We start from the raw sequence: 45,110 nt of genomic DNA on the forward strand, positions 1-45,110 counted from the left end.
ACCCCATCAACTGGACCCACACCCTCCCCCCAACCCACACCACCCCCCACCACCAAACCCTCCCCACCTACCCCTTCCAACACGAACACTTCTGGACCGAGATCGCCGACGGCTCCGGAGACGTCACCGCCGCCGGTCTCGCCCCCGCGGACCACCCGTTGCTCAGGGCGGAGGTCGAACTGCCGGAGTCCGGCGGCACGTTGCTCACCGGTCGGCTGTCGTACAAGAGCAGGCGGTGGCTCGGCGAGCACAAGGTGATGGGCGCGATCCTACTGCCGGGCACCGCCTTCGTGGAGCTGGCGGTCCAGGCCGGGGACCACGTGGGATGCGGGCACCTGGAAGAACTCACCCTGCAGGCCCCCCTGCGGTTCCCCGACCGGGGTGGCGTCCAGCTCCAGGTCGTCGTGGGCGAGCCCGACCCGGACGGCGGCCGGCGTGCCGTGAAGATCTACTCCCGCTGGGAGGAAGCCGGACCCGCCGACAGTTGGTCGCTGCACGCCACGGGAGTGCTCGGCCGTGAGCTGCCCGAACCGGCCTTCACCCTGTCCCAGTGGCCGCCGCAGGACGCGGAGTCCGTGTCGCTGGAAGGCTTCTACGAGGGCGCTGCCGCGGCCGGTGTCGACTACGGGCCCGCCTTCCAGGGGCTGTCCGCCGTCTGGCGCACCGAATCCGACGTATACGCCGAGGTCGAACTGCCCGCCGACCAGCACGGTGAGGCGGCCCGCTTCGGTCTCCACCCCGCTCTCCTGGACGCGGCGATGCAAGCCGCGGGCTTCGGCGCGCTGACGGCCGAGCCGGGCAAGACGTGGATGCCCTTCTCCTGGTCGGGCGTCTCCCTGCACGCCGTGGGCGCCACCGCGCTGCGCGCCCGTATCTCCGGCCTGGAATCCGGGACGGTCCGCGTCGAGCTCGCCGACGGAACCGGTGACCCCGTGGCCACGGTGGAGTCGCTGGTGTCGCGTCAGGTCGACTCCGGGCAGCTCGGCGGCTCCCCCGCCGCCGGTGCGGGCGGGCTGTACGAGATCGTGTGGTCGCCCGTGACCGCCGCCGATGCCGGTACCGCCGCGCCGTGCGCGGTGGTGGGCCGCGGGGCCGGCGCCCTCGCGTCGGCGCTCGGTGCCGCCGGGTGGGCCGCGGAGCCGTTCGAGGACATGGCCGCTCTCGCGGCCCGTACGGACGAGGTGGGTTCGGCACCACTGACGGTGTTCGCGTCGTTCGTGCCCGAGGCGCGTGCGGATGCCGAACACATCGCCAGGGGCGAGGCGTTCGGTCCTGCGGCGGGCCACTGGGCCGCGGTGGTCGCGCTCGACCTGCTGCAGGCCTGGGCCGGGGACGACCGGTTCGCCGGGTCCCGCCTGGTCGCGGTGACGCGCGGATCGGTCACCGCGGGGACGGGCCCTTCGGACCTGGCGGGCTCCGCGGTGTGGGGCATGGTGCGTTCCGCCCAGGCCGAGCACCCCGGCCGTTTCGGCCTGGTCGACCTGGAGGACACCGCCGGGTGGGCCGCCCTGCTCACGGGGGCGCCCATCGCCTCGGAGCCCCAGCTCGCGCTGCGTGACGGCGCGTGGCTCGCCCCCGGACTGCGGCCCGCACGCAACGCCTCCGAGGACGGGACGCCGCGTGCGCTCGACCCCGAGGGGACCGTGCTGGTGACCGGGGCGACCGGCGGTCTCGGTGCCGTCGTGGCCCGGCACCTGGTCGAGACGCACGGCATCACCCGTCTCGTCCTGACGAGCCGCCGGGGCCTGCTGGCGCCCGGTGCGCCGGAGCTGCAGGAGGAGCTGACCGCGCTCGGTGCGGACGTACGCATCGAGGCCTGTGACGTCGCCGACCGTGCGCGCCTTGCCGCGCTGATCGGGGGCATCGACCCGGCACACCCGTTGACCGCGGTGGTGCACTCGGCGGGGGTGATCGACGACTGTGTCCTGGAGGCCATGACGCCGGAGCAGCTCGCGGACGTACTGCGGCCCAAGATGGATGCCGGCTGGCATCTGCACGAGCTGACGAAGGATCTGGACCTCGCGGCGTTCGTCGTGTTCTCCTCGCTGGCCGGCACCCTCGGTGCGGCGGGGCAGGCCAACTACGCCGCCGCGAACGTGTTCCTGGACACCCTCGCCCAGTTCCGGCGGGCGCAGGGCCTGCCGGGTCACTCCCTGGCCTGGGGGCCGTGGGACCAGCGCGACGCGATGCTGGGGCGGATCGGGGAGAACGACCTCGTCCGGATCGCCAGGACCGGCATCGTGCCGCTCGCTCCCGCGGACGGACTCGCCCTGTTCGACGCGGCGCTCTCGGCGACCGGGGCAGCACTCGTCCCCGTCCAGTGGGACTTCCGCAGGCTTCGCGAGCGTGCCGCCGCCGGTGCCGTGCCGCCGGTGCTGCGCACCCTGCAGGGTGTGGCGCCCCGGCGCGCTGCCGCGGCTTCCGCCGCGGGCGGTGACTCGGGGCTGCGCGAGCGGCTGGCCCGGCTGGCCGACGACGACGCCCGTCAGGTGCTGCTCGACCTGGTGCGGACGCAGGTCGCCGCCGTCCTCGGGCACGCGGGGCCGAGCGCGGTGGCGGCGACGGCCGTGTTCAAGGTCCTCGGCTTCGACTCGCTGACGTCGGTGGACCTGCGCAACCGGCTGAGCGCCGCCACCGGCCTGACCCTCCCGGCGACGCTCGTCTTCGACTATCCGACGCCCGAGGTGCTGGCCGGACATCTCGCGGAGCAGCTCCTCGACCTCACGCGCGAGGTGCGGGCCGTGGTGGCCAACACCGGCACGGCCGACGACCCGATCGTGATCGTCGGCATGGCGTGCCGGTACCCCGGGGGCGTCACCGACCCCGAGAGCCTCTGGGACCTGATCGCCGAGGGCAGGGACGGGATCTCCGCGTTCCCCACGGACCGCGGCTGGCCGCAGGACGAGTCGGCCGGGTACGCCCGCAAGGGCGGGTTCGTGTACGAGGCGGGGGACTTCGACCCCGTGTTCTTCGGGATCTCGCCGCGCGAGGCGCTGGCGATGGACCCGCAGCAGCGGCTGCTCCTGGAGACGTCGTGGGAGACCCTGGAGCGGGCCGGCATCGACCCGGCGTCGCTGCGCGGCGAATCCGTCGGCGTGTTCGTCGGCGGTGCCTCGTCCGGCTACGGCCTGGACGCGGACATCGCGCGCGCCGGGGTCGAGGGGCACATGATGACGGGTGTCTCCAGCAGTGTGATGTCGGGCCGTCTGTCGTACGTGTTCGGCTTCGAGGGGCCCGCGGTCACCGTGGACACGGCATGCTCGTCGTCGCTGGTGACGCTGCACCTCGCGGTGCAGGCGCTGCGTTCGGGCGAATGCTCCCTCGCGCTGGCCGGTGGTGTCACGGTGATGGCGAACCCGGCGGTGTTCGAGGAGTTCAGCAAGCAGGACGGCCTGTCCCCGGACGCCCGCTGCAAGCCGTTCGCCGATGCGGCGGACGGCACGGGCTTCTCCGAGGGCGTGGGCATGCTGGCCGTCGAGCGGCTCTCCGACGCACGGCGTGCCGGTCACCGGGTGCTGGCCGTGGTCCGTGGCACCGCCGTCAACTCCGACGGCGCGTCGAACGGCCTGACCGCCCCCAACGGGCCCTCCCAGCAGCGCGTCATCCGCCAGGCTCTGGCCAACGCCGGTCTCCGGCCGTCCGACGTCGACCTCATCGAGGCGCACGGCACCGGCACCAGGCTCGGCGACCCCATCGAGGCGCAGGCACTGATCGCGACGTACGGGCAGGACCGGCCCGACGACCGGCCGCTCCACCTGGGTTCCGTGAAGTCCAACATCGGCCACACCCAGACGGCCGCGGGCGTCGCGGGCATCATCAAGACGGTCCAGGCGATGCGGTACGGCGTACTGCCGCGCACGCTGCACGTGGACGAGCCGACCTCGCACGTCGCGTGGTCGTCCGGCTCCGTCCGGGTGCTGGCCGAGGCCCTGCCCTGGGAGTCGCAGGACAGGGTGCGGCGCGCCGGTGTCTCCTCGTTCGGCGTCAGCGGCACCAACGCCCATGTCGTACTGGAGGAAGCGCCCTCCGAAGCCGTCGCCGCCGAGCCGGCGGAGGGGGCCGCGGTGCCGGCCCTGCCCTGGGTCCTCTCGGCCCGTTCGGCCGCTGCTCTCGCGGCGCAGGCCGACCGCCTGCTGGCCCATGTGGACGCTCACGAGGAGCTGACCGCGGCCGGGGTGGGCCGGTCCCTCGGCACCAACCGCACGGTCTTCGAGCACCGCGCGGTCGTGGTCGGCGGCGACCGCCAGGAGCTGCGCGCGGGCCTTGCCTCGCTGGCGGCGGGCGAGCCCGCCGCGCAGGTGCTGACGGGCACCGCGGGTATCGCGGGCCTCACCGTGTTCGTCTTCCCCGGCCAGGGCTCCCAGTGGCACGGCATGGGCCGCACGATGCTGGAGCAGAGTCCGGCGTTCGCCCGTGCCGTCGCCGCGTGCGACGAGGCGTTCGCCCCGGTGATCGGCTGGTCCGTGACGGAGCTGCTGCGCGGTGAACTGCCCGCGGCGCAGTACCCGCTGGAGCGCATCGACATCGCGCAGCCCGCCCTGTTCACGATGTACGTGTCGCTGGCTGCGGCCTGGCGCGAGCTGGGCGTGGAGCCGGACGCGGTGATCGGGCACAGCCAGGGCGAGGTGTCCGCGGCCGTCGTCGCGGGTGCGCTCACGCTGGAGGAAGGCGCGCGGATCATCGCGCTGCGCAGCCGTGCGCTCCACCGTGACGGGGGCGGCGGTGAGATGGCCTTCGTGGAGCTGCCGTTGGCGCGCGTGGAGGAGCGCATCGCGCCGTACGGCGACCGTCTGGCGATCGCCGCGGTGAACACCTCGCACTCGGTGGCGGTGTCCGGGGACGCGGACGCGGTCATGGAGCTGTTGATGGAGCTGGACGACGAGGACATCTCGTGCGGCCACCTCAAGTCGTCGTGCGCCTCGCACAGCAAGCACATGGATCCGCTCCTGCCGGAGCTCACCGCGCAGCTGGCGGATCTGCGCCCGCAGGACACGCGGGTCGCGTTCTACTCGACGGTGACCGGTGCGCCGGTGGCCGGGCACGAGCTGGACGCCGAGTACTGGAGCCGCAACCTGCGCCGCACCGTGCGGTTCGAGGAGGCCACCCGGGCGCTGCTGGCCGACGGTCACGCGCTGTTCCTGGAGGTCTCCCCGCACCCGGTGCTCATGATGGGCGCCCAGGACATCGTGCAGGAGACGGAGTCGGCGGCGGTCGTGGTGGGTTCGCTGCGCCGCGGCGAAGGCGGCCTCGACCGGTACGTCCTGTCGCTGGCCGAAGCACACGCACACGGCGCCGAGGTGGACTGGACGCCGCTGTTCGGTGCCGCCGAGCGTGCCGAACTGCCCACGTACGCCTTCCAGCGGCAGCGCTACTGGCTGCAGCCGAAGGTGCTCGCGGGCGACGCGGGGTCCGTCGGGCAGGGTGTCCTCGACCATCCGCTGCTGGCCGCCGAGGTGCCTTCGCCGGACTCGGGGGCGCTGGTGCTCACCGGCCGGCTCTCGACGCGGACCCAGCCGTGGCTGGACGAGCACCGGTTGCACGGGAGCGCCGTCCTGCCGGGGGCCGCGTTCGTGGAGCTGGTGGCGCGCGCCGGGGACCAGGTCGGCCTCGGCAGGATCGGGGAACTCGCGCTGCGGGAGCCGCTGGTGCTCCCCGGGGCCGACCTGCCGGGCGGGCGCGACGGCGTCCGGCTGCAGGTGGTCGTCGGCGCGGACACGGCGTCCGGGACCCGTACGGTCGAGGTGTTCTCCCGGGCCGAGGACGCGGCGCCGGAGGACGGCTGGACGCACCACGCGTCGGCGACGCTCGGCGTCTCGTCGGGTGCCCCGGCCTTCGAGCTGGGCACGTGGCCGCCGGTGGACGCGACTCCGGTGGACGTCGACGGACTCTATGAGCGGTCGTCGCCTTCGGTCCTGGAGCACGGTGCCGCGTTCCGGGGCGTACGGGCCGTGTGGCGACGCGGGGACGAGGTGTTCGCCGAGGTCGCGCCGGCCCCCGAACAGCACACGGACACCGACCGGTTCACCCTGCATCCGGCCCTCCTTGACGCCGCGCTGCACGCCACGTGGCTGACCGGCCCGGACGGACTGCCGCGGCTGCAGGAGGCTGTGCGGGGAGTGGAGCTGTACGCCCGCGGGGCCACGGCCCTGCGGGTGCGGATGGTCCCGGCGGACGCGGGCGCCCTGGCCGTGGAGCTCGCCGACACCACGGGCCGTCCGGTCGCCTCGTTCGACGCGGTGACCTCGCGCGAGGTCACCGCCGCCGAGCTCGCGCAGGCCGCGAAGCGGCGCAACGGCTCGCTGCACCGGGTCGACTGGACTCCGGTGGCGGTGGGCGCGACCGCGGGGCACTGGCCGGTGGTGTGCGCGGGACTCGCCCCGTGGGAGGCCGAGTTCGCTGCCGCCGGTCCGGGCGGCGAGGCGTTCGCGGATCTCGACGCGGCGGCGCGGGACGGCGTGGGCACGGTGTTCCTGCCGCTGGCCTCCGACCCGCAGGCCGATCCGACGCGGGAGGCGCGACGGCTGGGCGACGCCGTCCTGTCGGCGGTGCGTTCCTGGCTCGCCCGGCCCGCGTTCGCCTCCGCGCGCCTGGTGTTCGTCACCCGTGGCGCGGTGGACGCGGGCGGGGGCGCCCCCGATCCGGCCACCGCTTCGGTGTGGGGTCTTGTGCGTTCGGCGCAGTCGGAGCACCCGGACCGGTTCGGTCTGCTGGACCTCGACACCGCGTCGGACGGCCGCACTCCGTGGGCGTCGGCCCCGTTCGATATCGAACCTCAACTGGCCCTGCGTAATGGCAGGTTGCTGGCTCCGCGGCTGGCCGCGGTGCACGCCGACGAGGACGGCACCGGCGGCGCCAGGCCGCTCGACCCGGAAGGCACCGTGCTGGTCACGGGCGGCACGGGCACGCTCGGCGCCCTGGTGGCGCGGCACCTCGTCACCGCCCACGGGGTGCGCCACCTCGTGCTGACCGGCCGCCGCGGGCCCGACGCCCCCAACGCCGCCGCCCTGCAGGAGGAGCTTGCCGGGCTCGGCGCGGACACGAGGATCGTGGCCTGTGACACGGCGGACCGCGAAGCCGTGGCGGGCCTGCTGGCCGGCATCGACGGGGCCCACCCGCTGACCGGGGTGGTGCACCTGGCGGGCGTACTGGACGACACCGTCGTGGAGTCCCTGACTCCGGAGCGCCTCGACACGGTGCTGCGGCCCAAGGCCGACGGCGCCTGGCATCTGCACGAACTGACCGCGGGCCTCGGCCTGTCGGCGTTCGTGCTCTTCTCGTCCATGGCAGGACTGCTCGGCGCGGCCGGGCAGGGCAACTACGCGGCGGCGAACGCCTTCCTGGACGCCCTCGCCCAGCGCCGCCGTGACCAGGGGCTGCCCGCGCACTCGCTGGCGTGGGGCTTCTGGGCACAGACCAGTGGGCTCACCGCCGAGCTCGCGGCGACGGACCTGGCGCGGATGGCGCGGGCCGGTGTGGTGCCGCTGTCGTCGGCGGACGGCATGGCGTTGTTCGACGCCGCGCTGACCCGGCCCGAGGGCGTGTTGCTGCCCGCGCACTGGGAGACCCGGCGGCTGCGGGAACACGCCGCGGCGGGGGCCCTGCCGCCGCTGCTGCGCGGCGTCGTCGGCACCTCCGTGCGGCGTACCGCGGCGGTCGCGGGGGCGGGCACGGTGGACGCGGGTCTGCGCGACCGGCTGGTCGCACTGCCCGAGCCCCAGGCGCTGGAGGTCCTGGTCGAACTGGTGCGTTCGCACGCGGTGGCTGTCCTCGGCGCGGCGTCCGCGGCGACGATCGAGGAGGACCGGGCCTTCAAGGAGGTCGGGTTCGACTCGTTGACCGCGGTGGAACTGCGCAACCGGCTCGGCTCGGCGACGGGCCTCGCCCTGCCGTCCAGCCTGGTCTTCGACCATCCGACGCCGACCGTGCTCGCCGCGCACCTGTACGCCGAGGTGACGGGTGCCCGGGACGCGACGGCTCCGGTGCAGGTGCGCGCGGCGGACGACGACGACCCGATCGTCATCGTCGGCATGGCGTGCCGCTACCCGGGCGGCATCACCGACCCGGACGGCCTGTGGGACCTGGTCACGGCGGGGACGGACGCGATCGGCGGACTGCCCGCCGACCGTGGCTGGGACCTCGACGGGCTCTACGACCCGGACCCGGACCACCACGGCACGTCGTACACCCGCGAGGGCGGATTCCTTTACGAGGCGGCCGAGTTCGACGCCGGGTTCTTCGGGATCTCGCCGCGTGAGGCGCTGGCGATGGACCCGCAGCAGCGGCTCCTCCTGGAGACCTCGTGGGAGGTCCTCGAGCATGCGGGGATCGCGCCGGGCTCGCTGCGGGGCAGCCGGACCGGTGTGTTCGTCGGCAACATCAGCCAGGACTACGTGTCCGGTGTCGCGAAGGCTCCGGACGAGGTCCAGGGCCATCTGATGACGGGCAACACCAGCAGTGTCGTCTCGGGCCGGGTGTCCTACTCGCTCGGTCTTGAGGGCCCGGCGGTCACGGTGGACACGGCGTGCTCGTCGTCGCTGGTCGCCCTGCACCTCGCGGCGCAGGCGCTGCGGGCCGGTGAGTGCACGCTCGCGCTGGCCGGCGGCGTGACGGTGATGGCCTCCCCCGCCACCTTCGTCGGGTTCTCCCGGCAGCGCGGCCTGTCGCCGGACGCCCGCTGCAAGGCGTTCGCCGATGCGGCGGACGGCACCGGATTCGCCGAGGGGGTGGGGATGCTGCTCGTGGAGCGGCTCTCCGACGCCCGGCGCAACGGCCACGAGGTGCTTGCCGTGCTGCGCGGTTCGGCGGTCAACCAGGACGGCGCGTCCAACGGCCTGACCGCCCCCAACGGCCCCTCACAGCAGCGCGTGATCCGCCAGGCCCTTGCCAATGCCGGACTCCGGCCGTCCGAGGTGGACGCGGTGGAGGCGCACGGCACGGGCACGAAGCTCGGCGATCCGATCGAGGCGCAGGCCCTGATCGCGACGTACGGGCAGGACCGGCCCGAGGACCGGCCGCTCTACCTGGGTTCCATCAAGTCCAACATCGGCCACTCGCAGGCCGCGGCGGGTGTCGCGGGCGTCATCAAGATGGTCCAGGCGATGCGCCACGGGGTGCTGCCGCGGACCCTCCACGTGGACGAGCCGACGACCGAGGTGAACTGGTCGGCGGGTTCCGTCTCCCTGCTGACCGAGAGCCGGGAGTGGACGGACCCCGGGCGCGCCCGGCGGGCCGCCGTGTCGTCGTTCGGTATCAGCGGCACCAACGCCCATGTCGTCCTGGAGCAGGCGCCGGCGTTCGAACCGGTGCAGGACCGGGAAAGGGCCGAACTCCCTGTGGTGCCGTGGGTGCTCTCCGGGAAAACCGCCAACGCCCTGCACGCCCAAGCCGCACGCCTGGCCGACCACCTCGACAACCACCCCGACACCGACCCCCACACCCTGGGCCACGCCCTGGCCACCACCCGCACCCACTTCGACCACCGCGCCACCCTCACCGGCACCACCACCCACCAACTCCACACCGCACTCCGCACCCTCGCCAACCACCACACCGCCCCCAACATCACCACCGGCCAAACCCACAAAGGCACCCTCGCCTTCATCTTCTCCGGCCAAGGCTCCCAACGCACCGGCATGGGCACCGACCTCTACCACCACTACCCCACCTTCGCCCACGCCTTCGACGAAGCCTGCACCCACCTCGACCCCCACCTCGACCAACCCCTACGCGACACCGTCTTCACCAGCGACACCCTCCACCAAACCGCCTACACCCAACCCGGCCTCTTCGCCTTCCAAACCGCCCTCTACCGCCTCATCGAATCCTGGGGCATCACCCCCGACCACCTCATCGGCCACTCCATCGGCGAAATCACCGCCGCCCACATCGCCGGCATCCTCACCCTCCAAGACGCCGCCACCCTCGTCACCACCCGCGCCCGCCTCATGCAAAACCAACCCCCCGGCGGCCCCATGGCCGCCATCCAAGCCACCGAAGAAGAAATCACCCCCCACCTCAAAAACTTCCCCAACCAACTCTCCATCGCCGCCATCAACAGCCCCACCAGCCTCGTCATCAGCGGCGACGACCACGCCGTCGAAACCCTCACCACCCACTTCGAAGACCAGGGCCGCAAAACCAAATGGCTCAACGTCTCCCACGCCTTCCACTCACCCCACATGGACGGCATGCTCCACCAATTCCACACCACCCTCGAAAAACTCACCTTCCACCCACCCAAAATCAACATCATCTCCAACCTCACCGGCCAACCCGCCACCCACGACATCCAAACCCCCCACTACTGGACCCGCCACGTCCGCGAAACCGTCCGCTTCCACCACGGCATCACCACCCTCCACAACCAAGGCACCACCCGCTACCTCGACCTCGGCCCCGACGGCACCGCCGCCACCATGACCACCAACTCCCTCCCGGACGAGGCCATCACGGCGGTCGCCGCCGTGCGCAAGGACCGTCCCGAGGCGGCGACGCTCGTCCAGGCCGTCGGTTTCCTGCACGCCGATGGCGTGCGGGTCGACTGGGACGCGGTGTTCGGCGGGACCTCCGGCCGTCCTCCTGCCGCCCTTCCCGCGTACGCCTTCCAGCGCGAGCGCTACTGGCTGGCGGCGCCCGGCGCGGGCAGCGGTGACATCGCCTCGGTCGGGCTCACGGCGGCCGAGCACCCTCTGCTCGGTGCTACGGTCGAACTGCCGGACTCCGGCGGGATATTGCTGACCGGGCGCCTGTCACTGCGTACGCATCCCTGGCTCGCCGACCACGCGGTCATGGGGTCGGTGCTCTTCCCGGGCACCGCCTTCGTCGAACTCGCCATCCGTGCGGGTGACGTGACGGGCTGCTCGTTCGTCGAGGAACTCACGCTCCAGGCGCCGCTGATCCTGCCCGAGAGCGGCGGGGCCGACCTGCGGCTCACCGTGGGCGCCCCCGACGAGGACGGCAGGCGCTCCCTGGCCGTGCACTCGCGCACCGACGACGGGGCATGGCTGCAGCACGCGCAGGCGACGCTGGCCGCCGACTCCCCCGAGCGGCACACGGCACCCGACATGGCGGCATGGCCGCCCGCCGGTGCGCAGGCCGTGGACATCGAGGGGTTCTACGAGCACTCGGCCGAGGCCGGGTTCGACTACGGCCCGGTCTTCCGCGGGCTGCGGGCCGTCTGGCGTGACGGCGACGACGTGCTGGCCGAGGTCGCGCTGCCCGACGAACAGCGGGCGGACGCCGAGGCGTTCGGGCTGCACCCGGCGCTGCTCGACGCGGGTCTGCACTCGGTGGGCCTGACCAAGGCCATGGGCGATCAGGCGGTACTGCCCTTCGCCTGGAACGGGGTGACCCTGCATGCCGTCGGTGCCTCGGCACTGCGGCTGCGGCTGACCCCGACCGGCGCGGACGGCACCGTCTCGGTGGACATCGCCGACCCCGAGGGCCGGCCCGTCGCGCACATCGACGAGTTGATCCTCCGGCCGGTCAGCCAGGAGCAGATCGCCGACCGCCGCACGAAGCCGCGTACGGAGTCGCTGTTCCGAGTGGACTGGACGCCCGCGCCGGAGCCGTCCGGATCGGCGCACGACACGTCGTACGTCTTCCTCGGCGACGCGGTGGCCGACGCCGAGTCCTACCCGGACCTGGCCGCCCTGCGGGCGGCGGTCGACAGCGGCGCCCCCGTCCCTGACCTGGTGTTCGCACCGTGCCCGCCGGTGGCGGGCGACGTGCCCACGGCCGTCCGTACCAGCACGAGCCGTGCGCTCGCGCTGGCCCAGGAGTGGCTCGGCGACGAGCGGTTCGAGCCGTCGCAGCTGGTGCTCGTCACGATGCGGGCCGTCGAGACGGAGCCCCCGGTCGGCGTCGCCGATCTGGCCGGGGCCGCGCTGTGGGGGCTGATGCGCTCGGCGCAGTCGGAGAACCCCGGGCGGATCGGGCTGCTCGACCTGGACGGGCACAACCCGCCGCTGGACGCGGTCACCGCCGTCCTGCTTGACGGTGAGCCGCAGGTGGCGGTCCGCGGGGGTGACCTGCTGGTGCCGCGCGTGCTTGCGGCCTCCGCGGGCCGTGAGCCGGACGAGGCCGCGCAGTCGCAGCCGCTGCCCGCGGGCGGCACCGTACTGATCACCGGTGGCACCGGCACGCTCGGCGGTGAGCTGGCCAAGCACCTGTATCTGGAGCGCGGCGCGCGCCGTCTGGTGCTGGCAAGCCGGCGCGGTCCCGACGCCCCCGGCGCGGACCGGCTGCTCGCCGAACTGGTCGAGCTGGGCGCGGACGTGCAGATCGTGGCGTGCGACGCGGCGGACCGCGAGTCCCTCGCGGAGCTGCTCGCCGGGATCGACGCCGACCACCCGCTCAGGGCCGTCGTCCACGTCGCCGGTGTGATCGACGACGGCGTGCTGGCGTCGCTGACCCCGGAGCGGGTGGACACGGTGCTGCGGCCGAAGGTCGACGCGGCGTGGAACCTGCACGAGCTCACCCAGGACATGGACCTCGCGGAGTTCGTGATGTTCTCCTCCGCCGCGGGCGTGGTCGGTTCACCGGGCCAGGGCAACTACGCGGCGGCGAACGCCTTCCTGGACGCGCTGGCCCAGCGGCGGCGGTCGGCCGGACTGCCGGGCCGGTCCCTTGCCTGGGGCGCCTGGGCGCAGGCGAGCGGCATGACCGCGGAGCTGAGCGACACCGACCGTTCCCGGATGGCACGCGGAGGTGTGCTCGCCCTGGAGACCGCAGAGGGCATGGCCCTGTTCGACCGGGCGGGCCGCACCGGGGACGCCCTGCTGCTCCCGATGCGCCTCGACCTCGGGGCGGGTGCGTCCGGTGCGCCGGTGCCGCCGCTGTTTAGGGTCCTGGTGCCCGCCGGGCGGCGCACGGCGGGCACGGGCTCGGCCGGCTTCGGGCCCGCGCTGCTCCAGCGGCTGCTCGTGCTCGAACCCGACGACCAGCGCCAGGCCCTGGTGGACATGGTGTGCGGCGAGGTGGCGGGCGTACTCGGCTACGCGTCGGCAAGCGTGCTGGAGCCGGACACGGCGTTCTCGGAGCTCGGCTTCGACTCGCTGATCTCGGTCGAACTGCGCAACCGGCTGAGCGGGATCACCGGCCTGAAGCTGCCGACCACGCTCGTGTTCGACTATCCGAACCCGAGCGTGCTCGCCCGGCATCTGGGCGAGCAGATCCTGCCCGAGCCCGAGACCGCGGCCGACCGGCTGTTCAAGCAGATCGACGGCCTCGAGTCGCTCCTTGCGGAGCTGGCCCCCGAGCCGGCGGAACTCGACCAGGTGCGCAACCGGCTGCGCGCGGTCCTGACGGCGCAGACCGGCGGCGCGGACGCGTCCGGCGCCGAGGGCATCGAGGACACGCTGCTGTCCTCGTCGGACGACGAGATCTTCCAGTACTTCGACAAGGATCTCGGGATCTGAGCAGCCGCCGACGGCTCTCAACGGCCCCGGAAGCCCCGCGCTTCCGGGGCCGTTCCGTACCCCGCACCTCCTCCGCACTCCCTTCGCCCCCCTTCCCCTCCGACTTCGCACCCCCTTTTCCTCTCCGAACGCGACACCACAACTCAGCGAGGACCAGATGTCCAACGAAGACAAGTTCCGTGCATACCTGGCGCGTGCCGCAGCCGAGTTGAAGCAGGTGCGCGGGAGGCTCCAGCAGGTCGAGGACGCGTCGCACGAGCCGATCGCGATCGTCGGCATGTCCTGCCGTTACCCGGGCGGGGTGACGGACCCGGCCGCGCTGTGGGAGCTGGTGGCCTCCGGCGGGGACGTCATATCGGAGTTCCCCGACGACCGCGGCTGGGACACCGAGGCCCTTTACGACCCGGACCCGGACCGGACCGGCACGTCCTACACCCGCCAGGGTGGATTCCTGTACGACGCGGCCGACTTCGACGCCGGGTTCTTCGGGATCTCGCCGCGCGAGGCGCTGGCGATGGACCCGCAGCAGCGGCTCCTCCTGGAGTCGTCCTGGGAGGCCGTCGAGGCGGCGGGGATCGACCCCGTCTCGCTGCGGGGTTCGCAGACCGGTGTGTTCGCGGGGCTGATGTACCACGACCACGTGGCGCGGCTGCGTGACATCCCGGAGGGCCTGGAGGGGTTCCTCGGCAACGGCAACTCCGGGGCGATCACCTCGGGCCGGGTCGCGTACACCATGGGCCTCGAGGGTCCCGCGGTCACGGTGGACACGGCGTGCTCGTCGTCGCTGGTCGCCCTGCACTGGGCGATCCAGGCGCTGCGGTCGGGCGAGTGCGACTACGCGCTGGCCGGTGGTGTGACGGTGATGGCGACCCCCGCCACCTTCGTCGCGTTCTCCCGGCAGCGCGGGCTGGCCGCCGACGGGCGGTGCAAGCCCTTCGCGGAGGCCGCGGACGGCACCGGCTGGTCCGAGGGCGTGGGCATGCTGCTCGTGGAGCGGCTCTCCGACGCCCGGCGCAACGGCCACCACGTCCTTGCCGTGCTGCGCGGTTCGGCGGTCAACCAGGACGGCGCGTCCAACGGCCTGACCGCCCCCAACGGCCCCTCACAGCAGCGCGTCATCCAGCAGGCCCTGGAGAACGCCCGGCTGACGGCGCCCGACGTCGACGCGGTGGAGGCGCACGGCACGGGCACCAAGCTCGGCGATCCGATCGAGGCCCAGGCCCTGATCGCCACGTACGGGCAGGACCGGCCCGAGGACCGGCCGCTCTATCTGGGTTCCGTGAAGTCCAACCTGGGTCACACGCAGGCCGCGGCGGGTGTCGCGGGCATCATCAAGATGGTCCAGGCGATGCGCCACGGGGTGCTGCCGCAGACCCTCCACGTGGACGAGCCGACCTCGCACGTGGACTGGGCCGCGGGTGAGGTGCGGCTGCTGGAGGCGGCGCGCCCCTGGGAGAGCGACGGCCGGCCGCGCCGCGCGGGCATCTCGTCGTTCGGCGTGAGCGGCACCAACGCGCATGTCGTCCTGGAGGAGGCGCCGGAGCTCGAACCGGCCGGGGTCGTCGACGCAGCGCCGTCCGACGCAGCGCCGTCCGACGAGCCGTCAGCCAGCGAGACGACCGGTGAAGCGTCCGGGGACGCGTCCGCGGAGGCGTCCGAAGAGAGGGCTCCGGTGCCCCTCCCTGTGGTGCCGTGGGTGCTCTCCGGGAAAACCGCCAACGCCCTGCACGCCCAAGCCGCACGCCTGGCCGACCACCTCGACAACCACCCCGACACCGACCCCCACACCCTGGGCCACGCCCTGGCCACCACCCGCACCCACTTCGACCACCGCGCCACCCTCACCGGCACCACCACCCACCAACTCCACACCGCACTCCGCACCCTCGCCAACCACCACACCGCCCCCAACATCACCACCGGCCAAACCCACAAAGGCACCCTCGCCTTCATCTTCTCCGGCCAAGGCTCCCAACGCACCGGCATGGGCACCGACCTCTACCACCACTACCCCACCTTCGCCCACGCCTTCGACGAAGCCTGCACCCACCTCGACCCCCACCTCGACCAACCCCTACGCGACACCGTCTTCACCAGCGACACCCTCCACCAAACCGCCTACACCCAACCCGGCCTCTTCGCCTTCCAAACCGCCCTCTACCGCCTCATCGAATCCTGGGGCATCACCCCCGACCACCTCATCGGCCACTCCATCGGCGAAATCACCGCCGCCCACATCGCCGGCATCCTCACCCTCCAAGACGCCGCCACCCTCGTCACCACCCGCGCCCGCCTCATGCAAAACCAACCCCCCGGCGGCCCCATGGCCGCCATCCAAGCCACCGAAGAAGAAATCACCCCCCACCTCAAAAACTTCCCCAACCAACTCTCCATCGCCGCCATCAACAGCCCCACCAGCCTCGTCATCAGCGGCGACGACCACGCCGTCGAAACCCTCACCACCCACTTCGAAGACCAGGGCCGCAAAACCAAATGGCTCAACGTCTCCCACGCCTTCCACTCACCCCACATGGACGGCATGCTCCACCAATTCCACACCACCCTCGAAAAACTCACCTTCCACCCACCCAAAATCAACATCATCTCCAACCTCACCGGCCAACCCGCCACCCACGACATCCAAACCCCCCACTACTGGACCCGCCACGTCCGCGAAACCGTCCGCTTCCACCACGGCATCACCACCCTCCACAACCAAGGCACCACCCGCTACCTCGACCTCGGCCCCGACGGCACCGCCGCCACCATGACCACCAACTCCCTCCCGGATGACAGCAGTTCGCTCGTCGTGGCGGCAGTCCGCAAGGACCGCCCCGAAGCGGACACGCTCACCCGGGCGGTCGCCTCGCTGCACAACGACGGTGTACGCGTCGACTGGTCCGCCGCGTTCGCAGGCACCGGCACCGTGCCCCTGCCGACGTACGCCTTCCAGCGCGAGCGCTACTGGCTGCCCGCCACCCAGGGCACGACCGGGGCCGACCTCGCGTCGGCGGGCCTGACGACCGCGGGGCACCGCTGGCTGACGGCGGTCGCCACCCTGCCCGGCGAGGAGGGCCATCTGCTCTCCGGGCGGCTCTCGCTGCGCACCCAGCCCTGGCTCGCCGACCACGCGGTGTTCGGGGCGACGCTGGTCCCCGGCACCGGATTCCTGGACATGGCGCTGGCCGCGGCCCGCGTGGTGGGCGCGGCGCGCGTGCACCAACTGGCCCTGGCCAGGCCCCTGATGCTGACCGCGGACTCCGCCATCCGGCTGCAGCTGCGCGTCGAGGCCCCCGACGAGTCGGGCAAGCGGCCCTTCGCCGTGTACAGCCAGCCCGAGGACACCGCGGACCCGGGCGCCTGGACGCTGCACACCACGGGCGACCTCGCGGACGACCCGTCACCGGAGAACCCGGACGCGGGCGACGGGCAGGTCCCCGAGCTGTCCCGGTGGCCGGTCCCCGGGACCGAGCCCGTCGACCTGGGCGGCTTCTACGAGAGCCTGGACGCGCAGGGGTTCACGTACGGAGAAGGTTTCCAGGCCCTCAAGGAGCTGCGGACGGACGGACGCACCGGCTACGGCCGCGTCGTCCTGCCGGAGCAGGGCGGCCCGGTCGACGGCTTCGGCGTGCACCCGGCGCTGCTGGACGGCGCCCTGCACGTGCTGGCCGGAGTCGCGGCACCGGACGGCGCGGCGGACCCGGACACGGTGTTCCTGCCCTCGGCCTGGTCGGACGTGGAGCTGTACGCGACCGGCAGCAACGAACTCCTGGTGCGGGTCGAGATGCTGGAAGGCTCGGGAGACGCTCCCGTGGCCAGTGTGCTCGTGACCGACGCCGAGGGCTCTCCCGTACTGCGGGCGGGCGCCCTGGAGATGCAGCGGGCGACCGCCGCCCAACTGCGCGAGGCCCAGCAGCAGTCGGGCGTGGAGCACCTCTACCGGCTGGAGTTCCAGCAGGTCCGCTTGGCGGAGACCGCGGAACCCGAGCGCGACGGACTGGTGGTGCTCGGCTCCGGCGGTCTGGTCGCCCCGGCCCTCGGCGTCGAGCCGGCCGCTTCGGTCGAGGAGCTCGCCACCCGGGAGGCGCCCCGCCGGATCGTGGTGGACCTGACCTCCCCGGCCACCGGAGCGGCGTCCACCGTCGCCGAATCCGCCGGTGACGTCCTCACCGTGGCCCAACAGCTCCTGTCGGACGGGCGGTTCACCGCGGCGGAGGTCGTCTGGGTGACCCGGGATGCCGTCGCCGCACGTCCCGGGGACCGCGTGGACTCGCTCGGCGACAGCCCGGTCTGGGGCCTCGTCCGCACCGCGCGCGCCGAGCACGACGAGCGCTCCCTGCGCCTGGTCGACCTGGGCACGGGGGCCGTGGATCCCGCCCTGCTGGCCGCCGCGCTCGCGCTGCCCGGTGAGCCCGAGCTGGCACTGCGCGGCTCGACGGCCTACGCCCCGCGCCTGGTGCGGGCCGCGGGACCGGGCAGTGCGCTGACGCCGCCCGGCGGGGACGCGCCCTGGCGGCTGACCGTGCGGGAGAAGGGCCGCCTTGACACCCTCGCCTTCGAGACGACGGACGACGCCGAGCCGCTCGGCGAGCACGAGGTGCGGGTCCGTACCCGGGCCGCCGGGCTCAACTTCCGGGACGTGCTCAACGCGCTCGGCATGGTGCACGCGCCCGAACTGGGCCTGGAGTTCGCGGGCGAGGTCGTCGAGACCGGATCCGGGGTGACCCGGCTGCGGGTCGGGGACCGCGTGATGGGCCTGTCCGTCGGCACGTTCGGCACCGAGGTGCGGGCCGACGCGCGGGTGACGGCGCGCATCCCCGACGCGCTGACGTACACCGAGGCGGCGACGGTGCCGCTGGCCTACCTCACCGCCTACTACGCGCTGGTCGATCTGGGTGGGCTGCGGGCGGGCGAGAAGGTCCTCGTGCACGCGGCAGCAGGCGGCGTCGGCATGGCAGCCGTCCAACTCGCCCAGCACCTGGGCGCCGAGGTCTACGGCACCGCCAGCCCCGGCAAGTGGGACACCCTGCACCGCATGGGCCTGGACGACACCCACATCGCCCACTCCCGCAACACCCACTTCGAGACCAAATGGGCCGACCAGCAACTCGACGTCGTCCTCAACTCCCTGGCCCACGAATTCGTCGACGCCTCCCTGCGCCTCCTCCCCGAAGGCGGCCGCTTCCTGGAAATGGGCAAGACCGACATCCGCGACGCCACCGATGTCGCCACCACCCGCCCCGGCGTCCACTACCAGGCCTTCGACCTGATCGAGAGTGGCCCCGAGCGGATCGCGGAGATGTTCGTCGAGCTCACGCGGCTCTTCGAGGAGGGGGTGCTCACGCCGCTGCCGCTGTCGACGTACGACGTGCGGCACGCGCCCGAAGCGTTCCGGCACATGGGGCAGGGCCGGCACACGGGCAAGATCGTGCTCACCGTCCCCCGCCCCCTGGACCCCCAAGGCACCGTCCTGATCACCGGCGGCACCGGAGAACTCGGCCAACAGGTCGCCCAACGCCTCGTACAAGAACACGGCGCACGCCACCTCCTGCTCACCTCACGCCGAGGACCCAACACCCCCGGAACCACCGAACTGCGCGACCAACTACGCCAGATGGGAGCCGAATCGGTCGACGTCCGCGCCTGCGACATCGCCGACCCCGACCAGACCACCCACCTCCTCACCACCCTGGACCGCCCCCTCACCGCCGTCATCCACCTCGCCGGAATCATCGACGACGGCCTCCTCACCGGCCAGAACCCCCAACGCCTGGCCACCGTCTTCGCACCCAAAGCCACCGGCGCCACCCACCTCCACGAACTCACCAAGAATCTCGACCTCACCACCTTCGTCCTCTTCTCCTCCGCCGCCGGCACACTCGGCTCCCCCGGACAAAGCACCTACGGCGCCGCCAACGCCTACCTCGACGCCCTCGCCGCCCACCGCCGCGCCCACGGACAACCCGCCCTCAGCCTCGCCTGGGGCCTATGGGAACAAAACGGCACCGGCATGACCGCCCACCTCACCGACGCCGACCTCGCCCGCATGCGACGCGGCGGCGCCGCAGCACTCACCACCACCGAAGGCCTCGACCTCCTCGACACCGCACTCACCCGCCCCGAACCACAACTCATCCCCGTGAAGTTCGACGTGGGTCTGCTTCAGCGGGAGGCGGGTGCCGAGATACCCGCTCTCTTCCGGGCCCTGGTGCGCCCGAAGACCAGGCTGCGGCAGGCGGCGCAGTCCACGGCCGGGGGCGCGGCGTCGCTGCGCGACCGGTTGGCGGCCACGCCCGCCGAGGGGCGCGCGGACTTCCTCACGGAGTTCGTACGCCAGGAGGTGTCCTCCGTCCTCGGTGTCACCGGACCGGAGGGCGTCGGCACCGCGCAGGAGCTCAAGGAGCTGGGCATCGACTCGCTGATGGCGGTCGAGCTGCGCAAGCGCCTTGCCGACGCCACCGGTGCGACGCTGCCGTCCGACCTCGCGTTCGCCCACCCGACGCCGCAGGCGATCTCCGAGTTCCTGCTGCCGCAGCTCCTCGACGCCTCTGCCGCGGAGTCCCGGGGCCCGGTGTCCCAGGGCTCGGCGGGCGCCGGTACGGCCGACGACGGAGGGCTGCCCGCACTGGGGCGGGCCGACGGCACGGTCGAGTACCCGGCGACGGAGGGCCAGCGGCGGCTCTGGTTCATGGAGCGCATGCGGCCCGGATCTCCGCAGTACAACACAGTGTTCAAGCAGCAGGCCGCCCGGCCGCTGGACCAGGCGCTGCTGGCGCGCGCCCTGGAGTGGGTGGTGGGACGGCACGAGTCGCTCCGCACCTCGCTGCGGCCCGTCGGCGCCGGACTGGTGCAGGTGGTGCACCCGGAGTGCGCCGTGCCGCTGGTGCGCGAGGACTTCCGCGACGCGGACGACGCAGCGGTCGAGGAGCGCGTACGGCAGGAGGAGCTGCGGCCGCTCGACATGGGCCGCGGTCCGCTGGTGCGGGGCCTGGTGCTCGATCTGCCCGACGGCGGTCAGCTCCTGTGCTTCGTGCTGCACCACTCGATCACCGACGGATGGTCGTCGGGCCTCTTCCTGCACGATCTCTTCGAGGCCTACCACGCCTTCCGGGACGGCCGGGAGCCTCAGCGGCCGGTGGTCGAGCACCAGCTCGGCGACTACGCGCTCTGGGAGGAGCGCTGTGTCCGCGAGGGCCGTTTCGCGCCCGCCCTGGACTTCTTCGAGGGCGAACTGGCCGGTGTGCCGCGGCTGGAGTTCCCGCCCGGCCCGGCCGTCCCGGCTGTTCCGGAGGAGGAGGCGGAGGGCGACGCGGTGTACTTCACGGTGCCCGCGGCGCTGCGCGACGAGCTGGAGCAGCTCGCGTCGGCCTCGTCCGTGACGCCCTACACGGTGCTGCTGAGCGCCTTCGCCGTGCTCCTGAAGCGGTACTGCGACCAGGACGACTTCGCGGTCGGCACGGTGTGGGGCAACCGGCGGGTCGAGGGGACGGCGAACCTCGCCGGCTTCCTCGCGAACACGCTGCCGCTGCGCTGCGACCTGTCGGGCGACCCCACGTTCGGTGAGCTCCTCGGGGGCATGCGCTCCCGGGTGCTCGGGGTGCTCGAGCACCAGAGCACGCCGCTGACGGAGATCGTGCGGGTCGCGGCGGGTGCGCGTACCGGCGAGGAGAACCCCTTCTTCCGTGCGGTGTTCAACTACATCAGCGCGAGCGCGGCCGAACTCGGCGAGGGCGAGGACGCCTGGACCCGTCCGGAGTCCGCGAGCACGCTGGGCAACGTCCGGGGCGCGGCGAAGTTCGAGCTCGGTCTGACGCTGGTCTCCGACGCGTCGGGGCTGCGCGGCGAGCTGGAGTTCCAGTCGCACGTCCTGGACCGCGCGGCGGCGCTGCGCATGGCCAGGAACATGGAGACGCTGCTCGCGTCGATCGTGCGCGAGCCGGCCACGCGCGTCGGTGAGCTGCCGCTGATCTCCGACGAGGAGCTGGCCTGGCTGGCCGAGCGCGGCGGGCTCCTCGACCCGGCGGGCCCGGTGCCGGGCACGGCGCTCGGCCTCATCCTCGACCAGGTGCGGCGCACCCCGGACGCGGTCGCCGTGGTCTGCGACGGCGAGGAGCTGACGTACGGCGAACTGGCCGCGCGGGCCGGGGTGCTCGCCGGGACGCTGCAGGAACTCGGCGTCGGCGCGGACGTGCTCGTCGGCATCCATCTGCCGCGGTCCGCCCAGCTCGTGGTGTCCGTGGTCGCCGTCTGGCTGGCGGGCGGCGCCTATGTGCCGGTCGATCCCGGATACCCGAAGGCGCGTGTCGACCACGTCATCCAGGACAGCGGGCTGCGGGTGCTGATCACCTCGCGGGAGGGCAGCGGCGCACTCGACGGTGCGGCGGCGGACGTGCTCACCTTCGAGGACGTGCCGGCCCCGCGATCCGCGTCGCTGCCGGAGTTCGCGGGCCCCTCGCCCGCCGACCTGTCGCACGTCATCTACACGTCCGGGTCGACCGGCAGGCCCAAGGGCGTGCAGATCGAGCACGCCCAGCTGGCGAACTTCTTCGCCGCGGTCGACGAGCGGGTCGGCGGTGGCCCCGGCGCCACCTGGCTCGCCGTGACCAGCCCGTCGTTCGACATCTCCATGGTCGAGCTGCTGTGGACACTGACCCGCGGCTACCGGGTGGTGATCGCGCGGGGCAGCGTCGGCGAGTGGCCCGAGTACCGCTCGTACCGTCCCACTCATCTGCAGTGCACGCCTTCGCTCGCGCGGATGCTCCTGGCCGACACCGCGGGACGTGAACTCCTGGCCGGACTGGACAGGATGATCGTCGGCGGCGAGGCGCTGGACCGCGCGCTGGCCACGAAGCTCCTCGCGCACTGCGGCGGCGAGGTCACCAACATCTACGGGCCGACCGAGACCACGGTGTGGTCCTCGACCTGGGACGTGCGGCCGGGCGACGTGTCGCTCGGCGACGCGGTGCACAACACGCACCTCTACCTCCTCGACAGGGCGGGGAGGCGGGTCCCGCGAGGGGTCCGCGGCGAGCTGTGGATCGGCGGACTCGGCGTCAGCCGGGGCTACTTGGACCGACCGGAGCTGACCGCCGAGCGCTATCTCCCCGACCCGTTCGCGGCGGGCAACGCGGGCACGACAGGCACGGCAGGCTCGGCAGGCACAGACGCCCGGATGTACCGCACCGGCGATGTGGTGCGCTATCGCGAGGACGGCAGCCTGGAGTTCTGCGGCCGTGCCGACGCGCAGGTGAAACTGCGCGGTCACCGCATCGAGCTGGGTGAGCTCGAGGCGCTCGGCAGCGAGCACCCGGGCGTGGCGGAGTGCGCGGCAGTCGTCCGCGAGGACGTGCCCGGCGACCCCAAGCTGTGCCTGTACTGGACGCCGTCCGCGCAGGGCGCGACGCGGGAGGAGCTGACCGCGCACTTCGCCGGGCAGGTCCCCGCGTTCATGGTGCCCTCGCGTTTCGTCACGATGACGGAGCTTCCGCACACCCCGAACGCCAAGGTGGACCGCGACGCGGTCAAGCGGCTGCCGGAGCCGGGGGCCGCCGACGAGGGTGTGCAGAGCCCCGTGGGCGGTGCCGAGCCGGTGGCGGAACTCGTCGCCGGTGCCTGGGAGTCGGTCCTCGGGATCACGCGCATCGACCGTGACAAGGGGTTCTTCGAGCTGGGTGCCAGCTCGATGTCGGCGCTCAGTGCCCATCAACTGATCTGTGCGGGTCTTGGCCGGGAGTTCCCGCTGTCGTCGGTGTTCCGCTACCCGACGGTGCGCAGGCTCGCCGCCTTCCTCGGCGGTGACACCGAACAGGCCGTGCGCGCGGAACGGGTCGGGACGGGGGCGGACGACGAGGCGATCGCCATCGTCGGCCTCGCCTGCCGGCTGCCGGGCGCCCCCGACGTCGGGACGTTCTGGCACAACCTGCGCAGCGGCACGGACTCCGTCCGGCACTTCACCGAGGCGGAGTTGCGGGAGGCGGGCGTGCCCGAGGCCCTGCTCGCCGATCCCTCGTACGTCAGGGCCAAGGGGTACGTCGAGGACGCGGACCGCTTCGACGCCGCGTTCTTCGGCTACTCGCGCGCCGAGGCGGAGGTGATGGACCCGCAGCACCGGCTGTTCCTGGAGTGCGCCTGGGAGGGTCTCGAGGACGCGGGGATCGTGCCCGCGGGCTTCGACGGCAGGATCGCGGTGTACGGCGGTTCCGGCTTCGGCGGCTACCACCAGGACGACGCCACGGACCTGTCGGCGTTCTACCGCACCATGGTCGGCACCAAGGGCGACTTCCTGGCTCCCCGGGTCTCGCACAAGCTGAACCTGCGCGGCCCCGCACTGAACGTCCAGACGGCCTGCTCGACCGGGCTCGTCGCCACCCACCTCGCGCGGGAGAGCCTGCTGCGCGGCGAGTCGGACGTGGCGCTGGTCGGCGCGGCCTCCCTCTCCGTGCCGCTCAAGCAGGGCTACCCGTACCAGGACGGCATGATCGTCTCTCCGGACGGGGTGTGCCGCGCGTTCGACGAGAACGCCGCGGGCACCGTGTTCAGCGACGGCGTCGGTGTGGTGGTCCTGCGGCGGCTGTCCGACGCGCTCGCCGCCGGTGACACCGTCTACGCGGTGGTGCGCGGCAGCGCGATCAACAACGACGGCTCGGACAAGGTGGGCTTCACCGCGCCGAGCGTGACGGGCCAGGCCCGGGTGATCGCCGCCGCCCAGGCCGCCGCCGGGGTGGAGCCCGGCTCCATCGGCTATGTGGAGGCGCACGGGACGGGCACGGCCCTCGGCGACCCGATCGAGGTGCAGGCCCTCCAGGAGGTCTTCGCGGCCGACGGGCGGACCGGGCCCTGTGCGCTGGGCTCGGTGAAGACCAACATCGGCCACACCGACGCGACGGCCGGTGTCACCGGCCTGATCAAGACGGTCCTCTCGCTGCACCACGCGAAGCTGGTGCCCAGCCTCCACTTCGAGCGGCCGAACCCGGAACTGGGTCTTGACCCGGAGCTGTTCTACGTCAACACGGAGCTGCGGGACTGGGCCGAGGACGGACCGCGCAGGGCGGGTGTGTCGTCGTTCGGTATCGGCGGCACCAACGCCCACGTGGTGCTCGAACAGGCGCCTGCCGGTACGGCACCGGAGCGGCCCGCGGCGGGCGGCGGCACGGAGCTGCCGCTGCTCCTGTCGGGGCGCGACGAGACGGCGCTGCGGGCCCAGGCGGGCCGGTGGGCCGGCTGGCTCGACGGCCGGACCGACGTGGACCCGGCGGACCTCGCGTTCACCGCCGCACTGCGCCGCACCCACTTCGACGCCCGGGCGGCGGTCGTCGCCGGATCGGTGACCGAACTGCGGGACGGCCTGCGCGCGTTGGCCGAGGAACGGACGGACGACCGCGTCGTCCAGGGGCGTCCCGTGGTGGGCGGCCTCGCCGTACTCTTCACCGGGCAGGGCAGCCAGCGTGCCGGGATGGGTCGTGAACTGTACGCGGCACACCCGGTGTTCGCCGCCGCGCTCGACGAGGTGTGCGCCGCTCTCGACGCGCACCTGGACCGTCCGCTGAAGGACGTCATGTTCGACGAGGACGGTGCGGCGCTGGACTCGACGGGCTTCACGCAGCCCGCGCTGTTCGCCTTCGAGGTGGCGCTGTTCCGGCTGCTCGAATCGTGGGGGGTGCGGCCGGACACACTGGCCGGGCACTCCATCGGCGAGTTGACGGCCGCCCATGTGGCCGGGGTGTGGTCACTGCGGGACGCGGCCCTGATCGTGAGCGCCCGGGGCCGGCTGATGCAGGCCCTGCCCGCGGGCGGGGCGATGGCCTCCGTCCGCGCGACGGAGGAGGAGGTGCGTGCCGTCCTGACCGAGGGCGTCGGCATCGCCGCCCTCAACGGCCCCTCCATGTCCGTCGTCTCGGGGACGGAGGAAGCCGTGGAGCGGGTGAGGGCGCACTTCGCGGAGGCGGGCCGCAAGACCCGCAGGCTGCCGGTGAGCCACGCCTTCCACTCGCCGCTGATGGAGCCGATGCTCGCCGAGTTCGGGCGGATCGCGGCGGGCCTGTCCCACCGTGCGCCAACGCTGCCGATCGTCTCGACGCTGACCGGCGCCCCCGTTTCGTACGAGGAGCTGTCCGATCCCGCCTACTGGGTGCGGCACGTGCGGGAGGCGGTGCGCTTCGCGGACGCCGTCACCGCCCTGGAGGAGCAGGGTGCGAGCCGCTTCCTCGAGATCGGTCCCGCCGCCGTCCTTTCGGTGCTGGCCGACGAGTCGCTGACCGCGGGCGCCGTGGCCGTGCCGGCCCTGCGCCGGGGCGTTCCGGAGACGCGGGCGCTCACCGAGGCGGTGGCCCGGCTGCACACGCTGGGCACGCCGATCGCCTGGCAGGACGTGTACGGGGGTGTCGCGGAGGCCGTCGCCGGGCTTCCCGGCTACGCCTTCCAGCGCCGCCGGTACTGGAAGGACGCCCCGAAGAAGGCCGATCCCGTGGCCGCCGCGCCGGACAAGGCGTTCTGGGACGTGGTGAGCGGCGGTCTGCCGGGGAACCTCGCCGACCTGCTCGAACTGCCGGAGCAACTGCGCGCCGGTATGGCCGAGTTGCTGCCTCACCTGGCCGGCTGGCGGGCAAAGCAGGAGCTGCCGGGCACGGTCGCCGACTGGCTGTACGAGGAGACGTGGCAGTCGGCGGACGCGGCCGGGTCCGCGGTCCTCGACGGGGCCTGGGCCGTGCTCGCCCCCGAGGCCGGGGCCGTGGCGGCGCACGAGGTGGCGTCGGTGCTCGAACGGGCCGGTGCGCGGGTCCATCCGGTGACCCTGCCGGCCGGCCGCGAGGAGATCGGGGCGGCCCTCGCCGCCCTGCCCGCGGAGCTGAGCGGCGTGCTCACCCTGAGCCCGCTGGACGAGGAGAACGGCCCCGCGTCCCTGCCCGCCGGGTTCTTCCAGACGCTCGCCGTCGTGCAGGCGCTCGGCCGCAGCCACCCGCTGGTGCCGGTCCGGGCGCTGACCAGGGGGGCCGTCGCCGTGGACGGCGCCGAACTCCCGCAGTACCGACAGGCATTGGTGTGCGGCCTGGGCCGTGTGCTGGCCCTGGAGGAGCCGCACCGCTGGGGCGGCCTGGTCGATCTGCCGCAGGCGCTGCCCGAGACGTGGGCGGACCAGCTCGTGCGTACGCTGACCGCGGCCGACCACGAGGACCATGTGGCGCTGCGGCCCGGCGGGAGGCTCGTACGGCGGCTGCGCCGTGCGCGGCCGAACGTCGCGCGGGAGACCTGGTCGATGAGCGGCACCGCCCTGATCACCGGCGGGACCGGTGCCCTTGGCCGGCGGCTGGCCCGCTGGCTGGCCGGCCGGGGCGCCGAACGGATCGTGCTCGCCGCGCGGAACACCGAACCCACCCCGGAGACAGCGGAGTTGACGGCGGAACTGGCCGCCGCGGGAGTGCCGGTCGAGCTGCGCACATGCGACGTGTCGGACGCCCGGCAGACCGATGAGCTGGTGGCGTACGCGGACACCGGCGACCGGCCGCTGACCGTGGTGGCCCACCTGGCGGGCATGGCCCGGGTCGCAGCCGTCGCCGAGCTCCGCGAGGAGGACGCCGCCGAGGAGTTCGCGGCGAAGGTGACCGGCGCCTGGAACCTGCACGACGCCCTGTCGCAGCGTTCACTCACGGCCTTCCTGCTGTACGGCAGCGGTGCGAGCCTGTGGGGCGCGGGCGGGCAGGGGGCGTACGGCGCGGCGAACACCGCGCTCGACGGCCTCGCCAGGTACCGCAGGGCCAAGGGGCTGCCCGCCACCGTGCTGCACTGGGGCGGCTGGTCGGGCGGCGGCATGCTGACCGAGGGTGCCGACGAGCAGCTGCGGGCCCGCGGACTGCGCGCGATCTCCCCGGAGGGCGCGCTGCACGGGCTCGAACTCGCCCTGCGGTCCGACTCCGTGGCGCTGGGTGTCGCCGACATCGACTGGGCCCGGTTCGCACCGGCCTTCGCGATGGCCCGGCCGCGTCCGCTGCTGCGGGGGGTCGAAGAGGCGCGTACGGCGATGGCCGACGACGCGGATGAGCCGTCGGCCGGGGCAGGGGACGAGCTGCGTGCCCGCCTCTCGTCGGCCGCCGAGCACGACCGTGCCGGTCTGGCCACGGATCTCGTACGGGCCGAGGTGGCCGGTGTGCTGGGGCTCGGGCACGCCGAGGTGCCGGCCGGGCAGCCGCTGCAGCAGCTCGGCATGGACTCGCTGATGGCGGTGACCCTGCGCGAGCGCCTCACGCGTGCCACCGGGCTCGTCCTGGCCAAGGACGTGGTCTTCCGGCACCCGACCACCGAGGCCCTGGCGGCCCACGTCCTCGCCACGCTGGCGCCGGACAACACGGCGGCCGCCGTACCGGCCACGGCTCAGAGCCCCTGGCTGCGGGTGCTCAAGCCCGCGGCCCGGCCCCGCGCGCGCATCGTGGCGGTATCCGGAATGGGCGGCACCACAGGCGCCCACGTACCGCTGATCCCTTACGTGCCGGAAGGCGTCGAGCTGCTGGGGATCGCGCTGCCCGGCCGTGAGAGCCGGGCCGACGAGGCGCCGTTGACCACCATGGACCCGCTGGTCGACGCGGTGTTCGAGGCCCTGTCGGAGCGGCCGGGCGTGCCGACCGTCCTGTACGGGCACAGCCAGGGCTCCTGGGTGGTCTGGGAGCTGGCGCACCGTCTGCAGGGCCTGGCGGACGCGCCGGAGCTGGCACTCGTCGTGGCCTGCGGGCTGCCGCCGCTCGAGCCGAACCCGATCACCGAGCGGATGAGCACGGTCTCCGAACTGTGGGACACCGCGGGGCCCGACGAGCTCGCCGAGGTCTTCCGCGATCTGCTGCCCGACCGGGTGGTGGACAACAAGGAGATCTTCGCGGACTACGTCACCGCGCTGCGCGCCGACGTGACGCTCGCGCAGAACTACCTCGAGGTCCTGCCCGCGGTCGCCCGGGACCCGCTGAGCATTCCGGTCGTCGCCGTGTCGGCGAACGGGGACCCGCTCATGCCGGGCGCCGTGATGGAGGCGTGGGGAACGCTGACGAACGGAGCCTTCGTCAGCCGCGCGATCGAGGGCACGCACGCCGCCCCCATAGAGAACCCGGCGGCGCTCGCCGCGCGGCTCCTCGATGCCATGCCGGAAAGCACCACGGACCGGATCTAGGGCCGGTATCGAACCGATGGAGAACCGATGGAGGAAGACATGACCGAGACAGAGCGCGCCCTTGCGCGCCCGACGTACGAGATCCGGGGCGCGGGAGCACCGGTACTGCTGCTCACGCCGGCCCCGACCGGGCTGCCGGACGAGCCGGATCCCGCCGGGATCCTGCCGCCCGGCTTCCAGGCGATCGTTCCCCACCCGCGGCACACGGGGCACGGTGCCGCACCCCTGGAGCCGTTCTCCTACGAGATTGCCGCGGCCGACCAGTTGGCGGTCCTGGACGAGCTCGACGTGCGGCAGACACAGGTGGTGGCGGTGGGAACGGCCTGCGCCCAGGCGTGGCGGCTGGTCCAGGAGGCCCCGGAGCGGGTGCGGTCCGTGGTCTGTGTGGAGCCCGCCGGTCTCGCGGACTCCACGGGGCACGGCGCGTTCCACCCGGCGTTCGACGAGGCGATGCGCGTGGCCCGTGCGTCGGGGATCGCCGGGGTGCTCGCCCTGGCCGAGCGGGACGGCGACTTCGCACGGAACCCGGGCGCGGGGCCGTTCGCGCGGACCCTGCACGACCGGGTCGAGTCCCGCGCTGAGCTGATTCGACTGAGCGTCGAGCGCTACGTGGTGCTCTTGGGCCGGTTCCGGGACGGGCTGTGGCCCACCGGATCTCCGTACTTCAGCGTCCCGGAGGAGTGGATGAGGCGGTTCCCCGTATCCCTGGCGGTGGTGTCCGGCAGCGACCGGCCGCTGCCCGGCGGGTTCGCCGAGCGGCTGTGCAGGGACGTGCCGGGCGCCCGCCTCTCCGGGCCCGGCACCGCGCAGGTGGCGGCCTTCCTGACCGAGCACTCCGCAAGCCCCGTGCACGCCGCGAGCTGAGAAGAGGGAACCGATGCTGAGCCTCGACACCATCGACATCACCGACGAGCAGTCGTACGCAGAGAACGGCTACCCGTGGCGGGAGTGGGACTTCCTGCGCCGGGAGGCCCCGGTCTTCTGGTACCGGCGGCCCGGGTTCGAGCCGTTCTGGGCCCTGACCAAGCACGAGGACATGGCGTGGGTGTCACGCAGCCCCGAGATCTTCTCCAGCGCACAGCGCGTCTCGGTCAACTCCCTCGACATCGCCGACATGTTCGCCAAGGACCGCGAGCAGCGGGCCGCGCTGCTCGGCCACGACCCGGCCGAGGCCCAGTCGCTGACCTGGATGGATCCGCCGCTGCACCATCAGATACGGCAGATCATGAGTCCGGCGTTCATGCCGAAGGCGATGGCCGCGCTGGAGGACCGGTTCTCGACCGAGGCCGACGCGCTCGTGGAGGAGTTCCTGGAGCTCGTCGACGAGCGCGGCTCCGCGGACGTCGCCAACCAGCTGGCGGCGAAGCTCCCGGTGGCCGCGATCTGCGAGCTGCTCGGCGTGCCCGTCGAGGACCGCGAGAAGCTCTATCTCTGGACCGTCGGCACGATGAGCGGCTCCGACGAGGCGAGCGTGCAGGACACGTTCATGAGCAACGTCGGCGAGATCATGGGTTACCTGACGGGCCTGGTGCAGCAGCGCATGGCCGACGGGGGCAGTGGCGGCACCGACGTGGTGAGCAGGCTCGCCGCGGCGGTCGTGGAGGACCGCAAGCTGCCGTTCTCCAACCTCCTCAACCAGACCTCGGAGCTCCTTTTCGCCGGCAACGGCACCACCCGCAACGTCATCGCGGGCGGTATCCGGGCACTGCTCGAACACCCCGATGAGCTGCGCAAGCTCCGCGAGGACCCCGGTCTGCTCGACGCGGCGGTGGAGGAGATCCTGCGCTGGACGTCGGTGGCCGTGCACATGGCGCGCACCTGCGTCCAGGACACGGAGATCCGGGGGCAGCGGATCAGGGCCGGCGAGACGGTGGCGATGTTCTTCCCCTCGGCCAACCGCGACGAGGACGTGTTCGAGGACCCGTACCGCTTCGACATCACCAGGCCGCGCAGGACGCACTTCGCGTTCGGTGCCCTCGGCGCGCACTTCTGCCTGGGCTCCAACCTGGCGAAGGCGCAGTTGCGCGCGATGATCCGCGCGGTCGTCCCGGTGCTTTCGGCACTGGAGCTCGACGGCGAACCGGACCTGGTCGCCCCGTACTTCGTGATGGCGGAGTACCGCAGGCTCCGTGTCCGACGCGCGGGCCGCTGACAACCGGAACGGAGTCTGGCCGTGACCACCGAAGGAAGGCACATGGGCGTGAACACGACGGACGCGGCAGGCGCGGCCGGGGCCGCGGACCTCTCGGAGTTCCTGCGCCGCGAGGTCGCCGAGCTGCTCGGGACGGGGCCGCAGGCGGTTGCCCCCACCGTGGCGCTGCGCGACCTCGGCGTCGACTCGCTCGGTGTGACACGGCTGGCCGCCGCCCTTTCGGGGCGGCTGGGCCGCCCGGTGCCTGCCTGGGTGCTGTGGCAGCACCCGACGGTCGCGGAGCTGGCCGCGTTCCTCGCCGGGGAGGGCGTGGCCACGGCCGCCGCGGGGTCCGTGCGCCGCGGCACGGACGCCGATGAGCCCATCGCGGTGGTCGGTCTCGGCTGCCGGCTGCCGGGCGGCATCAGCACGCCCGAGGCCCTCTGGCAGGCCCTGCTGGCCGGCACCGACGCCGTCGGCGACGTGCCGCAGGACCGCTGGGACGCCGCGGAGTGGGTGGACGAGGACCCGAAGGCGCCGGGCAGGACGACCACCCGCAAGGGCGGCTTCCTGGACGACGTGGCCGGGTTCGACGCCGCGTTCTTCCGGATCTCGCCCGCCGAGGCCGCCCGGATGGACCCGCAGCAGCGGATCGCCCTGGAGGTCGCCTGGTCGGCGCTGGAGGACGCCCGGGTGGTCCCCGGTGAGCTGGCCGGCAGCCGTACGGGAGTGTTCCTGGGCACGATGTGGCAGGAGTACCACCTGGCGACGGGCGCCGACGCGGAGGCGATCGGCTCGCACTCCGCCGTCGGCTGGGACACGTCGATCGTGCCCGCGCGGATCGCCTACGCGCTGGGGCTGCGGGGCCCGGCCATGTCGGTGGGCACGGCGTGCAGTTCGTCGCTGGCCGCCGTGCACCTGGCCGCGAACAGCCTGCGCCTCGGCGAGTCGGACCTGGCCCTGGCGGGCGGCGTCAGCCTGATGCTGCACCCGCACACCACGGTGGCCATGACGAAGTTCGGCGGGATGAACCCGGACGGCCAGTGCCGCGCCTTCGACGCGGGCGCCGCCGGCTACGTCCGGGGGGAGGGCTGCGGTGTGGTGGTGCTGCGCCGGCTCTCGGACGCGCTGCGCGACGGGGACCGTGTCTACGCGGTGCTGCGCGGCAGCGCCGCCAACAACGACGGCGCCTCCAACGGCCTGACGGCGCCCAACCCGGCGGCCCAGGCCGACGTGCTGCGGGACGCCTGGCGGGCGGCGGGCGTCGCGCCCCATCAGGTCGCGTACGTGGAGGCGCACGGCACCGGCACGCCGCTCGGCGACCCGATCGAGGCCGCCGCGCTGGGCGAGGTGTTCGCACCGGGACGCACTGAGCCGCTCCTTCTCGGCTCGGCGAAGACGAACTTCGGTCACCTGGAGCCGGCGGCGGGCGCGCTCGGCCTGCTCAAGACGGCGCTTTCGCTGTACCACGGAGAGCTGCCCGCAAGCCTGCACTTCGAACGGCCGAGCCCCGGGATCGACTTCGCGGGCGGGCGCCTTGAGGTCGTCGCCGGCCGGCGCGGCTGGCCCGACGGCCCCCGGCACGCGGGGGTGAGCGGCTTCGGATTCGGCGGCACCAATGTGCACCTGGCCCTGTCCGAGGCTCCGCACCGGCAGCGCAGGCTGGTCGCGCTCGCCGCGCGGAGCGAGGCCGAACTGGCGGACGGGGTGGAGGAGTTCCTGCGGGAGCGTGGCGGCGCACGGTGGCCGGTGACCACCGCGGGCGCGGGGGCGTACCGGGTGTTCGCCGCGGCGGACGGTGCCGGGGAACTGGCGGACGCGCTGCGTGCGGGTCTGCCGAGCGCTGCCGCGCCGGGTGCCGCGAGGCCGGACGACGCCGTACCGGAAGCTCCGGAAGCCCGGCCCGCGGTCGCTTTCTGCTTCTCCGGGCACGGCTCCCAGTGGCTCGGCATGGGCCGCGACCTGCTGGCCGAGCCGGTCTTCCGGGCCGCGCTCGACGAGGCCGATGCCGCGGTCGGCGCGGTCACCGGGTGGTCGGTGCTCGACGAACTGGTGTCGGGCCGGGGCCCGTTGGAGCGCACCGAGGTGATCCAGCCGGTCCTGTTCTCGCTCCAGGTCGCGCTCGCCCGCACCCTGGAGGCGTGGGGCGTGGTGCCCGACGTGGTGTTCGGTCAGAGCGTCGGCGAGGTCGCCGCGGCCGTCGTGTCCGGGGCGCTGTCCCTGGACCAGGGCGCGCATGTGATCGGCGTCTGGTCGCGGCTGGTGGCCGAACGGGCGGTCGGGCTCGGGACGGTCCTCGTCTGCGAGCTGGACCCCGAGGAGGCCGCTGCCCGCACGGCGGGCCGGGTCACGGTGGCGGGTGTCCTCTCCCCCGGCCAGGTCTGCCTCTCGGGGGCCGCCGCCGCTGTCGAGGAGGTGGAGCGTGAGCTCTCCGAGGCAGGCGTACGCACCCACCGGGTCGCGATCGACTACCCGTCCCACAGTGTCGAACTGGAGCCACTGCAGGCGGAGTTGGTCAGCAGGCTCGGCGAGCTGCGGCCCGCCGAGGCCACCGTGCCGTTCCTGTCGAGCGTCACCGGCGCCCCGGTGCCGGGCACCGCTCTGGACGCGCAGTACTGGGCGTCGAACATGGCACGCCCGATGCTGCTGCACGACGCCGTGACCCAGCTGGACACCGACCGGGCGCTGCGGGTCGTCGAAGTCTCCCCGCACCCCGTGCTGACCCGGTCCCTGGAGCGCTCCCTCGCCGGCGCCGGGGCACGCGACGCCCGGGTCCTTGCGACCTGCCGCCGCGACCGCCCCGCCCGGCAGAGCCTGGAGGAGCTCGTCGGCGCGCTGTGGCGCGACGGCGTGCCGGTGCACTGGGCGGCCCTGGGCGACACGTCCCACGACCCGGCCGGGCCGTGGCCCTGGCCGCTCTCGGCCAGGACCGGAGCGGGGGTGCGGGCGCAGGCCGCGGCACTGCACGCGCATCTCGTGGCCCGTCCCGAACTGTCACCGGCCGACGTCGGCCACTCGCTGGCCACCACCCGTACCGTCTTCGAGCACCGCGCCGCCGTCGTGGCCGATGGGCGCGACACCCTGCTCGCGGGCCTGGCCGCTCTCGCGTCGGGGGCCGAGGCCGCCGGTGTGGTCACCGCCTCGGGCCCCGCGGAGCAGGGCGCCACGGAGGCCGGGCCGGTCCTCGTCTTCCCCGGCCAGGGCTCCCAGTGGGCCGGCATGGCGCGTGAACTCCGCGACACCTCACCGGTGTTCGCCGCGGCCTACGCCGCGTGCGCGCGGGCCCTCGAGCCCTTCGTCGACTGGGATCCCGCCGAGGCGGTCGACGACGCGGAGGCCCTGGAGCGCGTCGACGTGGTGCAGCCCGTGCTGTGGGCCGTGATGGTCTCGCTCGCCGAGCTGTGGCGCGCCCATGGGGTGCGCCCGGCCGTCGTGGTGGGCCATTCGCAGGGCGAGATCGCGGCGGCCTGCGTGAGCGGCGGGCTGTCCCTGGAGGACGGCGCCCGGGTGGTCGCGCTGCGCAGTCAGGCGATCGCCCGCTCGCTTGCCGGACTCGGCGGCATGGTCTCGGTGGCGCTGCCCCGTCAGGAGGCGGAGCTGCTCGCCGCGCGGTGGGACGGCCGCGTCTCGGTGGCCGTCGTCAACGGGCCCGGTCTCACCGTGGTCTCCGGCGCGCCGGACGCGCTGGACGAGCTGATGGAGACCTGCGCGCGACGCGGCGTACGGGCCAAGCGCATCGCGGTCGACTACGCCTCCCACTCGGCGCAGGTCGACACGATCCGCGACGAGCTGCTGGAGGCCCTCGCACCGATCCGGCCGCGCACCGGCGACACCGTCTTCTTCTCCACGGTCACCGGCGCGCCCCTCGACACGGCGCTCCTCGACGCCGAGTACTGGTTCCGCAACCTGCGCTCGACGGTGGAGTTCCGTACCGCGGTCGAGGAACTGGCCGCGCGGGGGCACCGGCTGTTCGTCGAGGCCAGCCCTCATCCCGTACTGACCCCAGGCATCGAGGAGACCGTCGGCGACCGCGGGGTGAGCGCGCTCGGCAGCCTGCGCCGCGACAACGGCGGTCCCGCCCGCTTCCTCACCTCGCTGGCCGAGGCCTTCGCGCGCGGCGCCCGGGTCGACTGGACCCCGGCGTTCCCGGGGGCACGGACGGCGGACCTGCCCCCGTACGCCTTCCAGCACCGGCGCTACTGGCTCGACCCGGTGGGCGGCACACGGGACGCACGGCCCGGCTCGGCGGACGACGCCGAGTTCTGGACGGCCGTGCGGCGCGGCGACCTGGACGCCCTCACGTCCGCCCTTGACGCCGACGGCACGACCCCGCTGGCCGAGCTGCTCCCGGCGCTCGCCGGATGGCACCGGCGGCAGCGCGGCGCGTCCGAAGTGCGCGACTGGCGCTACGAGATCACCTGGAAGACCCCGAAGGGCGGGGCCGATCCGGTCGGCCCCGCACCCATGGGCCCGTGGCTGGCCCTCGTACCCAGCGAGGAGCATCCGTTCGCCGCGGCGGCCCTGAGCGGGCTGACCGCCGCCGGGCTCGACCTGGTGCCGGTCGTCTGCGGGTACGGCGAGGACCGTGCGCCGCTGGCCGAGAAGCTCACCCGGGCAGCGGCCGGGCGGGCCGTCGGCGGGGTGCTCTCGCTCCTCGCACCGGACGGTTCGGCACCGGACGGTTCGGCACCGGACGGTGCGGCACCCGCCGCCGGCGCGGAAGCCCCGGCCGGATACCTGGGCACGCTGCGGGCCGTCCAGGCGCTGGGCGACGCGGGCATCGGCGCGCCGTTGTGGTGCGTGACCCGCGCGGCGGTACGGGCCGGGTCCGCCGACCGCTCGGTCGACCCTGCCCAGCGCATGGTGTGGGGGCTCGGCCGGGTGGCCGCGCTCGAACACTCGGACCGCTGGGGCGGCCTGGTGGACCTGCCGGCCGACGAGGACGCACAGCAGTGGCGGCGCCTTGCCGCCCGGCTCGGCGCGCCGGGCGGCGAGGACCAGCTCGCCGTGCGCGCCGACGGCGTCCGGGTCCGCCGCCTGGTGCGGTCCGGCGCCGCGCCCGCCACCGCCTGGCGGCCGCACAGCACCGTGCTCCTCACCGGCGGCACCGGCGCGCTCGGCGTCCGGCTCGCCCGCTGGCTGGCCGCGCGCGGCGCACAGCGGCTGGTGCTGACCAGCCGCCGGGGCGCCGACGCCCCCGGCGCACAGGAACTCGGGGCCGAACTGCGCGCCCTGGGCACCGAGGTGGTCTTCGAGTCCTGCGACGTCGCGGACCGTGAGCAGCTGCGCGGCGTCCTGGAACGCATCCCCGCGGCCGTACCGCTGACGGCGGTCCTGCACACGGCGGCCGTCCTGGACGACGCTGTCGTGGCCGCGCTCGACGCCGACCAGGTGGAACGCGTACTGCGGGCCAAGGTCCGGGGCGCGGTCAACCTGCACGAGCTGACACAGGATCAGAACCTGTCGGCGTTCGTGCTGTTCTCCTCCTACGGGGCCACCGTCGGCATCCCCGGTCAGGGCAACTACGCACCGGCCAACGCCTTCCTGGACGCGCTCGCCGAACGGCGCCGGCTGGCGGGGCTGCCCGCGACGGCGGTCTCCTGGGGCGCCTGGGGCGGTGGCGGCATGGCCCGGACCACCGTCAAGGGTGTCCTGGAGCGGCACGGGGTGCCCGAGATGGACCCGGAGCTCGCACTCCTCGCGCTGCAGCAGGCCATCGACTCGGGCAGGCCCTGCCAGACCGTCGCCGACGTGCGCTGGCAGCGCTTCCTGACCGCGTTCACCGCAGCACGCCCGGCCCCGCTGCTCGCCGACCTGCCCGACGTACGCGACATCACTGCCGCCGCGGGGCCGTCGGAGACACCCGAAGCCTCCGCTCCCGACCTGCGCCGGCGACTGACAGAGCTGCCGGCCGGGCAGCGGGAGCGGGCCCTGCTCGACGTCGTGTGCGCGCACACCTCGGCCGTCCTCGGCTTCGGTCCCGACGAACCGCTGGATCCCGCACGGGCGTTCAAGGAGATCGGCTTCGACTCCGTGACCGGGGTGGAGCTGCGCAACCGGCTGGGCAGGGAGACCGGGCTGCGGCTGCCCGCCACGCTCGTCTTCGAGTTCCCGACGCCCACCGCGCTGGCCGCCGAGCTGCTCGCCGAACTCGCACTCGGGGCCGACGGCTCCACCGGCTCCGATGGTTCCGACGGCACGGGACTCACTGCTCTGGAGGGCGCCGCCGACGCCCTCGGCGCGGCCGGTCTTTCCGGGGCGGAGGCCGAGCGGCTGACCCTCGTGGTGCGGCGGCTCGAAGACCTCCTGGCCCGCGCCGACGGTCCGCCGGAAACGGGCCCGGAAGACGGGCAGGACACCCTCGGCGACGTGTCCGACGACGAGTTGTTCCAGTTCATCGACCAGAGGCTCGGACTCTCCCATGGCGAATGAAGACAAGCTGCGCGAGTACCTCAAGCGCGTCACCGGCGAGCTGAACGCGGCCCAGGAGCGGCTGCGGCAGGTGGCGGACAAGGAACGTGAGCCGATCGCCGTGGTGGCGATGAGCTGCCGGTTCCCCGGCGGTGTCACCACCCCGGGGGACTTCTGGCAGGTCCTTGCCGACGGCCGTGAGACCCTCGGCGCCTTCCCCGAGGGACGGGGCTGGAACCTGCCCGGACTGTACGACCCGGACCCGGAGACCCCGGGGACCGTGTACACGGACGCGGGCGGTTTCATCGAGGGCGCCGAGGAGTTCGACGCGGGCTTCTTCGGGATCTCGCCGCGCGAGGCGCTGGCGATGGACCCGCAGCAGCGGCTGCTCCTCGAGGGCGCCTGGGAGGCGTTCGAGCGCGCGGGCATCACTCCCACGGCGGCCAAGGACCGCGTCACCGGCGTGTACGTCGGGACGAACGGCCAGGACTACGGCTCCCTGATCACCGGGCACGGAACCGAGGGCCACGCCCTGACCGGCGGCGCGGCCAGCGTCCTCTCGGGCCGGATCTCGTACGCGCTCGGCCTGGAGGGCCCGGCCGTCACCGTCGACACCGCCTGCTCGTCGTCGCTGGTCACCCTGCACCTGGCGGTCCAGGCGCTGCGCCGCGGCGAGTGCTCGCTGGCCCTGGCGGGCGGGGCCACCGTGATGGCCACCCCGCAGCTCCTGATCGAGTTCAGCAGGCAGCGCGGGCTCTCCCCCGACGGCCGGTGCCGTGCCTTCGCCGAGGACGCGGACGGCACGGGCTTCGCCGAGGGCAGCGGTGTCCTGCTCCTGGAACGGCTTTCCGACGCGCGCCGCAACGGGCACCCGGTGCTCGCCGTGGTGCGCGGCAGCGCGATCAACCAGGACGGCGCGAGCAACGGCCTCACCGCGCCGAACGGCCTGGCCCAGCAGCGGGTCATCCGCGCCGCCCTGGCGGACGCGGGTCTTTCGCCCGCCGACGTCGACGTGGTCGAGGCGCACGGCACGGGGACCCGCCTCGGCGACCCCATCGAGGCCCGCGCACTGCTCGCCACCTACGGCAGGGCCCACCGGGACGGACAGCCGCTGTGGCTCGGCGGCGTGAAGTCCAACATCGGGCACACCCAGGCCGCCGCGGGCGTCGCAGGGGTGATCAAGATGGTGCAGGCGATGCGCCACGAGGAGCTGCCGCGCACCCTGCACGCGGCCACGCCGACCTCGCACGTCGACTGGGCGCAGGGCGGTGTCCGCCTCCTTGCCGAGCCGGTGTCCTGGCCCGCCGGGGAGCGGGTGCGCCGGGCCGGTGTCTCCTCGTTCGGCATCAGCGGCACCAACGCGCACGTGATTCTGGAGGAGGCCGGGGAGGAGGCGCGGGAGGGGGCCGGGGAGCCGGTTCCCGCTGTGCCCAAGGGCGCCACGTCGGAGAGCGCCACGTCGGAGCCCGCCGCGCATGCGGTGGTGCCGTGGCTGCTGTCCGCACGCGACGAGGGCGCGCTGCGCGCCCAGGCCGGCCGGCTGTACGAGGCGCTGGCCGCGGACCCGGCCGCCGGTGCCCTCGACGTGGCCCACGCGCTCGCCACCACCCGTGGCACCTTCGAGCACCGGGCTGCGGTGTACGGCTCGGGACGCGAGGAACTCCTCGCCGGGCTGCGGGCGCTGGCCGACGGCACGCCGTCGGCGGGCACGGTGTCCGGGACGGCGCTCGGCGGCCGGACCGCGCTGGTCTTCCCCGGTCAGGGCACCCAGCGTGCGGGCATGGGCAAAGAGCTGTACCGGACGCACCCGGTCTTCGCCACGGCCTTCGACGAGGTGTGCGCGCTGCTCGATCCGCTGCTCGAACGCCCGCTTCGCGAGGTGGTGTTCGCCCCCGTCGGCACACCGGAGGCCGTGCTGCTCGACCAGACGGGCTTCACCCAGCCCGCTCTGTTCGCGATCGGGGTCGCCCTGCACCGGCTCGTCGCGTCGTGGGGTGTCACGCCCGACTACGTGATGGGGCACTCGGTCGGCGAACTGGTGGCCGCGCACGTCGCCGGGGTGCTGTCCCTGGCCGACGCGTGCACCCTGGTGGCCGCCCGCGGACGGCTGATGCAGGCACTTCCCGCGGGCGGGGCGATGCTCGCGGTCAAGGCCGCCGAGTCCGATGTCCTCGCGCTGCTGGCGCAGTTCCCGGACGAGGTGGGACTCGCCGCCGTGAACGGCCCCGGCGCCGTGGTGGTGTCGGGCGGCGCCGAGGCCGTCGGCGCACTCGCGGCGCGCTTCGCCGAGCAGGGGGTCAAGACGCGCGGGCTCACCGTCTCGCACGCCTTCCACTCGCCGCTGATGGACCCGATGCTCGCCGAATTCGCCGAGGTGGCCGAGCAGTTGACGTATCACGCACCGACGGTGGGGCTGGTCGGCAACGTGCCGGGCCAGGTCGTCACCGACGAGGTGCGCACCCCCGACTACTGGGTACGCCACGTCCGCGAGGGAGTGCGCTTCGCCGACGGCGTCCGCGCCCTGCGGGACGCGGGAGTGACCCGTTTCCTGGAGCTCGGCCCGGACGGCGTGGGCGCGGCGATGATCCAGGACTGCCTGGTGGAGCCGGGCGACGAGAGCGGCACCGGCGTCGTGGCGGCCATGCGCAGGGACCGGCCGGAGGCGGCCGTGCTGACCGGTGCCATCGCCCAGGCCCATGTCCACGGCATCGGGGTGGACTGGGAGGCGTTCTTCGCGGGCGCCGTCACCCGCCGCGTGGACCTTCCGACGTACCCCTTCCAGCGGCACCGCTACTGGCCGGAGCCGGCCGGCCCCGTGCTCGACGCCGACGCGATGGGCCTGCGGGACGCCGGGCACCCGTGGCTCGCCGCGCACACCGTGCTCGCGGACGGCGGCGACGTGTTCACGGGGCGCATCTCGCTGGCGGAACAGCCATGGCTCGCCGACCACGCGGTGTTCGGGGAGGCCGTGCTGCCCGGCACCGGCCTGCTGGAGCTCGCCTCGGCGGCCGCCCACCGCGTGGGAGCGGCCGGGGTCGAGGAGCTCACGCTGGTGGCGCCGCTCGTGCTGCCCGCGAACACCGCGGTGCACGTGCAGGTGAGCGTCGGCAGTGCGACCACGGCTGACGGTGCCCGCACGGTGACGGTGCACAGCCGCCGCGCCGACGGGCCCGGTGAACCCGGTGAGCCCGGGGAGTGGGTCCTGCGGGCGACGGGTGAACTGGCCGAGCAGCCGGCCCGGCAGGACGCCGCGCACTTCGACGAACTGGCCCAGTGGCCGGTGCCCGGAGCCCACCCGATCGGCATGGACGGCTTCTACGAGGACTTCGCGGCGCAGGGCGTCGCCTACGGCCCGGCGTTCCGGGGCACCCTCGGGCTGTGGCGCCGCGCGGACACCGCGTACGGCCTGGTGCGGCTGCCCGAGGGCACCCGTGCCGACGGATTCGGCCTCCACCCCGCGCTCCTGGACGCGGCCCTCAACGTGATGATGGCCGTGGCGGCCGATGTCGCCGGGGGCGAGAGCGTGGGGGGCGACGGTGCCGGGGCCGAGGACTCCGGGGCCGACGGTGTGCTCCTGCCGTTCGCCTGGACGGGCGTCGAACTCCACGCGACGGGCGGCAGCGAGCTGCGCGTGCGCGTCGACGTCGAGCCCACCGCCGACGGCTGGCGACTCGCGGCGGCCCTCGCCGACGCCACGGGTGCTCCGGTGGCCCGGATTCGTGCGCTCGAACTTCGGCGCGCCACCGCCGGGAGCATCAAGGCGGCGGCCGGGCCGGGGACGCGCGACCTGTACCGCGTGGAGCACCGGCCGGTGGCCGTGCCCCTGCCCGAGGGGCGGGCAGCCGGTCCGGACACGGTGGTCCTGGCTCCGACGGACACGCTTGCGGACGCGCTGAAGGACACGCTCCCCAAGGCGCCGGGTACGCCGCCCGTACGTCGCTTCTTTGACCCGGACGCCCTGCGTTCGTCCCTCGACGAGGGCGCCCCGGCACCCCGGCGGATCCTCATCGAGGCCGCGCCGGTGCCGGACCTGGAGGTGCCCCGGGCCACGGGTCTGATGCTGGAGACGCTGCGCCTGCTGCTGGCCGAACCGCGCCTGCGCGAAACCGAGTTGATCTGGGTGACCGGCGCCACCGGCCCTGCCGAACCGGACGCGGGGCTCACCGCCGCCTTGCGCGGGCTGCTGCGTGCCGCCCGCGGCGAGCACCCCGACCGGATGCTGCGCACCGTGGAACTCGACGGACCCGTCTCGTCCGCCGGGCCGACCCTCGCCGCAGCCCTGGCCGTCACGGACGAGCCCGAACTGGCGCTGCGCGGGGCCGAGTTGTCCGCACCGCGGCTGGTCCGCGCGGAGGCGGAGAGCGCCGTCGACGAGGCGGCGACCGCGCCCCCGGAGGGTTCGCCCCTCGACGCGGAGGGTTCGCCCATAGACCCGGAAGGCACCGCGCTGATCACCGGCGGCACCGGCGAACTGGGCCGGGCGGTCGCCCGCCATCTCATCGACCGGCACGGCGTACGCCACCTGGTGCTCGCCTCGCGGCGCGGCCCCGAAGCGCCGGACGCCGACGCCCTCGTACGCGAACTGACCGTGGCCGGGGCGCTCGACGTACGGCTCGTCGCCTGTGACGTGGCGGTCGAGGAGGAGGCCGCGGCACTGCTGGCCGCCGTGGATCCGGCACACCCGCTGACGGCGGTCCTGCACCTGGCCGGTGTCCTCGACGACGGCCTGGTCGAGGACCAGACACCGGAGCGGCTCGAGCGTGTCTTCGCGCCGAAGGTGCTGGGCGCGCTGCGGCTCGACGCGCTGACCCGGGACCTCGACCTCGCCGCGTTCGTGCTGTTCTCCTCGGCGGCGGGGGTCCTCGGCACGGCGGGCCAGAGCACCTACGCCGCCGCCAACACGGTCCTGGACGCCGTGGCGGAGCGCCGCCGCGCCGCGGGCCGCACGGCCACCAGTCTCTCCTGGGGGCTGTGGAGCCAGGCCGGTACGGGAATGACGGCTCACCTCGGCCGGGCCGAGCTGTCCCGGATGCGACGCCAGGGCATCGCCGCGATGCCCGTCGACCAGGGGCTCGCGCTTCTCGACGCCGCCCTGCGACGGCCCGAGGCACACCTCGTGCCCCTCCGTCTCGACCTCGCCGCGGCCGGCCGGAGCGCGGCGGAGGACGGTGACGTCCCGGCGATCCTGCGGGCGTTGGTCCGGCCGGGCCTGCGCAAGGCGACCGCCGAGGCCCCGGGCGTGGCCACCCTCCGCGAGCGCCTCCTGCCGCTGCCGCCCGAGCAGCGGACCAAGACGGTCACTTCGGTGGTGCTGCGGGAGACGGCGGTGGTCCTCGGCCTCGACGACCACCGGCACGTGGCACCCGGCCAGGTCCTGAAGCAGCTGGGGCTCGACTCGTTGATGGCGGTGGAACTGCGCCGCCGGCTCTCGACCGCGACCGGTGTCTCCCTGCCGTCCACGCTCGCCTTCGACTACCCGACACCGGGCGAGATCACGGACCTGGTGCTCTCCCGCATGGAGTTCACCGAGTCCACCGGGGCGGCGGAGCAGCAGGCGGGCGAGGACGCCGGCCCCGTACTGAACTGGGTCCTTGACCGGCTGTCCCCGGAGGAGCTGCGCCGCAGCGGCCTGCTGGACCGCATGGTCGAACTGGCCCGGCACGCCGACGACGCGTCGCGCACACACACCGGTACCACGGCCCCGGCCACAACCGCGGCCACGGCCACGGCCATCGAACCCGCCGTCCGGCTTCCGGAGGAGCGGTCTCTCGACGACATCAACGCGGAACTCGACGCACTCCTGACGGCGGTGAGCGACGACGCGCGGTGACACCGCACCATGCCCCCGCCGCCCGACGGACCGCCGGGCCGACGTGACTCCGGCCCGCACCACCGCCCCACGTCAACGCCTCGCGTCACTGCCCCGCGCGTTGCGCCACTTGACCGCCCTGCCCGGCAACCTGCCCAGAAAGGCTTGACCGATGAGCACTACGCCCCCTGACCGGATGGAAGCCGCACTGCCCGCAATCCGCCAACTGCAGAAGCGGGCGGCGGACCTGGAGGCTCAGCGCACCGAGCCGATCGCGGTCGTGTCGATGGCGTGCCGGCTGCCGGGCGGGATCGACACGCCGGAGGCCTTCTGGGATCTGCTGGCCGGCGGGGGCGAGGCGATCGGTGACCTGCCCAAGCGCTGGGCGGGTCTGGACATCTACGACGAGGACCCCGAGGCGGTAGGCAAGAGCTACGCCCGCGAGGGCGGGTTCCTCACCGATGTCGAGGGGTTCGACGCTTCCTTCTTCGGCATCTCGCCGCGCGAGGCGCAGTCGATGGACCCGCAGCAGCGGCTGGTCCTCGAGACTTCCTGGGAGGCGCTGGAGCGTGCGGGCATCCGCCCCGAGACGCTGACCGGGAGCCGTACGGGCGTCTACCTCGGCACCATGAGTTCCGACTACAACGGACTGCACCACCACGATCTGGACGTCCTCGACGGTTATGTGAACTCGGGCAACGCGAGCAGTGTGGTCTCGGGCCGCGTCTCGTACTCGCTCGGCCTGCAGGGCCCCGCCGTCTCGGTGGACACCGCCTGCTCGTCTTCGCTGGTGGCGATGCACCTGGCGATCGGGGCGCTGCGGACCCGGGACTGCGAACTCGCCCTGGTCGGTGGTGTGACCGTGATGTCGACGCCTGCCACGTTCGTGGAGTTCTCCCGCCTCAAGGGGCTCTCTCCCGACGGGCGTTGCAGGAGCTTCTCCGATGACGCGGACGGCGTGGGCTGGGCGGAGGGTGCGGGCATTCTCGTCCTCAAGCGCCTGTCGGCGGCCCAGCGTGACGGTGACCAGATCCTCGCCGTCATCAAGGGTTCGGCCGTGAACCAGGATGGCCGCAGCCAGGGCCTGACCGCCCCCAACGGCCCCTCCCAGCAACGAGTGCTGAAGGACGCCCTGGCTTCGGCCCGACTGGGCACCACTGACATCGACGTGATCGAGGCGCACGGTACGGGTACGACGCTGGGTGACCCGATCGAGGCGGGTGCGCTGGCCGAGGTGTTCGGCCCCGGCCGGGATGCCGACCGGCCGCTCTATCTGGGCTCCTCCAAGTCCAACATCGGGCACGCGCAGGCCGCCGCCGGTGTGGCCGGTGTCATCAAGATGGTCCTGGCACTCCAGCACCAGACGCTTCCCAAGACGCTGCATGCCGAGGCGCCCAGCAGCCACATCGAATGGGACGGCAGCGGGCTGGAACTGCTCCAGGACAACCAGCCCTGGCAACGCGGCGAGCGGATACGCCGGGCAGGCGTATCCTCCTTCGGCATCAGCGGCACCAACGCGCACGTCATCATCGAAGAAGCACCCGAGAGGGCCGAGGTCGCCGAAGTCGCCGCCGAGGAGGACTCGGGCGGGCCAACTCCCGGGGCAGTACTGCCGGTTGTGGTCTCCGGGCGCACCGAGAACGCCATGCGCGAGCAGGCCGGACGGTGGGCCGACTGGCTCCAGCAACACGACACCGCCGACCTGGGCGCCGTGGCCACCACCGCGGCCCTGCACCGCACACACTTCGATGTGCGGGCCGGGGTCGTTGCCTCAACCGTCGAGGAGGCCGCCGAAGCCCTGCGCGCGCTGGCCTCGGGCGGAACCCACCCCAACGCCGTCACCGGTACGGCCACCCCACGCGGGAAGATTGTGTTCGTCTACCCCGGCCAAGGCAGCCAGTGGCACGGCATGGGCACCGACCTGTACGCCCACAACCCCGCCTTCGCCGAAGCCATCGACGCCTGCGACGCCGCCCTAGAGCCGCACACCGGCTGGTCCGTGCGCCGCGTGCTCACCGACCCCGACCACCCCGACAACCCGCCGCTGGACCGCGTCGATGTCGTCCAGCCCGCCCTGTTCGCCATGGGCATCGCCCTCACCGCCGCCTGGCAGGCACTGGGCATCACCCCCGCCGCCGTCATCGGCCACTCCCAGGGCGAAGTCGTCGCCGCCGTCACCAGCGGCGCCCTCAC

Annotated in this window: 7 protein-coding genes; all 7 read left to right on the forward strand. The window is 73.6% G+C overall.

Annotation, left to right across the window (positions count from 1 at the left end):
- The first annotated feature begins 158 nt into the window (after positions 1 to 158).
- Positions 159 to 13,418 carry an SDR family NAD(P)-dependent oxidoreductase gene (locus AB0E78_RS40945; RefSeq protein WP_361844526.1) on the forward strand — a complete coding sequence of 4,420 codons (13,260 nt, stop codon included), beginning with the start codon at positions 159 to 161 and terminating at the stop codon, positions 13,416 to 13,418.
- Between the two features lie 157 nt (positions 13,419 to 13,575).
- Positions 13,576 to 28,566 carry an amino acid adenylation domain-containing protein gene (locus AB0E78_RS40950; RefSeq protein WP_361844529.1) on the forward strand — a complete coding sequence of 4,997 codons (14,991 nt, stop codon included), beginning with the start codon at positions 13,576 to 13,578 and terminating at the stop codon, positions 28,564 to 28,566.
- 39 nt (positions 28,567 to 28,605) lie between these two features.
- Positions 28,606 to 29,430: an alpha/beta hydrolase gene (locus AB0E78_RS40955; RefSeq protein ID WP_361844532.1), complete on the forward strand. Its 825-nt coding sequence runs from the start codon at positions 28,606 to 28,608 to the stop codon at positions 29,428 to 29,430.
- Positions 29,431 to 29,443: 13 nt separating this feature from the next.
- Positions 29,444 to 30,718 (forward strand): cytochrome P450, encoded by a 1,275-nt coding sequence (locus tag AB0E78_RS40960; protein WP_361844535.1) that lies wholly within the window; start codon positions 29,444 to 29,446, stop codon positions 30,716 to 30,718.
- 21 nt (positions 30,719 to 30,739) lie between these two features.
- Positions 30,740 to 37,129, forward strand: coding sequence for an SDR family NAD(P)-dependent oxidoreductase (locus tag AB0E78_RS40965; protein WP_361844538.1), 6,390 nt, complete (start codon positions 30,740 to 30,742; stop codon positions 37,127 to 37,129).
- Positions 37,119 to 42,938 (forward strand): type I polyketide synthase, encoded by a 5,820-nt coding sequence (locus AB0E78_RS40970; protein ID WP_361844541.1) that lies wholly within the window; start codon positions 37,119 to 37,121, stop codon positions 42,936 to 42,938. Before AB0E78_RS40965 ends, AB0E78_RS40970 begins: the two co-directional genes overlap by 11 nt.
- Before the next feature lie 151 nt (positions 42,939 to 43,089).
- Positions 43,090 to 45,110: type I polyketide synthase (locus AB0E78_RS40975; protein ID WP_361844543.1), on the forward strand; the 2,021-nt coding region annotated here is incomplete at its 3' end.

Origin of the sequence: Streptomyces sp. NPDC032198, from assembly GCF_040636975.1 — a bacterium.
Classification (GTDB): Bacteria; Actinomycetota; Actinomycetes; order Streptomycetales; family Streptomycetaceae; genus Streptomyces.

Coding starts and splice junctions, on each gene's coding strand:
- AB0E78_RS40960 (WP_361844535.1), top strand. CDS start 29,444: ATGCTGAGCCTCGACACCATCGACATCACCGACGAGCAGTCGTACGCA.
- AB0E78_RS40950 (WP_361844529.1), top strand. CDS start 13,576: ATGTCCAACGAAGACAAGTTCCGTGCATACCTGGCGCGTGCCGCAGCC.
- AB0E78_RS40970 (WP_361844541.1), top strand. CDS start 37,119: ATGGCGAATGAAGACAAGCTGCGCGAGTACCTCAAGCGCGTCACCGGC.
- AB0E78_RS40955 (WP_361844532.1), top strand. CDS start 28,606: ATGACCGAGACAGAGCGCGCCCTTGCGCGCCCGACGTACGAGATCCGG.